Annotated in this window: 37 protein-coding genes; 28 read left to right on the forward strand and 9 right to left on the reverse strand. The window is 42.2% G+C overall.

The features are described 5' to 3' along the window. Positions 1-95: 95 nt before the first annotated feature. The 3 genes from BM232_RS13760 to BM232_RS13770 form a co-directional block, all read right to left on the reverse strand. Positions 96-1,211 carry a PQQ-dependent sugar dehydrogenase gene (locus tag BM232_RS13760; protein WP_091715835.1) on the reverse strand — a complete coding sequence of 372 codons (1,116 nt, stop codon included), beginning with the start codon at positions 1,209-1,211 and terminating at the stop codon, positions 96-98. Between the two features lie 21 nt (positions 1,212-1,232). Continuing rightward, positions 1,233-2,849, reverse strand: a complete 1,617-nt coding sequence (locus BM232_RS13765) for a protein adenylyltransferase SelO (protein WP_091715838.1) — start codon at positions 2,847-2,849, stop codon at positions 1,233-1,235. A 67-nt stretch (positions 2,850-2,916) separates the two neighbouring features. Next, positions 2,917-3,936 (reverse strand): metal-dependent hydrolase, encoded by a 1,020-nt coding sequence (locus BM232_RS13770; RefSeq protein WP_091715840.1) that lies wholly within the window; start codon positions 3,934-3,936, stop codon positions 2,917-2,919. A 145-nt stretch (positions 3,937-4,081) separates the two neighbouring features. On the opposite strand from BM232_RS13770, the gene BM232_RS13775 reads away from it, so the two are divergent. The 3 genes from BM232_RS13775 (at position 4,082) to BM232_RS13785 (ending at position 7,991) form a co-directional block, all read left to right on the forward strand. Continuing rightward, the gene (locus tag BM232_RS13775; RefSeq protein WP_091715842.1) at positions 4,082-5,674 is read left to right on the forward strand and encodes a tetratricopeptide repeat protein; all 1,593 of its coding nucleotides are present in this window, start codon (positions 4,082-4,084) and stop codon (positions 5,672-5,674) included. A 34-nt stretch (positions 5,675-5,708) separates the two neighbouring features. Beyond that, complete coding sequence (locus BM232_RS13780) at positions 5,709-7,400, forward strand: Wzy polymerase domain-containing protein (RefSeq protein ID WP_091715844.1); 1,692 nt, start codon at positions 5,709-5,711, stop codon at positions 7,398-7,400. 165 nt (positions 7,401-7,565) lie between these two features. Further along, a complete protein-coding gene (locus BM232_RS13785) occupies positions 7,566-7,991 on the forward strand; it encodes a pilin (protein WP_091715847.1) in 426 nt (141 codons plus the stop codon). Between the two features lie 60 nt (positions 7,992-8,051). On the opposite strand, the gene metG is transcribed toward BM232_RS13785, so the two are convergent. Beyond that, on the reverse strand, positions 8,052-10,079 hold the full coding sequence (metG, locus tag BM232_RS13790) for a methionine--tRNA ligase (protein WP_091715850.1): 2,028 nt from the start codon (positions 10,077-10,079) through the stop codon (positions 8,052-8,054). A 177-nt stretch (positions 10,080-10,256) separates the two neighbouring features. Between metG and BM232_RS13795 the strand changes: the two genes are divergently transcribed. From BM232_RS13795 to BM232_RS13895, 21 genes are all read left to right on the forward strand, one after another. After that, entirely contained in the window at positions 10,257-10,760 is a 504-nt protein-coding gene (locus BM232_RS13795; protein WP_091715853.1) for a hypothetical protein, read from the forward strand. Between the two features lie 2 nt (positions 10,761-10,762). Then, complete coding sequence (locus BM232_RS13800; protein ID WP_091715855.1) at positions 10,763-11,347, forward strand: succinate dehydrogenase/fumarate reductase transmembrane subunit; 585 nt, start codon at positions 10,763-10,765, stop codon at positions 11,345-11,347. Then, a complete protein-coding gene (locus tag BM232_RS13805) occupies positions 11,347-13,287 on the forward strand; it encodes a fumarate reductase/succinate dehydrogenase flavoprotein subunit (protein WP_091715858.1) in 1,941 nt (646 codons plus the stop codon). Before BM232_RS13800 ends, BM232_RS13805 begins: the two co-directional genes overlap by 1 nt. Continuing rightward, positions 13,284-14,012, forward strand: a complete 729-nt coding sequence (locus tag BM232_RS13810; protein ID WP_091715860.1) for a succinate dehydrogenase/fumarate reductase iron-sulfur subunit — start codon at positions 13,284-13,286, stop codon at positions 14,010-14,012. The genes BM232_RS13805 and BM232_RS13810 overlap by 4 nt, the downstream gene beginning before the upstream one ends. A 54-nt stretch (positions 14,013-14,066) precedes the next feature. After that, on the forward strand, positions 14,067-14,579 hold the full coding sequence (locus BM232_RS13815) for an ATP-dependent zinc protease family protein (RefSeq protein WP_091715863.1): 513 nt from the start codon (positions 14,067-14,069) through the stop codon (positions 14,577-14,579). After that, positions 14,579-15,484 (forward strand): 30S ribosomal protein S6--L-glutamate ligase, encoded by a 906-nt coding sequence (rimK, locus tag BM232_RS13820; RefSeq protein WP_091715865.1) that lies wholly within the window; start codon positions 14,579-14,581, stop codon positions 15,482-15,484. The genes BM232_RS13815 and rimK overlap by 1 nt, the downstream gene beginning before the upstream one ends. Positions 15,485-15,486: 2 nt before the next feature. After that, on the forward strand, positions 15,487-16,539 hold the full coding sequence (locus BM232_RS13825) for a succinylglutamate desuccinylase/aspartoacylase family protein (RefSeq protein WP_091715868.1): 1,053 nt from the start codon (positions 15,487-15,489) through the stop codon (positions 16,537-16,539). Between the two features lie 117 nt (positions 16,540-16,656). Beyond that, positions 16,657-18,603, forward strand: a complete 1,947-nt coding sequence (gene speA, locus BM232_RS13830; RefSeq protein ID WP_091715871.1) for a biosynthetic arginine decarboxylase — start codon at positions 16,657-16,659, stop codon at positions 18,601-18,603. A gap of 26 nt (positions 18,604-18,629) precedes the next feature. Beyond that, positions 18,630-19,829: a saccharopine dehydrogenase family protein gene (locus BM232_RS13835; protein WP_091715873.1), complete on the forward strand. Its 1,200-nt coding sequence runs from the start codon at positions 18,630-18,632 to the stop codon at positions 19,827-19,829. Between the two features lie 5 nt (positions 19,830-19,834). Beyond that, positions 19,835-21,001: a carboxynorspermidine decarboxylase gene (nspC, locus tag BM232_RS13840; RefSeq protein WP_091715876.1), complete on the forward strand. Its 1,167-nt coding sequence runs from the start codon at positions 19,835-19,837 to the stop codon at positions 20,999-21,001. Between the two features lie 10 nt (positions 21,002-21,011). After that, positions 21,012-21,878 carry an agmatinase gene (speB, locus tag BM232_RS13845; protein WP_091715879.1) on the forward strand — a complete coding sequence of 289 codons (867 nt, stop codon included), beginning with the start codon at positions 21,012-21,014 and terminating at the stop codon, positions 21,876-21,878. Positions 21,879-22,028: 150 nt separating this feature from the next. Further along, positions 22,029-22,436: a ketosteroid isomerase-related protein gene (locus tag BM232_RS13850; protein ID WP_091715882.1), complete on the forward strand. Its 408-nt coding sequence runs from the start codon at positions 22,029-22,031 to the stop codon at positions 22,434-22,436. Between the two features lie 10 nt (positions 22,437-22,446). Continuing rightward, positions 22,447-23,034 (forward strand): GNAT family N-acetyltransferase, encoded by a 588-nt coding sequence (locus BM232_RS13855; protein WP_091715884.1) that lies wholly within the window; start codon positions 22,447-22,449, stop codon positions 23,032-23,034. A 63-nt stretch (positions 23,035-23,097) separates the two neighbouring features. Continuing rightward, the gene (locus BM232_RS13860; protein WP_091715886.1) at positions 23,098-23,979 is read left to right on the forward strand and encodes a carbon-nitrogen hydrolase family protein; all 882 of its coding nucleotides are present in this window, start codon (positions 23,098-23,100) and stop codon (positions 23,977-23,979) included. Positions 23,980-24,102: 123 nt separating this feature from the next. Further along, complete coding sequence (apbC, locus tag BM232_RS13865) at positions 24,103-25,206, forward strand: iron-sulfur cluster carrier protein ApbC (protein ID WP_281248307.1); 1,104 nt, start codon at positions 24,103-24,105, stop codon at positions 25,204-25,206. Positions 25,207-25,293: 87 nt separating this feature from the next. After that, on the forward strand, positions 25,294-25,854 hold the full coding sequence (gene dcd, locus BM232_RS13870) for a dCTP deaminase (protein ID WP_007144838.1): 561 nt from the start codon (positions 25,294-25,296) through the stop codon (positions 25,852-25,854). A gap of 5 nt (positions 25,855-25,859) precedes the next feature. Next, positions 25,860-26,909 (forward strand): WD40 repeat domain-containing protein, encoded by a 1,050-nt coding sequence (locus BM232_RS13875; RefSeq protein ID WP_245752972.1) that lies wholly within the window; start codon positions 25,860-25,862, stop codon positions 26,907-26,909. A gap of 3 nt (positions 26,910-26,912) precedes the next feature. Further along, on the forward strand, positions 26,913-27,248 hold the full coding sequence (locus BM232_RS13880; protein WP_091715892.1) for a YqfO family protein: 336 nt from the start codon (positions 26,913-26,915) through the stop codon (positions 27,246-27,248). Positions 27,249-27,260: 12 nt separating this feature from the next. Next, positions 27,261-29,921 (forward strand): aminopeptidase N, encoded by a 2,661-nt coding sequence (pepN, locus tag BM232_RS13885; protein ID WP_091715895.1) that lies wholly within the window; start codon positions 27,261-27,263, stop codon positions 29,919-29,921. Continuing rightward, complete coding sequence (locus BM232_RS13890) at positions 29,921-30,334, forward strand: HIT domain-containing protein (RefSeq protein ID WP_091715898.1); 414 nt, start codon at positions 29,921-29,923, stop codon at positions 30,332-30,334. Before pepN ends, BM232_RS13890 begins: the two co-directional genes overlap by 1 nt. Before the next feature lie 12 nt (positions 30,335-30,346). Then, entirely contained in the window at positions 30,347-30,571 is a 225-nt protein-coding gene (locus BM232_RS13895; protein WP_245752973.1) for a DUF2835 domain-containing protein, read from the forward strand. On the opposite strand, the gene BM232_RS13900 is transcribed toward BM232_RS13895, so the two are convergent. From BM232_RS13900 to BM232_RS13915, 4 genes are all read right to left on the reverse strand, one after another. Further along, the gene (locus BM232_RS13900; RefSeq protein WP_245752975.1) at positions 30,568-33,450 is read right to left on the reverse strand and encodes a bifunctional diguanylate cyclase/phosphodiesterase; all 2,883 of its coding nucleotides are present in this window, start codon (positions 33,448-33,450) and stop codon (positions 30,568-30,570) included. The genes BM232_RS13895 and BM232_RS13900 overlap by 4 nt on opposite strands. Then, on the reverse strand, positions 33,411-34,655 hold the full coding sequence (locus BM232_RS13905; RefSeq protein WP_091715903.1) for a hypothetical protein: 1,245 nt from the start codon (positions 34,653-34,655) through the stop codon (positions 33,411-33,413). Before BM232_RS13905 ends, BM232_RS13900 begins: the two co-directional genes overlap by 40 nt. Next, positions 34,652-35,080, reverse strand: coding sequence for a hypothetical protein (locus BM232_RS13910; RefSeq protein ID WP_091715906.1), 429 nt, complete (start codon positions 35,078-35,080; stop codon positions 34,652-34,654). Before BM232_RS13910 ends, BM232_RS13905 begins: the two co-directional genes overlap by 4 nt. 88 nt (positions 35,081-35,168) lie before the next feature. Beyond that, on the reverse strand, positions 35,169-35,594 hold the full coding sequence (locus BM232_RS13915; RefSeq protein ID WP_091715910.1) for an RDD family protein: 426 nt from the start codon (positions 35,592-35,594) through the stop codon (positions 35,169-35,171). A gap of 85 nt (positions 35,595-35,679) precedes the next feature. On the opposite strand from BM232_RS13915, the gene purL reads away from it, so the two are divergent. After that, positions 35,680-39,564: a phosphoribosylformylglycinamidine synthase gene (gene purL, locus BM232_RS13920; protein WP_091715913.1), complete on the forward strand. Its 3,885-nt coding sequence runs from the start codon at positions 35,680-35,682 to the stop codon at positions 39,562-39,564. A 56-nt stretch (positions 39,565-39,620) separates the two neighbouring features. Here purL and BM232_RS13925 read toward each other — a convergent pair whose 3' ends face one another. Continuing rightward, a complete protein-coding gene (locus tag BM232_RS13925; RefSeq protein ID WP_245752977.1) occupies positions 39,621-41,420 on the reverse strand; it encodes a methyl-accepting chemotaxis protein in 1,800 nt (599 codons plus the stop codon). A gap of 576 nt (positions 41,421-41,996) precedes the next feature. Here BM232_RS13925 and BM232_RS13930 point away from each other — a divergent pair. The 3 genes from BM232_RS13930 (at position 41,997) to BM232_RS13940 (ending at position 45,539) form a co-directional block, all read left to right on the forward strand. After that, the gene (locus BM232_RS13930) at positions 41,997-44,144 is read left to right on the forward strand and encodes a sensor domain-containing diguanylate cyclase (RefSeq protein WP_143092299.1); all 2,148 of its coding nucleotides are present in this window, start codon (positions 41,997-41,999) and stop codon (positions 44,142-44,144) included. 102 nt (positions 44,145-44,246) lie between these two features. Then, positions 44,247-44,672 carry a plastocyanin/azurin family copper-binding protein gene (locus BM232_RS13935; RefSeq protein ID WP_091715919.1) on the forward strand — a complete coding sequence of 142 codons (426 nt, stop codon included), beginning with the start codon at positions 44,247-44,249 and terminating at the stop codon, positions 44,670-44,672. A 120-nt stretch (positions 44,673-44,792) separates the two neighbouring features. Beyond that, positions 44,793-45,539, forward strand: coding sequence for a mechanosensitive ion channel family protein (locus tag BM232_RS13940; protein WP_245752979.1), 747 nt, complete (start codon positions 44,793-44,795; stop codon positions 45,537-45,539). The last annotated feature ends 70 nt before the right edge of the window (positions 45,540-45,609 follow it).

Here is a 45,609-nt window from a genome sequence, read left to right on the forward strand (position 1 = left end):
GAGTGGCGATTTAATAACAGTGACCCAAAGAGTCAATTAAAACAATTAACTCAATGGGTTAAAGCGAATATGGGCTAGTTATCTGGATCAGCCCCCTACTTTATTTTAGGTGTAATGCGGTAGATACTGCCAGCATCAGTACTAATGAGTAATGCGCCATCAGGTGTTTCAATCACATTGCGTATTCTGCTGGATAAGGTATTTAATAAGCGTTGCTCATCAACTGCCTCATTTTTCTCATTCAGAGTGACAATATTCAGGTGTTGCAGGCTCAATGCACCGATGATCAGTTTACCAGCCCAACCTGGAAATAATGTGCCCTGATATTGAATAAGACTGCTAGGTGCGATAGACGGAATATAGGTTTTAACCGGTTGTTCCATGCCTTCCTCGTGTGTGCCATGACCGACGGAAAGTGGTGCCCAGTATTCTTTACCATAAGATATTTCTGGCCAGCCATAATTATTGCCAGCTTGTATTAAATTAATTTCGTCACCACCACGCGGCCCATGTTCAATTTCCCATAATTGCTGTGTTTTTTGGTTATAAAACAGTCCTTGAGGATTTCGATGGCCATAACTCCAGATTTCCGGTAAGACGCCACTTTTGCTAACGAATGGATTATCAGCAGGTGCGGTTCCATCCATATTGAGGCGTAAAATAGAGCCGGCGTGGGTCATTAAGTTTTGAGCATTTGGACGCTCGCCACGCTCTCCGACCGATAAGAAAATATGACCCTTGCCATCAAACGTAATGCGTCCGCCATAGTGCACATCGTTGCCAGTACGTGATTGGGTGACAAGGAGTTCCTGCCAGTCGACGAGTGTGTTGTTTTCAATTTTTGCTCTGGCTAGGGTGGTTGCCCCTTCATCATCTACATCTTTGGCATAACTCAGGTAAATCCAACCTGTTTTATCGTAGTCAGGAGAACGTTTTACATCGAATAAACCGCCTTGCCCCTGAACCAGAATATCGACTGGCAAACCTGTAATTTCCTGTAGTCGTTTTGTTTCTTGATTGAATTGATATAAGTGACCATCACGCTGGCTGAGTAATAACTCATTATTATCCAGATAATCCATTCCCCAGATCACAGGAATGTCTGACAGTAACTCTTTAATATTCAGATCTTTATCCTGGCTGACATCTGCAGCGACAAATGAACTAAAGATAAGAAAAGCAAAAGCGGAGAGTGTATGGATTAGTTTCATAGTCATATCCTTTTAACTAATTTATGAACTACATGAGAGCATTGAGCAGCCAGGTTTGTTTCTGGCCCAGTCAGGGCGTTTAGCTGCGTATTGTTCGTATTGTGGTTGTTCATCATAGGGATGACGCATCACATCCAGAAGTTCATTGATCAAACTGGAATCACCTTGTTCGGCCTTATCTATAGCAACTTGAGACAGATAATTTCGCAACACATATTTAGGATTAACCGCGTTCATCTTGGTTTTACGTTTTTCATCGCTAATGCCATCTTCTTCAACGCGGCTCAAATACGCTTTTAGCCACTGTGCAATGTCTTTTTTATCTGCTTGGCTTAGGGCATCAGGTGAGTAAAAAGCCACCATTAATGGCGACAGAAGTTCATCATCAGTTTTGTTTTTATCTTCGATGCTAACATCAGCCAGATGACGATAGAACAGCGTCATATCGGTTTCAGCGAGTAGCATAATGCGATTCATTTCCTGATGTAACTCTTCATCAGCAGCTTTAAACTCAGCTAAGCCTAATTTATCAGCGCGCATTTGTTGCCATTTATCAGTGTAGACCGTGACATAGTCGTTCAAAATATTTCTTAAGGCTTCAGCATCATCGATTAAAGGATAGATAGCATTGGCCATTTGTAATAAATTCCACTGGGATATCTGTGGCTGTGCGCCAAAGCGATAACGTTTCTCTGCTGCGTCGGTGGTGTTTGGTGTCCAGTTGGGATCATAATCATCTATCCAGCCATAAGGACCATAATCAATGGTAAGACCCAGCACAGAAGTATTATCGGTATTGAAAACGCCATGGACAAAACCAACACGCATCCAGTCAACGACCATATCGGCCGTGCGTTCACAAACTTCACGGAACCAGTCTAAGTAGGTTTGTTTACCAGGCGTACCTAAGTGAGGGAAAAAGCTATCAATGGTGTAATCAACCAGTGTTTTTAAGGTTTCACTATCGCCACGGGCACTGAAAATTTCATAACTGCCCAGACGTAGAAATGACGGGGCAACCCGACAAACGACTGCACCAGGCTCGCTCTGTGGCCGGCCATCATAAAACATATCCCGAATCACATCGTCACCAGTAGTGATCAGACTTAATGCCCGGGTTGTTGGCACGCCAAGGTGGTACATAGCTTCACTACATAAAAACTCACGTACTGAAGAACGCAATACAGCCAGACCGTCAGCAGAACGTGAATAAGGTGTTTCACCCGAGCCTTTTAGTTGTAAACACCAACGTTGGCCTGAGTCACTGATAATTTCACCGAGGTTTATTGCACGACCATCACCCAGTTGCCCCGCCCAGTTACCAAACTGGTGACCGCCATAACATTGAGCATAAGGTTGCATACCTTTCAGCTTTTGATTACCGACAAACACTTGTTTGAATAACTCACTCTGACAATCCTGATCCGTTAGTCCAAGTTCTTCCGCCATTTCTACGGAGTAGGCTATTAAGCTTGGTGAACTGGCTTTTTTCGGTGTGACATAAGAAAAGCATGCGCCAAGCACTTGTCGACGGAAATTTCCTGTTTCCGGATCAGCAGGCAAACGCTGAATAAATTGATTATCAAACTGCCAGTTAAGCAGATTATTGGTGTTTTGCTTTTCAGTTATCTGTGTCATGGCACCATTACATCAAAATTAAGTGGAACAAAAAACCTGTTAAAAGTGCTGTTAATGCATGAGCAATTTAATTGGGCTGAGGATTGAACTCTATAGCCGGATTACAGATACGCTGCCAAACCCAACGAACGCCTTCCCGACGATGATTTTGGCTGGGAAAACGGTTGGGAATAATTGCTATAAACCGTTGCTGATCTTTTTCTGCGATCTGAAAGCGGAAAAAATAGCTGGGCTCCATACCCATCCGTAAATCCGAAGCAATGACGTGATTACCTTGCAGTTCGAGTTTGAATAAACTGTTAGTGAACCAATTTATGCGTTTGTAGGCTGGGAAGTGTTCTGTTTTATCAATAAGCTCTGCACCACGATGATAGGTTTTAAAAATGATAGGCTGATTACCTTCCAAGATGGAATGGAAGCCTTCGTAATAATGTTCATCATTAACGGCAATCACCCGCCATAAAAGCGTATTAAATGCAGTGGCTGAAACTTGCATCTGGTCAACTTGAATATCTTGCTGAGTAAAAGCGGTTTCAGCTTCATGTTCAACCCATTTTTGAGCAATCAGTCCCCATGACAGATACAAGCAGCTGAAAGCAAAGGTATAGCGCATGAGTTTTTTACTGATGACGTTATCCGGCGCTATCAAAATGGCCATAAAACCAATTAGCAGCGGAACCGAGTAGGCTGGATCAATAATAAATACACTGCCGCCGGAGACTGGATTTGGCATTAACGGCCAGAACAATTGCGTGCCATAGACAGTGAGTGCGTCAAGAGCTGAATGTGTTATTAAGGCCAACCAGACAAGTAAAAACCAATTGAGGTAGCTAAAGGTTTTATCTCGATCAAAACGATGCAACAACAAGGCGAGTAAGGGAGCAATCGCCGTCTGCACAAACCAGGAATGTGTCCAGCTGCGGTGTAAGGTCATTGAAGCTAGATCGGTTTCATGCGGAATGAAGATATCTAAATCGGGTAATACAGCAATTGCTGCTCCCCATAACACCGCTTTTCGTGGGGATTTTTTACCAGCAACCATATATCCTACGGCACCGCCGAGTAATGCTTGTGTTACTGTATCCATCTGATTTGTATAACCTTAAAATATGTAAGTCGATTAATGTGAGATTTTACGTTTTGCTAAGTGTTGCGAGGAGCAGGTCCCTGGGCTACATTCGGCTAACTTAAATTATCTCACTAACCGCTGAATTCAAGACACTGAGCTCAACATGAAAAAGACCGCCCAATTAAGACAAGTATCTCAAGCTGAAATTCAACCCATTGTGAATGCATTAAATTCAGGTCAGTTAGCCGTAGCAGAATCAATGTCAAAGAAATTGCTAAAGCAGTTTCCCAATGCTTTTGTTTTACACAATCTGTATGGCAATGCACTTGCCGGACAAAATAAAACCAAAGAGGCAGTAGATGCTTTTCGTAAAGCGATAAAAATTGATCCCAGCATCGCCGAAATGCACTTCAATGTCGCGGCGCTTCTTACCAATATGAATCGTCATGAAGAAGCCATTCAAAGTTATAAAAAAGCGGTTAGTATCAAGCCTAATCTAGTGGATGCTTATTATAATATGGGCATTGCTCATCAAGCCTTAAAGCAATATCCACAAGCAAGCCAGAATTATCAAAAAGCGATTGATCTGGAACCAGGCTTTTATGAAGCGATAGTTAATCTTGGTGTCGTTTTGCAAGAGCAGGGCATGCTGGTGGAAGCCATCAACACATACAACAAAGCATTACACATTCATACTGATGCTCAGATTTATTTCAACCTGGGGACGGCCTACAAAAATCAGGGTAAATTAGGTGAAGCAATTACTGCCTATAATAAGGCATTAGAACTGAATCCTGATTATGCTGATGTACATCGCAGTGTCGGTGAGGTGTTGCGTGATCAAGGTCGCTATGAAGAATCCGTTGCTGCTTATAAACGTGCCTTAGAAATTAATCCCGATTTACCCATGGCTAACTACAGTCTGGCAGTTTATCTTTATGACTGTGGTGATTTACAGGGTGCTTTGGAACACTTTCAACGCTCACAATATGCTGACTGGCAAGAACGTTCTTTATACTGCCTGTATAAAACAGGGCAGTTTGAGGAATTTAAAAATGGGCTGGATGCATTAAAACGCAGTAAAGATAACTCGCCATTTTTAGCGACATTGTCCGGACATTATGCTGAAAACTTTAGTACCGAGAATGATTACAATTTCTGTAAAAACCCACTGGACTTTGTGTTTCATACCGAAATCCCCGAGTTGAAAAACAATAGTGAATTTCTGAATCAACTTTTAAATGATATTCATACCTGTGACGTAGATGAAAAATCGCAAGGACGACTCTACAACGGTGTGCAATCCTCCGGTAATTTATTTAAACGGCCTGAAGCCTCTTTCCGACAACTGGCTGAATATGTCGCTCAAGCAGTAGAACGATATCGTCAGACCTTTGCCGGAGAAAACTGTCAGTTCGTTAAAGCTTTCCCGAAAACCACGGAATTTGCCAGTTCCTGGTATGTGAAAATGAAAAGCGGTGGTCATCTCACTTCCCATATTCATGAAGAAGGTTGGGTCAGTGGTTCCTTGTATTTGTCGTTACCGAAAAATAAACAGCATGAACATGAAGGTAGTATTGAGTTAAGCACGCATGGCGACGACTACCCGAAAAAACATGACAATTTCCCCACAAAAACCATTGCCCCGGAAGTCGGCGACTTGGTGATGTTTCCCTCATCCTGCTTCCATCGCACCATTCCATTCAGCTCAGATGAAGAACGTATTTGTATTGCGTTTGATTTGAAACCGATGTGATAGCAAATTAAAAAAGCCAAAAGGATATTGCTTAATGCAAAACCAATCATTATCACCCAGTAGAATTCTTGAAGGTTTGCTGTTTTTACTTTTTGTCGTTTCGCCGTTTTACATTACGTCGAGTATTGGTGGTACAGGTTTTGATTTACCTTTTAATATTTCAGTTTGGTTTGCTGCAACATTAGTTATTGGTTTTATGCTCTGGCATGTCGCCGGTAGTAACACGATTACCTTACCCAAAAATTATATTTATCTATTGATGTTGCCAGCCGGCATTTTATTATCGGCTGTTATTGCCGGTGTGGTTGAACCTGTAACATGGTTATTTAGAATTTTATATATCCTTGCCGGTGTTATTTTTCTATTTGGATTATTTCAGTTTAAAAGCCTGTCGGTTGAGCGGGTATTGTTTTTTATTGTTCTATCTGGTTTGCTGGTTTCCATCTATGGCATTGTCCAAATACATCAATGGCAGAGTTATACCGGAAGCTTTTTACAAAGCTCAAAAAATCTATCTCCAACCACTATTTTTCAGCAAGTGAATGTGACGGCGAGTTATTTAGCCACATCAATATTAATTGCTATTTATCTGCTGTTTACTTCATCAGTTAATGTAAAAAAAACAATTCAATCGATTTTATATATCACAGTGGTCTTGAGCACTTATGTCGTCGTGTCATCAGGTTCACGAGTGGGATTATTGTCACTTGCTTTAGGACTTATCTTCCTTTTTATTGGGTTATCACAATCAATAAAAAAAGATAAAGTAAAATTCAGTGTCGTCATTCTGATGCTGTTATTGAGTTCTTGGGCTGGGCAAGCTGGTTTAAATAAAACCACTGATAAAGCCTATGAATTAGTTAATGCAGAGAATTCAGAAGCTAGAGTGGTTATCTATCGCGCTGCTCTCGGTTCAATTCAATCATCACCACTTGTTGGGCATGGTATAGGTAGTTATAAAAAAGAGTGGCTAGCGCACTCACCTGATTGGTATGAATATTATTCAACTGTTGATATGCCCTATACATTGGAACATCCACATAATGAATTATTAATGTGGGCGATTGAGGGGGGAGTGTTAGCTGTTATTGGTATTTTGATAGCGTTGATATCGACAGTATGGTGCATAGCCCGCTTTTATGGGCTGACAAGCCTAGCCTATTTTTCATTGTTATTGCCAATATCAATGCACACTATGCTTGAACTGCCTTTTTATATTTCATCCTTGCATTGGTTTGTATGGTTATTTCTTATTTTTGTGGCATTAAAAAATATCGTTGTTGATAAAAATAATCAACTTAGCCGGATGGCGGGACTGTTTATTAGAGGTATTACCCTTATTTTAGGGGTAGTTTCATTGTTATTTTTATTACAAACAGGTATAGCCCAAAAGGATATTACTGACTATGTCTATGGTCACTCAACCGATAAGCCTCTTCAGCTGGCATTGATAAATCCTTATTTTCAGGGTGATGCCAGAACGATGGCAAACCGAAGCGTGCTTTATCATGCTATTAAAAATGGAAATCATCAAAAAATCATCCAAATGATCGACCAATTGCAACTACAATTGGATGCTGATCCTGACTTAAAGTTATTTGAAGATGTAATTAATGGCTTTGAATCGATAGAGAATAAGCATAAAAGCTGTTCTGTTGCTGAAGAAGCATTAAAAAATTATCCATGGAATGGTGGGTTAAAGAAATATCTACTTACGTGTCACTAAAGTTGACACAAATTGTCACTTATTGACAATTATGGTGATTTTTAACTGAAGCAGTTTTTATTTTTTTTCCTATGCTTATGAAAATTAAGTAGAAGTTTAGTTGGCATGATAACTGTAAATGAAGTTTTAAGCGTTGTGCTTATACAAGAAATACGGAGATAAAATATGAAAAAGGTCCAACAAGGTTTTACTTTAATTGAGTTAATGATCGTTATAGCCATTATTGGTATTTTGGCAGCTATTGCTTTACCTGCTTATCAAACATACACAAACAAGGCAAAGTTCTCTGAAGTTATCCTAGCTACGGCAGCTGCCAAAACAGCTGTAGAATTATGTGCAATGGATCTGAATACAGTTACTGGCTGCACTGCTGGGAGTCATGGGGTTCCCGCAGATGTGACTACTGCAAATAAAACTCAGTACGTGGCGACTGTGCAGACTTCTGATGGTCAAATTACAGCAACTGCCAGATCAACAAATGGCTTGAGTGGTGAAATATATAAAATTAACCCTACATTAACTGCCGGTCAAGTCACATGGGACTTAGATGCTGCTACTTCTACATGTGATGAAAAAGGTTACTGTAAGTAGTAGAAAATTGACAAAAAGCCCCGCACTGCGGGGCTTTTTTTGCCTATAAGAATGTAAATTTTACTTTACTCTCATCCCAGGCTGAGCGCCATCATCCGGATTCAAGATAAACAAATCCTTTCCACCTGGCCCCGCTGCCAGCACCATCCCTTCTGATAAACCAAAGCGCATTTTACGTGGAGCTAGGTTGGCGACCATTACTGTTAATTTACCGATAAGGTCTTCTGGCGAGTAGGCTGATTTAATGCCTGCAAATACCTGACGTTCACCTAGGCCAATATCTAATGTGAGTCTAAGTAGTTTATCTGCCCCTTCCACATGTTCAGCATTGACGATTTTGGCAATACGTAAATCGATCTTAGCAAAGTCATCAAATTGGATTTCATCGGCTATGGGGTCAATATTTGTATTGCTTGCTGTTTGCTTTTCTACTGGTTTTGCTTCTGCCATATTTTCTTTCGATTCTTCAATGATGGCATCGATTTTTTCTTTTTCGATACGTGTCATCAGTGGTGTAAATTTATTAATGGCATGACCTAAAAGTGGTGAAGCGATATCAGCCCAATTCAATGCTTCGATATTGAGGAAGGCTTCAGCTTGTTCAGCTGTTTTTGGCAATACTGGTTTTAAATAAGCGATTAATACACGGAATAAATTAATTCCCATGCTGTAAATAGCCTGAACTTCTTGTTCTTTACCTTCTTCTTTTGCCAGCGCCCACGGCTTCATTTCATCGATATATTGGTTGGCACGATCTGCAAGCGCCATAATTTCACGCATAGCCTGACCAAACTCACGTTTTTCATAGCGTTCTGCTATCACCTCCGCTTGATTGGTGAAGTTTTCAAACAAGGCTACATCAGCCAATGAATCACTTAACTGACCATCACACTTTTTACTCAGGTAACCGGCACAGCGACTGGCAATATTGACGACTTTACCGACTAAGTCAGCATTAATTCGGGTTTGGAAGTCTTCCAGGCTTAAGTCAATATCATCGATACCACTGCCAAGTTTGGCAGCAAAATAATAACGTAGATATTCTGGAGTAAGGTGGTTCAGGTAAGTACGGGCTTTGATGAAGGTGCCACGTGATTTCGACATTTTTTTGCCATCGACAGTCAGGAAACCATGTGCATACACATTATCTGGCTGACGGAAACCCGCACCTTCCAGCATGGCAGGCCAGAACAGGGCATGGAAATAAATAATGTCTTTACCAATAAAGTGCACCATCTCGGTATCGCTGCCTGGTTTCATAAAGGCATCAAAGTCAACACCCGTACGATCACAGAAGTTTTTGAAACTGGCTAGATAACCAATCGGCGCATCCATCCACACATAAAAGAACTTATTGTCCGTATCCGGAATTTCAAAACCGAAGTAGGGAGCATCACGCGAAATATCCCAGTCTTGTAAACCACTATCAAACCACTCGCTGAGCTTACGTGTCACTTCGGGTTGAAGGTGATCGCTATTAGTCCATTCTTTTAATGTTTTTTCAAAGTTACCGAGCTTGAAAAAATAATGTTCTGACTCTTTGGTAATGGGAGTGGCACCCGATACAGCCGATACAGGATTTTTGAGTTCAGTGGGTTCATAAGTCGCACCGCATACTTCGCAGTTATCACCATATTGATCCGCTGCACCACATTTCGGGCATTCACCACGAATGAAACGATCCGGCAGAAACATTTCTTTTTCAGGATCGTAGGCTTGGCTAATAGTTCTCGATTCAATATGACCTGCATCGCGGTTAGCAAGATAAATCTGACTGGCTAATGCCCGATTTTCGTCACTGTGTGTGCTGTGAAAGTTATCAAAGCCAATATTGAACTCGGCAAAGTCGGCCTGGTGCTCTTTGCTGACATCGCTAATCAATTGCTCAGGCGTGATACCTTCATTTTGTGCTCGCAACATAATTGGTGTGCCATGCGCATCATCTGCGCAGACGTAATAGCACTGATTACCACGCATTTTCTGGAAACGTACCCAGACGTCAGTTTGGATGTATTCCACCATATGGCCCAGATGTATTGAACCATTGGCATAGGGAAGAGCGCTGGTGACCAGAATTTTTCTTTGCATTGTGTGAACCGAAATTAACCGTGATAAAAGCCATAAAAGATACCAGAATTAGGGTGTTTACACCATGTAAACATCCGCTTTATCTCTATGTTTCATCGTAATATTGAAATGCTTCAGTGTTTGCATTAGATTGGACTAAACACAGCTCGTGATTCGTCTGCCATTTCGGGGTAATTAATGGATCTTCATATACATAATATTCATGCTGATTCGGTCGAACTGGCGCTGGAAAAAGCACGTCAATATCGTTCTCTTGCTGAGCCTGAGATTGCCGAAAGTATCTGTCTGGATATTCTGCATATCGAGCCAGACAATCAAAAAGCCCTTGTGCTTTACATTCTGGCTTTGAGTGATCAACTGCATCATGCCGGCAAAAAAACGCAAGTGAAGTCAATAGAAGAAGCCATTGAAAAATTACAAAGTCGTTATCAACAATTTTATTACACAGGGCTTCTAAATGAGCGGCGTGCTCGGTTTATGCTAACTCAGAGCATGGCAAGAGTATTTGCCTATGACTATTTTATTGAAGCCTTACAGTTTTATCAGAAGGCTGAAAAAATACGGCCAGAACACAATGATGAAGCCACACTACGCTGGAATAGCTGTATTCGTACTATTGAAAAAGAAAACCTGAAACCTCGTCCTGATAATAAGGATGCCAGATTGGATATGGAAAGCTGAGCATGACGTTATTACAGATACAAAAACGCACCATGACTATCGCTGGCTCAGTATTAAGCGTTTATCTCCTGTTTCATATGCTGTCCAATCTCAGTTTCTTTTTTGGTGATAGCTTCAATCATTTCTATCAAATTTATAATTCAGTCTGGATTCGTTGGCCTGTGTTGGCTATCGTACTGATTTGTTTATGGATTCATGTTCGGGCAGCGGTAACCATACGTCGAAAGAACAGTCAGGCCAGGCAGGTTGGCTATAAAAAACACGATAAATTTCAGATACCAGCATCGTTGGTGACAATAAGCATCACATTATTGTTCTTGTTTATCATCGTACATATTTTGCAGTCATTGTATGTGAACCCGCTTGATGTCAGGGCGTCTATACTTGACTGGTTCAGCTCTCCATTTATCACACTGTTTTATCTGATGGGGGTATTCATATTAGTAATGCATTTGCAGCATTCATTGATTAATGTTCTTCAAACCTTGGGAATCTCATCCAAAATGCACCATATTGCTATTCATTCGGTAGTCGCCGTTTTGGCACTAGGTTTCATTTCTATTCCTGTTTATGTGTGGTTAACGTGATGAGTGAGTTTGAATTAGATAGTCATGCTCCCAAAGGGCCATTACAGGATAGATGGAAGCAGCATAAATACAATTCCCGTGTTGTTAGCCCGGCCAACCGCAAAAAATATACAGTGATTGTTGTCGGAACAGGGCTCGCTGGCGCTTCTGCTTCTGCTTCACTAGGCGAAATGGGCTTTAATGTAAAAACCTTTTGTTTTCAGGATAGCCCGCGCCGTGCTCATAGTATTGCGGCTCAGGGCGGTATTAACGCTGCCAAAAATTATCAGAATGATGGTGATAGTGTCTGGCGTTTGTTTTATGACACGATTAAAGGTGGTGACTTCAGAGCCAGAGAATCCAATGTATTCCGTTTAGCTGAACTAAGTACCGCTATTATCGATCAGGCCGTAGCTCAGGGCGTGCCCTTTGCCCGTGAATATTCAGGGTATCTTGCAAACCGCTCGTTTGGTGGTGCTCAGGTGTCGCGAACATTCTATGCCAGAGGACAAACCGGACAGCAACTCTTACTCGGTGCTTATCAGGCGATGAGCAGGCAGATTGCAGAAGGCACCATTACACATCGTTCTCGCTGCGAAATGCAGGATTTGATCATGGATGGTGACAGGGCGATTGGAATTGTGACTCGTGATTTAGTAACTGGAGAACTGGAAAGCCATATCGCTGACTGTGTAGTCCTCTGTACTGGTGGCTATAGTAATGCCTTTTATTTATCCACCAATGCCAAAGGTTGTAATACCTCAGCTATCTGGCGTGCCCATAAAAAAGGGGCCTTATTTGCTAATCCTTGTTTTACCCAGATTCACCCAACCTGTATTCCTCAGCATGGTGAGTTACAGTCAAAGCTGACATTAATGAGTGAATCGCTACGCAATGATGGCCGTGTATGGGCACCAAAAAACAAAGCGGATTGTGATAAACGACCTGAAGAGATTGCAGAAGAGGACCGTGATTATTTTCTTGAACGGATGTATCCCTCATTTGGCAATCTGGTACCACGGGATATTGCCTCCCGCGCTGTTAAATTGATCTGTGATGAAGGGCGTGGAGTAGGGTTTGAAATTGAAGGGAAAAAACTGGGTGTCTATCTTGATTTTGCTCAGGCAATCAAGAAACAGGGACTAGCCGCAGTTGAAGAAAAATATGGCAATCTGTTTGAAATGTATCAGCGTATAACCGCTGAAAATCCCTATGAAACCCCGATGCGTATCTATCCCGCGGTGCACTACACAATGGGCGGATTATGGGTTGACTATAATTTGATGACAACCATTAATGGTTTATTTGCAGGTGGCGAAGCGAACTTCTCAGATCACGGTGCGAACAGGTTGGGTGCGAGTGCACTGATGCAGGGGCTGGCAGATGGCTATTTTATTTTGCCAACCACCGTAGCGGATTTCCTAGCGAAACAGAAACCAATTAAGGCAGAGCATTATGCCAGCCAGATTGATGAAGCGATGCAGTCAGCCAAACGTCGCATTGATAGTTTGATGAAGGCACCTGAGCCTTCAATAACGCCTGATGAATTTCATCGGCAATTAGGGCAAATTCTCTGGCATGCTTGTGGTATGGCCCGAACTAAATCTTCACTTGAAAAAGCAATTAAGGAGATACAGCATCTGCGAGAAGAATTCTGGCAGAAAGTGAAAATTTCTGGTTCCGAAGAGGGCTTAAACCAAACCTTAGAACGTGCAGGACGTGTTGCCGACTTTTTTGAGTTGACGGAGTTGATGTGCATTGATGCGCTGGACAGAGAAGAATCATGCGGCTGCCATGCACGTGAAGAACATCTGACAGAGGACGGTGAGGCCAAACGAAACGATATGGATTATTCCTATGTTGCTGCCTGGCAGTACAGTGGTGATGTCAGTCACCCAACGCTTTATCGTGAATATCTGCATTTTGATTTTGTTCGACCCAGCATAAGAAATTACCAATGATTTTTAAACTGAATATCTGGCGACAATCCGGACCCGATAAAAAGGGTGATTTCGAAGCGTATGAAATTGATGCGAGTGAAGACTCCTCGTTTCTGGAAATGATGGATGCATTGAATGAAAAGTTGATTTTGCAAGGGGAGGACCCGATTGCTTTTGACTTTGACTGTCGTGAGGGTATTTGTGGCTCCTGTAATCTTGTTATCAATGGCACACCGCATGGTAAACAACAGGCAACCACAACATGTCAGCAATATATGCGTGATTACAAAGACGAAAAAGAATTATGGATTGAGCCCTGGCGAGCCACTGCTTTCCCCATTATCAAAGATCTTATCGTCGACAGAAGCGCCTTTGATCGCATTATCCAGGCCGGCGGATATATTCCCATTCGCACAGGCTCAGCTTGTGAAGCGAATACATTACCGATAGATAAACACATCGCGGACGATGCTTTTGATGCAGCGACATGTATAGGTTGTGGTGCATGTGTGGCTGTATGTCCGAATGCGTCAGCGACTTTGTTTGTAGCTGCAAAAATTGCACATTTATCTGTTTTGCCTCAGGGGGAAATGGATAAACAGCGTACTGCTAAATTACTGCAAGCCATGGAAGAGGAAGGTTTTGGTAGTTGCAGTAATTATCGAGAATGTGAACGTGTCTGCCCTAAAGAAATCAAAGTCAGTGCTATTACTACAATGAATCGTCTTCTTTATCAGAATCGTTGACGCATTCTGCCCAGTGCTATCATTAAACTTCGTAAAATAAACGGCTAATATCTGATGACTGAAGATCCAAGTAAAGCAATTGTCACTGATCCTATTATTGTGGGCTGGCGGGAGTGGCTAAGTTTACCTCAACTTGGTCTGAACCGAATTAAAGCGAAAGTGGATACAGGTGCCAGAACCTCAGCTATTCATGCATTTTCAGTGGAAGAGTTTGAACAGGAGCAGCAACTTTGGGTTCGGTTTGGTGTGCATCCCAATCAGGGTGACAACGATACCATCAAATGGTGTGAAGCTTTAGTCATTGATCAGCGCAATGTAACAGATTCTGGGGGGCATACTGAAAAACGTTATGTGATTCAGACTGAGCTATCACTGGGTAATAAGAAATGGCCTATAGAAGTCACTCTGACAAACCGCGATAATATGCTGTTTAGAATGCTGCTAGGTCGAACCGCCATGACCGCCGGCAATCTTATTGTGAATCCTGCCATGTCATTTATGACTGGCCAAAGTGTTCAGGAGCATGATGAACAGCCTATTAAAGAATTTTTTGATGGAGAAAGCTGATGAAAATCGCCGTTCTTTCTCGTAACCCCAAGTTATATTCAACCCGTCGCCTGGTTGAAGCTGCTGAGGCTCGCGGTCATGAAGTGCATGTATTAGATGTGCTTCGTTGTTATATGAACATTACATCGCTAAAACCCGAAGTTCACTACAAAGGTGAAATCTTGACAGGTTATGATGCGGTCATTCCTCGGATTGGTGCTTCTGTGACTTTTTATGGTACCGCCGTGCTCCGTCAATTTGAAATGATGAGTGTTTATCCATTGAATGAGTCGGTGGCCATCAGCCGATCACGAGATAAATTACGCGCGCTTCAATTATTATCACGAAAAGGTATTGGTTTACCTGTCACAGGGTTTGCACACCGACCGGATGATGTTGATGACTTGATTAAGATGGTCGGTGGCGCGCCTTTGGTTATTAAGTTACTGGAAGGCACGCAAGGCATCGGTGTCGTTCTGGCAGAAACAGAACAAGCCGCAGAGAGTGTTATTGAAGCCTTCATGGGTATGAAAGCCAATATCCTGGTCCAAGAATTTATCAAAGAAGCTGGTGGTGCGGATATTCGCTGTTTTGTGGTCGGTGATAAAGTCGTTGCATCAATGAAACGTCAGGGAAAAGAAGGTGAATTTCGTTCTAATCTTCATCGCGGTGGCAGTGCGAACTTGATTCGTATTTCCCCATTAGAAAGAGCAACGGCTGTTCGTGCTGCAAAAACCATGGGGTTGAATGTCTGTGGTGTTGACTTACTTCGTTCAAATCACGGTCCGGTTGTAATGGAAGTGAATTCATCACCAGGACTGGAAGGGATTGAGAACGCCACAGGCAAAGATATTGCCAGCATGATCATCGATTTTATTGAAAGAAATGCTCGTTCGGGTAAAACGCAGACGCGAGGCAGAGGCTAAATATGTCTGATGTGCTGGTGTTAGCTGGCGAAGAAGTCAGATTAGGGCAAAGCAAGATAATTGACGTTCCTTTGCCTGATCTCTATATGCAAACAGCGTTGAGCATGCCTGTCCATGTTATACGTGGGCGTCGTAAAGGACCTATTCTGTTTGTTTCAGCAGCAGTACATGGTGATGAAATCAATGGTGTTGAGATTATTCGCAGACTGGTGAAAAGTAAGAGTCTTAAAGGCCTTAAAGGCACAATCATCGCCATTCCTGTGGTCAATGTGTATGGCTTTTTAAATCAGTCTCGTTATTTACCAGATAGACGCGATCTTAATCGCTGCTTTCCTGGTTCGGATGAAGGCTCGCTCGCTGCCAGATTAGCCGATTCTTTTATGAAAGAGGTCGTCAGTCATTGTACACACGGTATCGATCTGCATACGGCTGCTATTCATCGCGATAATTTACCTCAGATAAGGGCTGACTTATCCAATCCTGATGTAGAGATGATGGCGCATGCTTTTGATGCACCTGTTGTGGTGAACTCCAGTTTGATTCAAGGGTCACTACGTTATGCTGCAGCATCTTATGATGTGCCTGTTATCGTTTATGAAGCTGGTGAAGCTTTACGATTTAATGAAATGGCGATAAGAGCCGGTGTTAAAGGTGTTTTGGCTGTCATGCGGCATATTGGTATGTTGGCGAGTACGCGGCAAAAAAAACGTCCACACGAACCCTTTGTCGCTCGCAGTAGTGTTTGGGTCAGAGCGCCAGAAAGTGGCATCTTCAGAATGTTGGTGCCTATGGGCGCCAGTGTGAATAAAGGAGATTTGTTAGGCATGGTGGCGGCCCCTTATGGTAAAGGTGATTCCGAAACAGAGGTGCTGGCAAGCAGCTCTGGCATTGTCATCGGTCGTACCAATATTCCTCTGGTTAATGAAGGGGAAGCCTTATTTCATATCGCAAGGTTTAATAAACCGGATGAAGTTGCTGATAGTTTGCTGGCTTTCCATACGGATTTGGATCCGGCTACAGATACTGCAGTACCTGATGAATTACCCATAATCTGAGTAGATGTCACTATGGTGTCATCTCGCTAATGTAATAATTGAAATAATTCTTTGCTTTTTCACTGCAAACTAGTGAAAATCGCGGCCTTTAACTAACCAAGACGGGAATAATCGTCAATGCAGAAAACGCCTTTTCCTACTATCGATAACGAGCTGGATTTAAGTACTGAATGGAGTGCTGAACATAGTGCTCGCTTATATGGTGTTAGGGACTGGGGAAGCGACTATTTTGACGTTTCCGAAGAGGGCAATGCTGTTGTCAGCGTCCAGTTTGGTGAGAAAACCATTCAGGTGCCAATCATTGATATCGTCAATGGCATGCGTGAGCGTGGACTGGATATGCCTGCCGTGTTACGCATTGAAAATCTGTTAGATCATCGTATTACTCAGCTTAATGAAGCGTTTGCACGGGCCATTGAAGAAGCGGGTTATAAAAATCATTACCGTGGTGTCTTTCCCATCAAAGTTAACCAGCAATGCCATGTTATTGAAGAGATTGCTGACTACGGCAGTCGTTATCATCATGGGCTGGAAGCGGGCAGTAAAGCAGAGTTAATTATTGCGCTGTCACAGCTGCGTGATCAGGATAGTCTGATCGTCTGTAATGGTTACAAAGACGAAGAATTTATCGAGCTTGGATTGTATGCCCGACAAATGGGGATCAAGTGTTTCTTTGTGCTGGAAACAGCGATGGAACTGGATATTATTCTTGAGCGTAGCCGTGCTTTGGGCATTGATCCTTTAATTGGCGTCCGCATCCGTCTGGCTTCTATGGTTGAAGGTCACTGGAATGAAGACAGTGGCGATCGTTCCATCTTTGGCTTATCTACCAGCGCTTTATTAGGCGTGGTCGATAAGCTCAAGCAAGCTAATATGCTGCACTGCTTACAGTTACTGCACAGCCATCTTGGTTCTCAAATTCCCAATATCCGTAATATCCGTACCGGTGTGATGGAAGCGTGTCGATTTTATGCTGGCCTTATCGAAGAAGGTGCCCCAATGGGTTATATCGATATGGGCGGTGGTTTGGCTGTTGACTATGAAGGCGCCAGAAGTAACAGCACGCACAGCATGAACTATGGTTTAGACGAATACTGCTACAACATTGTTGAAGCCTTACAGGAAAGCCTAGATCCGCTGGATATCCCACATCCGGTGATTATTTCTGAGTCTGGACGTGCGCTGGTGGCTTATTCATCGATGTTATTGTTCAATGTACTGGAAGTACGTGAACATAAAGCTGAGCCGATACCTACCGAGCCACCCGAAGATAGTCATGACCACATTATTAATTTGTTCAGTGTGCTTGATTATGTGAGTCCAGAAAACTTGCAGGAGTGTTATAACGACTCTCTCTATTACCGTGATGAGATGCGTGAATTATTTCACCATGGACAAGCGACCATTCGTGAACGTGCCTTAGCTGAAAATCTGGCACTGGCTATTCTGGAAAAGATTTCGAATTTGCTACCACAGGCAAGACGTATATCTCAGGAACTGGAAGCGTTACCAGAGCTGATGTCTGATATTTACTATGGTAATTTCAGTTTATTCCAGTCGTTACCAGATATCTGGGCAATTGATCAGTTATTCCCGATCATGCCAATCCACCGTTTGAATGAAGCACCGGTCAGAGATGCCGTTTTAGCAGATATGACCTGTGACTGTGACGGTAAGATTGATAACTTTATTTCACCAACGGGCGTGAAAAAAACGCTACCTTTACATGAACTTAAACAGGGCGAAGAATATTATTTAAGTGTTTTTCTGGTTGGTGCTTATCAGGAAACGCTGGGTGACTTACACAACCTGTTTGGTGATACCAATGTGGTCAGCGTGCATATCAACGAAGAAGGTGGTTTTGATTTCCGCCGTGAGTTCCACGGTGACAGCATTGCCGATGTATTAAGTTACGTTGAATACGATCCAAAACACATGTTAGAACAATTCCGTCGTATTGCTGAAGAAGCAGTGCGTGACGGACGAATTTCGGTGCCTATGCGCCAACAAATGTTGCATGCTTTTAAAGAAAGTATGCATGGGTATACTTTTTTTGAACGTTAATTGAGACGAGTTAAAGGAATTCAGCAATGTCTAAAGTCCTGATTATTGGTGCCGGCGGTGTCGGTGGCGTAGTCACACATAAATGTGCGCAGTTACCAGAAGTATTCTCTGAAATTGTATTGGCAAGCCGAACAGAAGAAAAATGCAAAGCTATCGCAGCCCAATTGGATCGACCAATTAAAACAGCGAAAGTCGATGCAGATAATGTCGCTGAATTGACGACTTTATTGGAACAAGAAAAACCTGACTTAGTGATTAATGTTGCTCTGCCATATCAGGATTTGACCATTATGGATGCCTGTTTGGCAGCTGGTGTCGATTATCTGGATACGGCTAATTACGAGCCACTTGATACTGCTAAATTCGAATATAAATGGCAGTGGGCTTACCAGGATAAATTTAAAGAAGCCGGTTTAACCGCTCTGCTTGGCAGTGGTTTTGACCCTGGTGCGACCAATGTTTTCACTGCTTATATTGCTAAGCATTATTTCGATGAAATCCATGAACTAGACATTATTGATGTCAATGGTGGCGATCATGGTTATCCTTTTGCAACCAACTTTAATCCTGAAATTAATATTCGTGAAGTGACTGCTGAATGTCGACACTGGGAAGGTGATGAGTTTGTTGAAACACCAGCTATGTCGAAAAAAGCGACATTTACCTGTCCGGAAGAAGTCGGTACTTACAATATTTATCGTATGTACCATGAAGAGCTGGAATCATTAACTAAAAATTTCCCGACCTTAAAACGTGCTCAATTCTGGATGAGTTTTGGTGAGAGCTACCTGAAACATCTGGAAGTATTGGGTAATGTCGGTATGACAGGTATTGAGCCGATTGATTATAACGGTCAAAAAATTGTCCCGATTCAATTCCTGAAAGCCTTATTGCCTGACCCATCAACCTTAGGCCCAAGAACCAAAGGTAAAACCTGCATTGGTTGCGTGGTGAAAGGCATTAAAGACGGCAAAGAAAAAATTGTTTACCTGTATAACATCAAAGATCATCAGGATTGTTATAAGGAAGTACAGTCCCAAGCCATTTCTTACACCACAGGTGTGCCAGCGATGATTGGTGCCAAAATGATGTTAGAAGGTAAATGGAAACAACCAGGCGTTTGGAATATTGAACAGTTTGATCCTGATCCGTTTATGGAAGACATGAATAAATATGGCTTGCCGTGGAACGTCATTGAACTTGATAACTTTAATCTGGACAACTAATTTCCATGCAGTTTACTGATTTTGGCAAACTGGATTTATCCCGTTTGCCATCACCATGTTTTGTTGTTGATGAAGTCGCAGTAGAGCGTAATTTACGCATTTTGCATGATGTCTCCGTGGTCAGTGGTGCAAAAGTGCTCGGCGCCCTAAAAGCTTTTTCAATGTGGTCTCTTGGTGATTTAACCCGGAAATATCTCAACGGAACTTGTGCTAGCGGATTACATGAAGCCCGCCTAGGGTATGAAGAGTACGGTGGTGAAGTACATGTCTTTGCTGCAGCTTTCAGTCAGGCTGATATTGATGAATTACTGACCTTTGCTAATCACATTGTATTTAACTCCTGCAGCCAATGGTTGCGGTTTCGGGAGCAGTGTCTTGTTGCACAGAAACAACGTCCGGATTTGGAGTTTGGTCTGAGGATTAATCCAGAACACTCTGAAGGTGCTGTGCCAATCTATGATCCTTGTTCACCGGGTTCACGTCTGGGTATCACGCTATCGCAGCTTGATGAAAGTGCATTGGAGGGGATTAGCGGCCTACATTTTCATACCTTGTGTGAGCAAGGCTTTGAGCCACTTCAGCGTACCGTAGCGGCTGTTGAGTCGAAGTTCGGTCATTTATTACCGCAAATGAAATGGGTTAACTTTGGTGGTGGTCATCATATTACCGCTGATGGCTATGACATTAATGGTCTAGTGGAATTAATTCAGGCATTTCAATCGCGTCATCAAGTGCAGGTCTATCTTGAGCCAGGTGAAGCCATGGCGATTGGTACTGGCATACTAAGCTGTGAAGTACTGGATATCACCTGGAATAAACTGAATCAGGCTATTCTTGATACGTCAGCCACTTGTCATATGCCTGACACACTGGAAATGCCATATCGTCCCGATATTCGTGGTGCAGGTGAGGCAGATGAGTTTGAATACACTTATCGACTTGGCGGTTTAACTTGTCTGGCTGGGGATGTGATTGATGATTACAGCTTCAAACAACCATTGGAAGTCGGACAGCGGCTGATTTTTGAAGATATGGCACATTACACCATGGTCAAAACTACCACATTTAATGGCACAAAATTACCAGCTATTGCGTTGTGGAACTCAGAAACCGATGCCTTACGCATTGTGAAAGAGTTCGGCTACGACGATTTTAAACACAGATTATCTTGAGTTGATACAAATGGAAGATTATCCAATTTTTCTTGGTTCAGAAATTGAACAGCCAGAACCAGACAAAGCGATGTTTCATGTATTACCGGTGCCCTATGAAAAGAGCGTTTCATATGGCGGTGGTACCGCTTTAGGTCCTAATGCTATTTTGCAGGCTTCCTGGCAACTGGAAGAGTGGGATGGCAAAAGTAAACCCTGTGATGAAGGTATTTATACCTGTGAACCGGTAGATTGCGGTGTGGCACCACAACAAGTTATCGATAATATCGCTAAAGCTACAGCAGAGATCATTAAAGCTGGCGCCATGCCGGTTGTACTTGGTGGTGAACATACGGTGACTTATGGTGTGATTAAAGGCTTGCGTGATGCCGGTATCGATGATTTTGGCATTGTGCAGATTGATGCTCATGCCGATTTGCGTCAGGCGTATGAAGGTGATTTCCTTAGCCATGCTTCTGTCATGAAACGTGCTGTCGATATGGGAATTCCACTTTATCAACTGGGTATTCGCGCTTATTGTGAAGAAGAAATGGCTTTCCGCGACGAGTTCGGTGTGTTGTATCAGGATGCAGATGAGTTAGTACCTAATCGGATTCAGTCAATCGAGCTGCCTGACGATTTTCCACAAAAAGTGTTTTTCACAGTGGATATTGATGGCATGGATCCTTCTGTATTCCCATCAACAGGTACGCCAGTGCCTGGTGGTCTGGATTGGTATCAAACACTCAACCTGTTTGAGTCAGTCGCTAAACAGCGTGAGATTATCGGTTTTGACATCATGGAATTTGCCCCGATTGAGGGTTTTCACGCTTATGATTTTTCGGCGTCTTTATTGACCTATAAATTGATGGGCATTGTACAAAGAAACCGTCATTAACTATCGAGTCTGGTGCGCGAGTCAAAAAGTGAATGAATCAGATCGCCTTATTGTAAGCTAAGGATATGAGGCTATTAATAAATTAAGTCTTTTCCTCATTCCATGAAACAGATAAAATTCGGCCTTTTTTAATCTTTGGAATTTTTCATCATGAATCAAGCTACAGTAAAACTGTTGGAAGACTACTACAATGCATTTAACCGCGGCGACATGGATGCATTTCTTAATATGCTGACAGACGATGTTATTCATGATGTAAACCAAGGTGGTCGTGAAGTTGGTAAAGAGGCATTCAAAAAGTTCATGGATCGCATGAATGCTCACTACAAAGAAAACATTATTGATATTTCTATCACAACAAATGAAGCGGGTAATCGTGCAGCTGTTGAGTTCACTGTATTAGGTGAATACTTATCTACTGACGAAGGTCTTCCAGAAGCGGCTGGTCAAACATACCGTTTACCTGCTGGTGCATTCTTTGTGATTCGTGATGGAAAAGTTGCTCGTATCACTAACTACTACAACTTAGAAGACTGGATCGCCCAAGTCGCAGGCTAAGAGGTGTGCGATGTTAAGACTGGAAAGACTGTCTGGCGATAAACTCAATCAATACATTCCGGAGCTTGCTGAGCTCCGGATTCGTGTTTTTCGTGACTTCCCTTATCTTTATGATGGGGATCTGACATACGAAGAAAAATATCTTCAAACCTATATTGAAGCGCCTGATAGTGTCATTGTGCTGGCTTTTGATGGCGAGCATGTTGTTGGTGCCTCTACCGGCATTCCGCTTAAATATGAAACAGATGAAGTCAAAGCGCCTTTTGTCGCTGCTGGCTATGATATCGACAAGATTTTTTACTGTGGTGAATCAGTATTATTGTCTCAATATCGTGGACAAGGTGCTGGCGTCGCGTTCTTCGATGAACGTGAGGCACATGCTCACGAAGTAGGAGGCTTTGAGTACAGCTGTTTTTGTGGGGTTCAACGTCCTGAAGATCATCCATTGAGACCAGCTGATTACCAACCTCTTGAAAATTTCTGGCGTAAGCGTGGTTATGAAAAACACCCGGAACTTAATACAACATTTAGCTGGAAAGAAGTCGATGAAGCAATTGAGTCACCTAAACCGATGACTTTCTGGATGAAAAAAATATAATCTTCTTGTGTTAAAGGAGCCGCTCTTTGCGGTTCTTTTTGCACAACCCCCGTGGAAAAATAAATGAGTAAAGTTAAAGCAGCGGTTGCCCAGTATGATATTGGCTTCTTCGCACAATGGTTTGAGTTTGAAGATAAGCTCACACAGTGGGTGAGCCAGGCAGCTAAAAATGGTGCCAAGTTACTGGTTTTTCCTGAATATGGCAGCATGGAACTCACATCACTTTTTGGTGAGTCCGTATATAAGGATTTGGGAAAACAATTGCATTCGATGCAAGAAGTGTATGCCGACTATGAAGCCTTATATAGTCAGTTGGCGAAACAATTTGATGTCATGATCTTAGCGAGTTCTTTCCCGGTATTACAGTCAGATGGCAGTTTTAGAAATCGGGCGAATCTGTATGGTGTTGATGGACTGATTGATTATCAGGATAAGCTCATCATGACGCGCTTTGAGAATGAACAGTGGCTGATTCATGCTGGTCAGGATATTAAAGTTATTGATACCGATATCGGCCGTCTTGCTATCAATATTTGTTATGACAGTGAGTTCCCTTTAATTGCTCATCAACAGGTTCAGGCTGGGGCCGATGTGGTTTTAGTGCCGAGCTGCACTGATACACAAGCTGGTTTTTATCGTGTCAGAATCGGTTGCCAGGCCAGAGCTTTGGAAAATCAATGTTATGTACTTCAGTCGCCTACATTTGGTGAAGCACTATGGTCAGAAGCCGTTGATGTGAATACTGGTCGTGCCAGCATCTATACGCCAGTTGATTATGGCTTCCCTGATAATGGCATTCTGACTGAAGGGGCTGCCGATACGGCACAATGGGTGTATGCAGATTTGGATTTGAATGAGATTGCCCGCGTGCGTCAGCAGGGACAAGTATTTAATTATCGTGATTGGCCCTTGCAAAATACGTTACGAGGCCCCAAGTTAGATTGATAATGAACGCCGTCTTAAAGATGGCGTTTTTTTTAGTTATCAGTTTAGTCAGACCAAGCATATTTTACGTCTGACATACCAATAAAAAATAGAACACGTGCGTCTCAGCGTAGACTAAACGCACTGAATAGACAGGAGTGCTCCATGTTAGATAATGCTCAGATAAAGCAGGTTATTAACGACTTTCAGGATCCATCAACCGAAATAAAATTGGGTGAAACGAATCCCGGGATTATGGTGGCAGAGGAGTCTGGCAAGCAAACTGTTTCCGTCGTTTTACGTTACCCGATAAAAGGTTATATCGATCAACTTAGTTCGGAATTAACATCTGCTTTACAGCAAGCGGGAGCTGAAAACATCAATGTTGTTGTCTCAAGCGAAATTATCAAGCATAAAGTACAGCAGGGTGTGCAGGCGCTGGACAATATCAAAAACATCATTGCTGTCGGTTCTGGCAAAGGTGGTGTTGGTAAATCAACAACTTCAGCCAATCTAGCTTTGGCATTAGCTGCCGAAGGGGCAACTGTAGGCGTGCTTGATGCCGATATTTATGGACCAAGCCAACCACGCATGCTGGGTGCCAATGGTCGTCCTGAATCGCCTGACGGCAAGAGTATGAACCCCGTAGAATGTTATGGTATCCAAACCATGTCGATTGGTTTCCTGATTGATGAGGAAGAACCGATGATCTGGCGCGGGCCGATGGTGACACAAGCCTTGCAACAGTTACTGGGTGAGACAAACTGGAAAAATCTGGATTATCTGATTATCGACTTACCGCCAGGTACCGGTGATATTCAATTAACGCTGTCACAAAAAGTACCGGTCAGTGGTGCTGTTATTGTGACCACACCACAAGACATTTCTCTGCTTGATGCTCGTAAAGCTTACAAGATGTTTGAAAAGGTTAAAGTGCCGGTACTGGGCATTGTTGAAAATATGAGTACACATATTTGTAGTCAGTGTGGTCACGAAGAGCATATCTTTGGTGACGGCGGTGGCAAGCGCATGGCTGAGCAGTACAATCTTAATTTACTCGGCAGTTTACCTCTGGATATTAAAATTCGTGAAGATGCTGACTCAGGTAAACCGAGCGTTGTCACTGAACCGGATGCAGATATTTCAATGGCTTATCGTCAAATTGCCCGCCGTGTTGGGGCCAGATTGGCCATGCAGGGTAAAGATTACTCAGCAGCGTTTCCAAACATTGTGATTAAAAATGACTAATGTTTAGCTAAGACATAATAAAGCCTATTCAAGATATGTTTTAATAGGCTTATGATTGAACATTTATAAAGGTATAACCAAGCAACTATGATTAAGTCAGATAAATGGATCCGTCGTATGGCGGAGCAGGGAATGATTTCACCTTTTGAACCGGGACAAGTTCGATATCGTGATGATAACCGTATTATCTCTTATGGTACCTCCAGCTATGGTTATGATGTCCGTTGCTCAAATGAGTTTAAAATTTTCACCAATATCAATTCGGCAATTGTTGATCCGAAAAATTTTGATGAAAGCAGCTTTGTGGATGTGACATCTGATGTTTGCATTATTCCACCGAATTCATTTGCTTTGGCTAGAACAGTCGAGACCTTCAAAATACCGCGTAATGTATTAACAGTATGTCTGGGGAAATCCACTTATGCCCGTTGTGGGATTATCGTGAATGTCACGCCACTGGAACCTGAATGGGAAGGTCAGGTGACCTTGGAGTTTTCTAACACAACACCTTTACCAGCCAAAATTTATGCTAATGAAGGTGTGGCCCAAATGTTGTTCTTTGAGTCTGATGAAGTCTGTGAAACCTCTTATGCAGATCGTGGTGGTAAATATCAGGGCCAGTCTGGTGTGACTCTTCCTCGTTCCTGATGCCAATGTTTTTTCTATCCCGCAATGTAATACGAACCCTCAGTGCTGCACTGGTATTGTTCTCAGTGTCAGCCTGTACTGAAGAAAGAACACCGACAGAATCCTGGAAACACAGCGAAAATGGCAGTTATGCGTCAAGCTTTTCGGCTGATGGACGTTATGTTTTGGTTGGTGATATTGATTTACCAGCCAAACTCTGGGATCTGAAAACGAATAAGGTGAAATACACCTGGCAGAACACGCCAAATGATGCCGGTACCACGACTGATGTTGGTTTTTCTGATGATAGTAAAGTGGCTGCCACCGTCGAGTCTAAAGTTGTCGTGTTATGGAATATGGAAAACGGCGAACCGATGATTCGTCTGGAGTTTCCAGTAACCATCAAAGATATTGCCTTATCCCCAAGAGGCGATTATCTGCTTTTAGCTTTGCAGGACAGAACCGCAGTATATTTTGATGTCATTAAAAACCGTGTTGTGCAAATCTTCAAACACGATGGTAAAGCCGTTAATTCACCGATTGATCAACTTATCAATAGTGTTGATATTTCACCCAATGGCAAATATGGATTAACCGGCGGTGACGATCACACAGCAAGAATGTGGAATCTGGAAACCGGACAGCAATTACGTATCTGGCAACATGATAATGATGTGAGTTTTGTATCGTTCGATCCGAGAGGTGGCTCAGTTATTAGTTCTGCAGGCAATGGTCAGACTCGTATTTGGAATGTGAAAAGTGGTAAGCAGGTAGCTGTTCTGACCACATCCCCCGTTGATGTTGATGGTGTGTGGGGTAACTTTCCTGTTTTTAAAACAACAACGACGGCTATAGCCTACTCAGCTGATAATAAATATATCGTAACAGGCCATCCGAATCGCAAAATCTGTATTTGGCGTGCTCAAAATGGACAGCCTGTAGGATGTTGGTTCACTCCGCGCAAAGATGCTTTAAAACCCGGTGTAGTGGTACAGGCACTGGCCTTTAGTCGAGATGGCCGCTCAATTTATAGTGAACTCGGCAATGGTCTCGCGCAGAAGTGGCGCATTCGATAAGTTATGGCGGACACTGCATTATTAAAACTGGTTTTTTTTGTCCCTGAATCCCACAAAGAAGTGGTTAAACACGCTATTTTTGCAGCGGGTGCCGGCCAATATGACGGCTATGATTCTTGTTGTTGGGAATCGCAAGGAATGGGGCAGTTTCGTCCTTTGGCTGGTAGTCAACCCTATATTGGACAACAAGGCCAGGTGGAATATGTGCCTGAGTATCGCGTCGAAACCGTTTGTCCTGCTCAAAGTATAAGGCCTGTTTTAAACGCATTAATTTCTGCACATCCTTATGAAACCCCAGCGTATGAAGTCTGGTCTGTAAAAACACTAGACGACTTTTAATAGAGATAAATGATGGATCTTTCTAGCACAGAACAATCACCAAAAATGACCTTATTAGCAAATTATCAGGTACCACGTTATCTGGTAGATGAAGCCTTACTTCATTTTGATCTGGATAAAGCAAAAACAAGGGTTATCAGTACATTAAAAATGCGACTTAATCCTGCATCAGAGGCTGGTGATTGTGTATTTGATGGCGACTCACTCGATTTAATAAGCGTCAAACTCAATGGAAAGTCACTTGCAGATAGTGAATACAAGGTAGACAGCAAATCACTGATTATCCCCAATGTACCTGAGCAGTTTGAATTAGAAATTATCACTGAGATACATCCCGATCAGAATACCGCGTTGGAAGGCTTATATCATTCAGGACGATTATTATGTACGCAGTGTGAGGCCGAAGGTTTCAGACGGATTACCTATTACCCTGATCGTCCTGATGTAATGACGGTATTTACTGTAACGATAGTTGCTGATGCTAAGCAATGGCCGGTGATGTTATCGAATGGTAACCTGGAAGAGCAGGGACAGTTTAATGATGGCCGCCATTGGGTACGTTGGCATGATCCACATCCTAAACCCAGCTATTTATTTGCATTAGTAGCTGGGGATTTATATTGCCAGCAGGATCACTTCACCACCATGAGTGGTAGAGAGGTCACATTACGTATCTATGTTGACCCAGAAAACAAACATAAATGTGATCATGCCTTAGTCTCATTAAAACAGTCCATGAAATGGGATGAAGAGGTCTACGGCCGCGAATATGACCTTGATGTATTTATGATCGTTGCCGTTAATGACTTCAATATGGGCGCAATGGAAAATAAAGGCTTGAATATTTTCAATGCCGCTTGTGTATTAGCCACGCCTGAAACCGCCACAGACGATGATTTTTATACGATTCAGAGCATAGTGGCCCATGAATATTTCCATAATTGGTCAGGTAACCGTGTTACTTGTCGTGACTGGTTTCAGTTAAGCCTTAAAGAAGGCTTTACAGTGATGCGAGATCAGAGTTTTAGTGCAGATCTCAACTCTGCTGCTGTACAGCGTATTGATGACGTGAATGGTTTACGTAGTATGCAGTTTGCAGAAGATGCTGGTCCAATGGCACATCCAGTGCGGCCAAACTCGTATATTGAAATCAGTAATTTTTATACTGTGACGATTTATGAGAAAGGCGCTGAAGTTGTACGTATGATCAAAACGCTGGTTGGCGATAAAGGCTTCAGAAAGGGCACAGATCTTTACTTTGACAGACATGATGGTCAAGCCGTTACTACCGATGATTTTGTCAAAGCAATTGAAGATGCCAATAGCATTGATCTCAGCCAGTTTAAACGCTGGTATGAACAAGCTGGCACACCAGAACTGACAGTGAATACCCAGTATGATCCTGTGCAACAACGCTTCAGCCTCACTTTACGTCAATCCTGTCCAGCCACACCAGGACAGGAAACTAAGTTGGATTTCCATATTCCTGTTGCTGTCGGTTTATTAGACAGTGATGGCAACAATATGCCAATGCAGCTGGCGCAAGAAAAAACAGCTTATGATGGCGATACCCGTGTTTTATCATTAACAGAAACTGAGCAAACCTTTGAGTTTATCCATGTTTCTGAAGAACCTGTCGCATCAGTGTTACGTGGCTTCTCAGCACCAGTAAAACTCAAATATGACTTAACAAACACCCAATTAGCCTTCTTAATGGCCCATGACACCGACAGCTTTAATCGTTGGGATGCTGGCCAGCAATTGATGATTAATGTGCTGTTGCAAATCGTCGATGATATCCAAAAGCAAAATACATTAGCCTTATCGCCATTATTACTGTCACAGCTTGAAGCGGTCTTAAACGATGAACAACTAGATCCGGCACTTATTGCAAAAATGCTGACGTTGCCAACTGAAAATTATCTAGCAGCACAGATGCCTGTCGCCGATGTTGATGCGATTCACCAGGCAAGAGAGTTTGCAAAACGACAAATTGCCGTATCTCTCAAGCCTTTATTTAATGCCCGTTATGAAAGTCTGAGCAAACAGAAAAAATATCAGTTCAATGCAGAGGATATGGCTGCACGTAGTCTGAAAAACTTATGTTTGTCCTATCTGGCGGCGACCGCTGACCCTCTACAAATGCAACGTTGTCTGCGTCAGATGAAAGTGACAGACAATATGACGGAATTATTGGCTGGACTACGTTTAATGGTCGATCAGGCTGGTTCTGAGCGTGAACATGCATTAAGGGCATTTTATGAGCAGTGGAAGCATGATCGCCAGGTTGTCGATAAGTGGTTATCAGTACAAGCCGTATCAAAATTACCTGACACCTTACTGCGTGTTAAAGCATTAATGAAACATGAAGCATTTAATATCAAAAACCCAAACAATGTACGTGCATTAATTGGCCAGTTTTGCCGTAATAATCCAGTGCATTTTCATGCTAAAGATGGTTCTGGTTATCGGTTCCTGGCAGAGCAAATATTAAAACTGGATAAATTAAACCCTCAAGTGGCTGCACGTATGTTGGGTGCGTTAAATTCATGGCGTCGCTATGATATTGAGCGCCAGGAATTAATGAAGGCATCACTGGAAGAGATTGCTGCGCAAAAGGATCTCTCCGCCGATGTGTATGAAATTGTCACAAAATACCTGGCAGCACAGTAATGTATGAGCTTCATCCACAACTAAAACAGGACACTGTCCGGATTGGTGAGTTTGAGCTATGTGAAGTGTTGTTGATGAATGATATGCGCTATCCATGGTTAATACTGGTGCCTAAACGTGAAAATAAAGCTGAGATTTATCAGCTAACAGAGCAAGAGCAGCAACAGTTATTAACAGAGTCCAGTTTTGTCAGTAAAGCGATGTCGGTTTTATTTTCAGCCGATAAAATGAATATTGCCGCATTAGGTAATATGGTTGAACAGCTACATATTCATCATATTGCTCGCTTTAAAACCGATGCCACTTGGCCAAAACCTGTCTGGGGTATTGGTCAGGCCGAGCCATATTCCGAGATCGCAAAGAAAGCCATGTTGTCACAACTGACAAAGGCTTTAGGTGATTATTTGTTGTAAAAGAAAATAACGATGACCAGATTACGTTTTCGAATGAATCTTAATGCTCAGCAAGCGCTTCGTTATTATCAAGGCATGGCCAGAACAGTCATTGTGACTGCTGAAACCGGACAAAGACTCAGTTTTCCAGCTGAACATATTCGTCAGTTTGTAGATAGCTCAGGTGTGAATGGCCTGTTTTCTATTGAGTTTGATGACAAAAATAAATTAATTGGTATCAAACGCTTATCTTATTAATTTAATGTAAGCGGTTTGTCGAGTAGGGTGGGCTGAGGCTTTCCTATGTAATAACCCTGGGCATAATCAACATCAAGTTCAGCTAGCACCGCGAGGATTTCGGCATTTTCAACAAATTCTGCCACCGTTTTTTTACCCATTCCTTTCGCTACCGATACCAGTGCCTCAACAAATAATTTGTCATCATTATTTTCTGTAATATGGGTAATAAACATGCCATCAATTTTGACCACATCAACAGGTAGTTCACGTAAATAACGGAATGATGCAAAACCAGAACCGAAGTCATCTATAGAAAAACGGCAACCTAAATCACGCATTTCCCGCATTAAATGCCGAGCCTGATTAATATCAGCCACGGCTGCTGTTTCAGTCAATTCGAATAGTAAATGATTAGGACTGGTATTGTAGTGTTGTAAGAGACGTTTCAGCAGTGGTATCAGTTCAGCATCTAACATCGCATGGGCAGATAGGTTGAGTGATAGTGTGATGGTTTTGCCTTGTTGCTCAAGCTCAGCAAGCTTGGCAATGCCTTTTTCTAATACGTAATGATCAATGCGATGGATTAAGCCTGACTGTTCAGCAATTTCAATGAACATCCCTGGTGAATGTATCTTGCCATCTTCATCTTGCATTCGTAGTAAAACTTCATAATGGCTGACGGTTTGAGTACGAATCTGCATTATAGGTTGAAAATAGAGGATGAAGCGATCTTCTGTTAAGGCATCTTCAATTTTCTGTTTCCAACGCATACGCTCCTGAAGTTGTTTTCTCAGCGTATCGTCAAAGGTAAAAAGATGCCAGGTATCTTTACCATGTGATTTAGCTTGATACATCGCCAAATCTGCACTGCTGAGTAAACGGTCGACATTTAACTCATCCAGAGGGAAAGGGACAATGCCAATGCTTGATGAAATACTGTAACGTACCTGTTCAAATTCAAAAAATAAGGCATGAAGTCCTAGGCTGATTTGCTCACAGATTTCAATCGTTTTATCGAGATCAATATCTGGCAGGATGATCGCGAATTCATCGCCACCTAAACGAGCCACCACATCTTTATCACGACAAATTTCTGTTAATGTTCTGGCAACATTTTTAAGAAGTTGATCGCCGATATTGTGTCCACAACTATCATTAATATCTTTGAAATGGTCTAAATCAAGAACAAGTAAAAAACCTGAACTATTTTTATAAATAGCTTGTTTGAGAATATGCTCAAACTGGCTCTTTAATTTCTTGCGGTTATAGAGCTCGGTTAGCGGATCATGAGTTGCCAGCCAAAGTAGTTCTGTTTCATTTTGTTTTTTTTCTGTGATATCTATGCCCACAGAGAGAATAACGGCATTGTTGGTGGGGATACTGAAGTTGGAATGTATCCATGAAATAGTATGAGTTTGCCCATCAGCCGCGAGAATGTTTGACTCAATATGCAGAATTTTCTCACCCTTATAAGATAATTGATCTAATGATTGCTGAATTTCTTGCCAGTCAGAAGGATGGAAAAACTGCTCAAATGACTGACCCAATACATCATCTGCCTGATAACCAGTGATTTTTGTCGCTAACTCATTAAAGCTGGTAACACAGTAATTTTTATCCAGAGTAATAATGAGTAATTGGGCCGTGTCTATCAGGTTGCTGACAAAATCTCTTTCTTGTATGAGCTCTTCCGTGCGTTTGTTTAATGAATCTGTCTGCTGAATGACCGAATTTTCCAGATCTTCAAGCTGTTCTGAGAGCACAATTGCTGACTGTTCAAGAATATTCAGTTCATCCACAAACCTGTTGGGTGCGGCACGATTGAGCGTATTTCTGACATAGAGATATTTTTTTTCAGCGAGTAAAGGCAGGGCCCTTGATACGGTGGATAACCGCTTAAGTGGTGCTGATAATAATAAAAACAGACTACCACCTATGACGATTAAACCAATCAGTGACCAAATGATGGTTCGATAGGTCAGACTGGCAAGCTCTTGTTTCTGATTAGATATATTATCAATTATCACAAGAACAACATTGTTGACCTGTTTTAGCTTTATAAATTGAAATTCTACCGGTAATCCTGAATCTCGTAGTATCAATTTATCGTGATCGATATCTTCATAGCGATAATGTTTTGATAGGTATTTTAAATAAGTAATGTTGGAATTAAATGATGTGAGCACATTGAGGTGACGATCCCATAATAATGTGTCTGATTGATGAAATTCTTCTGTGCTGGACTGATCTGAAATAATCGCAATATCAGCACCTGTTTGTGCCTGAAAGTCCAATAAAGACTGTGTCAGATTGTAACCAAGCACCAGGACATAATTATTATTGCTGTCTGCCAAAATAGGGAGCAACTGATATTGCTTACAGCTGACTTCACAATTGATCTGACTCTGGGCAAGTTCATTTTCTGCTGTAAGCGTTATATTGGCTTTTATAACTTTTGGTGTTGGTGGGCCCCAGCCACCGAGGTTTTTGCCTGTACTATCGAAGAGTTGTACTTGAGAGACATCCCAGTTCAGCTCCAGATCACTACGATAACGATGGATGCGGTCTAAAATATTTTTCTGTTTAAGGGATGACTCTTCTTGAACATTATTGGGCGATATTAATAGTTCAGCGAGACGCTGTAGTTGATCTCTTGTTGTTGTTAACTGTCCTAGTAATTTATGGTGATACTGTTCTTGTAATTGTGAACGGAAAAAAGCAAATTTCTGCTGTACGTTCCAGTAGATAATGACATGGAATACCAGCAAGAAGATCAATAGCATTGAACTGAAAAATAAGCCTGCTTTCCAGCGAATGCTGAAGAACTGATTGTTTTTACCCGTTATCATCGTATTCACTAAAACCGATAAGACAAAGACATCGCGAACATATCCCATTTTCTGGTGGTATCTGTGACGTTATTCTCTCGTGGCGATAATGTGGCCACACCATCGACAATGTGATATTCAGTACGAAGCATCAAGTTTTGTGTAATATGCCAACGTCCACCGATTACCCAGCTTTGGGAGTAATATTCATGTGCTGGTACCGGGGGTTGATTGATGCCTAATGCGGCTAGTTGTCGACTGTTGATAATGTTCTGTTCAGCCGCTTTTTTACCATTCCAATCATGTTTATCAAGCTGAAACTCTTCATATCTTACGAAACCTTGCCACGCAGGAGTGAAGTTATAATTTGCCTGTAAATAATAGCCGATGGAGTTGATGTGCATTTGTGATACAGGGCCACCAATATCTATATAATCAACATTTTCAAATGCAACCTCACCTGTAAACTGCCATTTCTCACCATTGTATTGAGCTGATAAAACGGTGTAATCAATCGCAATCTCACCTGAATGCAATCCTGGCCCTAATGGGAGAGGGGCTCGGTCACTGGCTGACGCATCAAAATCAAGAGTGACCCTGGTTCCTGTAATTGAATATATCCACTGCCCGCCATTGTGTTCATAGAGGAGTTTACCGAATAGGCCCAGCTTATCATTATGAATTGAGCCGCCCCAATCATTACCCATATAGGCATATTCAACATTTTCATCTGCCAGAGTGTAGCCTGCGCCCACTTCCATAAACAATGCGCCACTATCGAAATTCACATTGTTATAAAAATGCATGCCATCAGCTGCCATAATGGTATTTCTGACTTTATCGAAATAAATGACCTGAGGCAGAAATATTGCACTTCTTGTGTGGGCAACATCGCGAGTTTCATTGTATAAGCCAATTTCGTTTTTGATTCTGCCAATGTAGAGGCCAGAAGAGTATTTGGGACTGGAATAAAGAGAAATATCAATTAAGCCATAGTCTAATCTTGGCGAGCCGTTATCAAACCTGCCTGCTTGTCTTGACAGTAATTGAGCAGATAACCTGATTTTTGGATTGAGTCGCAAACTCCCATTTATGCCAACTTCTGTAAATTCAAAGCTGCCATTATCACTCGAGCCAAAAAAATGATTATCAGTCGTGTAAATGTAGCCTTGCGATGCAAAGCCATGTAAAACCACATTGTCATACCATTGGTCATTATCAGCCAGGACTGATGTGGAGAAACAAAATAAGATGGATATTAGTCTTGCCTTCATAAATCCACCTTAATTGTTTTGATACGTTTGTTTGTATGAGATATCTCTTTGTCGGTGTAGCCAATCGCACCAGCCGTGTTCGCAACAGCATCAAGCATTTCCTGCTCTGATTTAACGACTTCAGGAGCCGCCCCTGTGCCGGAAAAGACTTGTCTGTCCCAAATTCGTCGCAGCTGGTATGGAAACATACCTAATATCGTCTTACAAAATTGACTGTGGATAGGGTTTTGGTCTTCTAAAACAAAGACTTTGATTGGTGTGCCATTGGGCCACTCTTGAGCACGCATTGCGAAGATAGCGCGTGCTGAAGTTTTGCTTAATTGCGTAGTCTCAACCTGCGCATTGGCAATAATATTTTGAGCTGGTAAGTTTTGCGATACCAGCAGCAGTAGAGTGATGAGGATTCTGATGCCTATCCATGTCATCAGTCTTGATCCTTATGCCATGATGAGACTAATTCTAGGCATGAAAATAAAAAAAAGCCATGCTAAAAGTGGTATCGCTGTTTAATTTTTATTCTTTTAGCAGAATAAGATGGGTCTTTGCCATTTGGTTATACCAGCTTTGTTTGTTCTTACTTAACCATTGCCACCAGAATCCCAACCCCAAGCATAACCAGGAAACCAGACCAACGATAAAACGAATTGCTGCTTGCTTCCAGGTGACTACCTGAGCAGTGTTACTCTCCAGTTTCAGCTTCCAGGCGCGCATGCCTAATGTTTGCCCACCGTGTGTCCAGAACCAGGCATAAAACAAAAAACTGACCAGTAATAAATACAGTAAAAAAAACACATTACCTGGTGTAATGGCTTCACCGCCATTTAGCGCAACCGGAATAATGGCGGCAAATAATAAGGCGGATAGTAAAAGTAAAAAGTCGTACACCATCGCCATTAGTTGACGAATTGGCCCCGGTCGGTTGTGAACAGCTACACTCATTATGATTTCCAGCGGATTTTATTTGGGCGTTAAACCTTACATAAAGTATCATTATCGCTTTAGTTTATCTTGAATTGGGATCCGCATGCTGCAATTGATTGGCCGCCCGGCTTTTTCTGCTTTCCGTCTGGAGAAATTACTAAACAGCATTCAGGCTGAAGTGCCTGTTGTTACTGCTGTTAGAACAGAGTTTCGTTATTTTATTGAAATTGATGATGAATGTATTTTGCCTTCGGCTGAGCATCAGATTCTTGAAACACTGCTTGAAGCAGAAGCGCGCGAAAGTGAAGCAAAAGACAATGAAAGCTTTTTCTTGGTGACGCCAAGACCTGGCACAATTTCACCTTGGTCGAGCAAAGCCACCGACATCACCATCAATAGTGGTGTGAAAAATGTTGAACGAGTGGAGCGGGGTGTTGCCTTTTTTGTTGAAGCCTCAGAAACACTAAGCCAGCATCAGAAAAATCAGGTGGCGAGCTTCTTACATGATCGAATGATCGAAACAGTATTTGAAAGTGTAGATGAAACAGACCGCTTATTTATGCATGGTGAGTCACGTTCATTAGTCAGTGTAGATATTCTCAATGGTGGCCGTGAAGCACTAGTGCTGGCTAATCAGCAAATGGGGCTGGCTTTAGCAGAAGATGAAATTGATTATCTCTTTGAAAACTTCACATTATTAGACCGCAATCCCAACGATATTGAATTAATGATGTTTGCTCAGGCCAACTCAGAGCATTGTCGTCATAAAATTTTCCGTGCCGATTGGATTATTGATGGCGAGACACAGCCTCATACCTTATTCAATATGATCCGCAACACTCACGACCTTCATCCTGAAGGCGTTGTGAAAGCTTACAATGATAATTCATCAGTGATTGAAGGCCCGAGAAGTCACCGTTTCCAGGTGGATATGGCTACTGGTCATTACCATTATGAAGGCGAAGTTCAGCATATTCTGATGAAGGTGGAAACACATAATCATCCTACTGCTATATCACCTTTCCCTGGTGCTTCAACTGGTGCCGGTGGTGAGATTCGAGATGAAGGCGCAACAGGACGTGGTTCAAAACCGAAAGCAGGTCTAACTGGTTTCTCTGTATCGAATCTGGAAATCCCTGGTTTTGAACAACCCTGGGAAACGCCTTATGGCAAACCTGCCCGTATGGCATCTGCTCGTGAAATCATGATTGATGGTCCTTTAGGTGGGGCAGCATTCAATAATGAATTTGGCCGTCCGAACCTGTGTGGATATTTCCGTACCTATGAGGTTCAGGTGCCGACGGATAATGGTTTTGAAGTGCGTGGTTACCATAAACCGATTATGGTTGCCGGTGGTATGGGCTCTATTCGTCCACAACATGTTGAAAAAGGCATCATGGATCCGGGCGTACAGTTAATCGTGCTGGGTGGTCCCGCCATGTTAATTGGTCTCGGTGGTAGTGCGGCTTCTTCAGTTAATTCCGGTGCCAGTGATGAAGGCCTCGATTTTGCGTCTGTACAGCGTGGTAATCCTGAAATGGAACGTCGCTGTCAGGAAGTCATTGATCGCTGTGTGGCATTAGGTGAGCAAAACCCTATTATTGCGATTCATGATGTAGGCGCAGGTGGTCTGTCTAATGCTTTTCCTGAATTAGTTGATGATAGTGGCCGTGGCGGTCGTTTTGAGCTGCGAGTCATTCCTAATGACGAACCCAGTATGTCACCCATGGAAATTTGGTGTAATGAGTCTCAGGAGCGTTATGTCTTGGGTGTTCATCCTGATCGTATTGATGAATTCAAAGCGATCTGTGAGCGTGAACGTTGCCCATGGGCTGTCGTTGGTGAAACCACTGAAGAGGAACATTTATTACTCGGTGATGCCGATAATGAAACATCCCCGATTGATATGCCGTTGTCATTATTACTGGGCAAACCACCTAAAATGTTGCGTGAGGTGAAGCATACAAAACAAGCCTATCCAGAGCTTGATTTTAATGGTGTATCACCACGCGATGCTCTGGAACGTGTTCTTAAATTGCCAACAGTCGCCAGCAAAAACTTCTTAATTACCATTGGTGATCGTAGCGTGACTGGTTTGGTCGCTCGTGACCAGATGGTAGGTCCATGGCAAGTCCCTGTTGCTGATTGTGCTGTGACACTGGCTGATCATCATGATGTACTTGGCGAAGCCATGTCGATGGGTGAGCGTGCCCCTGTCGCTCTGATTAATGCAGCGGCATCAGGCCGAATTGCTATCGGTGAAGCCATTACCAATATTGCTGCAGCAAAAATAGATAAATTAGGGGACATTAAACTGTCTGCTAACTGGATGGCAGCTTGTGGTCATCCTGGCGAAGATGCGTTGTTGTATGACACGGTTAAAGCGATTGGTATGGAATTATGTCCTGCGCTAGGTATCGCGATTCCGGTCGGCAAAGACTCTTTGTCGATGAAAACGGTATGGGATGAAAAAGGCGAAACCAAAGCGGTGACATCACCTTTATCGCTGATTATCAGTGCCTTTGCACCTGTAACTGATGCCAGCTGCACCAGCACACCGCAACTACGAACAGATCTGGGTGAAACCGATCTGATTTATATCGACTTGGGACAGAATAAAAATCGCTTAGGTGCTTCAGCACTAGCTCAGGTATTTAGCCAGGTTGGTACTACAGCTCCTGATGTTGATGATGCTGTTCATTTAAAGAACTTCTTTAATGCCATTCAGCGTTTGAAGAATGAAGAATTATTACTGGCCTATCATGACAGAGGTGATGGTGGTCTTGCTGTGACACTTGCTGAGATGGCTTTTGCTGGCCACTGTGGTTTGGATATTCATTTAAATGATTTAGGTGATGCGCTTTCTGTTTTATTCAACGAAGAATTGGGCGCTGTGATTCAAGTGCCTCATGCTAATTTGAATCATGTGATGAATATTCTTAAAGATTACAATTTGACCTCCATGTCATTTGCTATTGGTAAAGTGACAGATGAGCAGCAAATTCGTATTCATGTTGAAAAAGAACTGGTGATTGATGAGTCGCGAGTCACATTGCAACGCTTCTGGTCAGAAACCAGCTATCAAATGCAGGCACTACGTGATAATCCTGACTGTGCTAAACAAGAGTTTGATGCTTTATTGGATGAAAATGATCCAGGCTTATTTGCCAAGCCATCATTTAACCCGGCAGAAAACATTGCCAGCTCACTGATCGTCAGTGGTCATCGTCCCAAAGTGGCGATTTTAAGGGAGCAGGGCGTCAATGGTCAGGTGGAAATGGCAGCATCATTTGATCATGCCGGTTTTAACGCCGTTGATGTACATATGAGTGATGTACTGGAAGGACGTATTGAACTGAGTGACTTTGTGGGGTTAGTCGCCTGTGGTGGTTTCTCTTATGGCGACGTGCTTGGCGCTGGTCGCGGTTGGGCTAGTACTATTTTGCATAATGATCGAGCACGCCAGCAGTTCACCGACTTTTTCCATCGTCCGGATACCTTTGCACTGGGCGTTTGTAATGGTTGTCAGATGCTGTCGCAGTTAAAAGAACTGATTCCAGGCAGTGACCACTGGCCGCGTTTCTCCCGCAACTCATCTGAACAGTTTGAAGCCCGTTTTTCTTTGGTTGAAATTGTTGAGTCACCGTCTGTATTGCTGAAAGGTATGGCCGGTTCTGTGATGCCAATTGCTGTTGCCCATGGTGAAGGCCGAGTTGATTACAGCGAAACAGGTTCAGAACAGCAAGCAATAGTCGCCATGCGCTATGTGGATCATTATGGTCAGGCAACGGAAAGCTATCCAATGAATCCAAATGGTTCGGTAGCTGGTGTGACAGCATTGACGACTAGTGATGGTCGGGTGACGATTATGATGCCTCACCCTGAGCGTGTCACTCGTACAGTTCAGCACTCCTGGCATCCTGATGACTGGGGTAAAGATGGTCCATGGGCCAGACTGTTCCAGAATGCCAGATGTTGGGTTAACTAAGTATCCAATGTTTAATAAAAAGGGCCGTCAGGCCCTTTTTTTATGACTGCAAAACGTTAGACTTTAAATCGTTGCACAATGGTATTGAGTTGAGTCGCAAGGGTAGCCAGATTTTGACTGGCGATAGAAATTTGTTCACTGCCATGCAAGTTGTCTTCAGATAAATCAGAGACCCGGGTGATATTGCGATTAATTTCTTCTGAGACTAAACCTTGTTCTTCAGCAGCACTGGCCACATGGGTACTCATGTCTGAAATCTGTGTCATGGAATTAACAATATTTAAAATGGACTGAGTCGCTGACTCTGTATATTGGACCATGCCGGCAGCATTGGCTTTTTCCTTATCCATCACCTGCACGGCTTGTTTGGTTGTTTGCTGTAAATTATCGACCATCACTTGAATTTGTTCAGCAGATTCCTGGGTTCTGTTGGCGAGGGAGCGAACTTCATCGGCAACAACAGCAAAACCTCGGCCATGATCACCGGCTCTCGCTGCTTCAATCGCAGCATTCAACGCCAGTAAATTGGTTTGTTCGGCAACACCTTTAATCACGGTTAATACGGAGCCAATTTGCTCACTGCTTTGACTGAGGTCAGCAATCGTCATGGCGGCTCTGCCGACATCTTCCGTCAAAGAATGAATGGATTTCACGGTTTCAGCAATAACCGCTTGCCCTGATTGTGACTCGCTATTGGCTGTACGAACTTCCTCTGCCAATAATTCAGCATTCTGAGCGATTTCTTTAATCGTGCTGGACATTTCATTCATTGCTGTGGCGATTTGTTCTGACTGGTTTTGTTGTTCCAGTGTGTTGGATTTTGACTGAAGTGTATTCGCTGATAATTCTTCGGACGCAGTGGCTAATTCATTTGCATTGAGTCTTAATTGATTAACGATGCTATTTAAATTATGTGTCATCTCATTGAGTGCTTTAAATATATCGGCTGTTTCATCTTTAGCGGGGCTATCAATTTGTATGGTGAGATCACCCATCGCAATACGCTGAGCGGCTTGAGTAATATGCTGGATCATATTTACAGTTGCCTTATAAAAGCTAATGAACAGATAAAGGGCTAGAGCAAGGGCAATCACGATAATCGCAATGACCAGGTTCTTCTCAAATTGCAGAGTCGATAAACGTTCATCCAGTAGTGTGGTTAATGCGTCAGCCAGATAGTCATACATCGCATAGTTTGCTGAAATAGCCTGACTACCCAGATTAAAAATAGTATCGGCATTAGCATTGATGGAGTTACTATCCAGGATATCTTTCTGAATAATATCAATAAACTGTGTAAGAATATTTTCTCGATTTTGTTCAAGTTTTCCTATTGATGCTTTTAGTGTGGGGTTGTGCTCAATAATATGTACTATCGCCTGCTGAGTGTTATCAGCCTCATTTTGAACCTTGGTTAGTGTTGCTGTGAGTTTTATTCGTTGTTCTATGGTGACTTCATTATTCGCTGCAATACCCGAAGCTAATCCTCGCGTTTGGCCTATGTTCTCTGCAAGCAGGGGAATATAACTTACAATCGTTTCAATGATAAAAGTGGTTTCAAGATCAGGATCCAGAATCAGCCCGGAATTATGATTAACTACACTCATCAAGCGCCGCATCTTTGTGATGAGCTGAGTATGTGCAGCAAAAATAGCGCTTGAATCTGTTTCCGTATTATCGTTCGATAGAGCTAACCAGTCCTGCTTGATTTCATTTAATAAGGATGTGGTTTGAAACTTTGTCCCATATTGTTGATCTATAGCATCAATTTTCTCGATACTTTGCTGGATCTCCTGACGTTTACTGACAATTTTTTCTTTAAATTCTGCTGCACCATTGAGATAGGCATTAGTCATTCCCCGATGCTGGGGGAGTTGCTGATAAAAAGGCGTCAATACTTTTAAATACTCCAGCCCTTTTTGCTCATGATGACTTTAGTTGACGATCTCATTGAGCTGATGAATCAGTAGAAAAAAGCTCACTAGAATAGGGATGAGCAAAATACTGGTAATAAGCGTCATTTTTTTGGGGTAGCTGAGTGAGTTCATTAATTTAATTGCAAAGCTCATTTTTTTGCCTCCCCAGGTCAATTATTTATCTATCTTATTGGCATACCTGATTTTTTCTTTAATTTAGATTGCTTACAGCTAGTGTTCAGCAGGGATAGAGTGATGAGTTGTTTTAATTATTTTTGTTTTTTTATTGTTTTTATTATTTTTTTGTGAGAACTTTTCGCACTACAAACAACATTCATAGACCTGTGAAGCACAAAGCAGAGTTAAAAATTTGATTTAAGTTACTTAGTTTATTACCGTAAAATGATTAATACTATCTGTAAGTATCTGGTCGTGGATTGACCCTATCTGCTTCAGGCTGGAAAGGATGTCTAGCTGTTTGGATTTGTTTCTTTAGTTAGACAGTGAGAGATTGGAGTGATAAAGGATTTAATTACACATTATCATAATGTGACTGTGACTCGATATTTCTTGCTGTTATCTCTGCTGATCCTGATGTTTCCTGCCTTTGCTGTGCATGAGCGTGGCAGTGAAGAAGTCTCAGGCTGGCAATATCGTTGGGGGGATTCTCCCTTTATTGATGGCATGCCACAATGGATTTCACCCCCACAAAATGCTAATGCAAAGTGGACAGACATTAATTCCCCTGTCAAACCACCAAACCGGGATAAACATAATACGGTTTGGTTTAAAGGTGAATTGCCAGATTCTGGGCATCAGTACCTTAATCCGGTGTTGTATATAACCAGTATTGACTTAATGGCGGAAGTTTATATTGATAGTAAGAAAATCTATCAATTTGGTAATTTTGATCAAAAAGATAAAAAAAGCTTTTATGGCTGGCCATGGCATTCGATAAGTTTGCCAGCAGACTATGCGGGTAAAACCATATATTTCAGGGTGTTTTCTAACTATCGTGATATAGGGTTGTGGGGTGAAGTTAAGCTACTTGAGCAATCAAGCTTACTATTTTATATCTTGAAAAATGCCTATTTTGAAGTCTTGGTAGCTTTATTTTCATTGTTTGTCACTATCATCACCTTCGCTTTTTCGATGATGCAGAAAAATGACCACCATTTCCTTTATTTATCCGCGTTTTCCCTGACTTCGGCAGTGATGTTGCTCTCCGAAAATCAGGCTGTGCAATTTGTTTTTAACTACCCTTTATTTCGCGTCTATTTGTTGGCGATATCTTATTATGCACTGCCAGTTATTATCTGTTTGTTATTATCTTCATGGTCAACCGCCTGGCAAAAGAACTGGCTGAAAAAAATTGCTTATTTCCATAGCAGCTATTTGATCATCGTTATCAGTTTAGCCATGCTTGGTGTGATTGAACTGGCTCCGACCTTCCCTGTGTTTGATGCGTTATTCGCGATTTCAATTATTCTTATCATCGGCTTGGGTCTAAGTATGCGACCTTTGCTTGGTTCAGATCAGTACTTTGTGATGTGGTCATTCACTGTTTATGGCATTTTTCTACTACTGGATATGGGGATCGCTAATAGTGTTCTGCCCTGGATAAATCTGGATATTTCAATAGCTGCATTGATATTTTCTTTGGTACTGATGCTGATTTCTCTCCGCCATTATTCCCACGTACAAAAGGCATTAAAAGAGCTTAATGATCATCTGGAGATTAAGGTTTCTGAACGTACTGCATCACTTCATGCCTACGCTGAAGCTGAACAGGAAAGAGCTGAGCAGCTACACAGGCTTAATATGCTTGGCGCTAAGCTGGAAGAATTAAACAGTCAGTTACAAGCGTGTCATGATCTCAATGAGGCAAGAAAAATGCTGGTAAGTAAACTACCGGAAGTCTTTTTGCCGGTCGAAGTAAAAGTAATAGCGTCGAATGAAAATGAGCCGTTTAACTTAGTACTTGCACAAATCGAACTGCAGGAAGTCGATGGCTCATATAGTGTATTCGTTTACATTATGCTGACAAATGCGAGTTCAAAATTCTTAATTCCTCGTGAGAATCTGGATGATCTGATTAGCCGGGTAAAGCTAAGGCTAGGTGTTACCTTAAGCAGTATAAAATTACGAGAGGAGTTACAACGGTTTTCTTTTGAAGATGCATTAACTGGATTACGTAATCGTCGTTATTTCGATGAAGCGCTTTATCGTGAAACACAACTATCCAACCGTCAGCAAGATAGCTTGTCGTTATTAATTTGTGATATTGATCATTTTAAACGTTTTAATGATGAATATGGGCATGAAGCTGGTGATTATGTTCTCAAAACGCTCGCTCATTTGATGCATGAGTTTTTCAGGGAGACGGATATTCCTTGCCGTTATGGCGGTGAGGAGTTTGTTGTAATTATGCCTAATGCGACTCTAGCTAATGCAGTAGACAAAGCCGAAGCCTTAAGAAACACCATTGCAAAGAAAAGCATTGAGTTTAATGGCGACGATCTCGGTCATATCACTATATCCATCGGGATCGCGAACCTTTCCCTTCACAGCCTTAACTCTGAACAGTTACTGACAGAAGCTGATAAAGCACTATATAAAGCCAAACAGTTGGGAAGAAATCGCGTAGAAAGTGTTCAATTATAAACAGCACTTACCGATGTCTTCTTACTCTCTTTAGAAATATAAATTCGCATGATTTTCACATTCAACTTGTTGAAATAGACACATAAACAAAAAGGAGATGTTATGAAAATGTTGAAAACCGCTTTAATAGCAACTGTTGCTTCAAGTGTGTTGATGACAATGAATGTGTTTGCTGCAGAACATACTGTTACGACACAAGGTTTAAAATTTAGTCCTCTCTTCGTTAAGATTGCTCCTGGCGATAGTGTCAGCTGGACCAATATGAGTACCCATAACGTAGAAATGATCGAAGGTTTGATTCCTGAAGGGGCTGAAGCATTTAAATCTGAGATGAGTCAGGATGTCACTCATACTTTTGATAAAGAAGGTATTTACATTTATAAATGCACACCACACATTGGCGCCGGTATGGGCGGTGCGGTAATCGTTGGGAATCCGGTCAATTTAGATGCCATCAAAGCACAAGATGTTTCTGGCGGGGTAGGCCGTATCGTGAAAAAAGCGGTAAAAGAAGCTGAATCAATGTAATCTTGTATTGGCATTATCGCTAAAAAACCGGCACTGCCGGTTTTTTTATACCTGTCAGAAACATGCGTTGACTCAGGCATAACATCTGCATGGAATATTCAGGTTTATTGAGGAATCATCATGAATAAAGTTGATCAGTTCTTCTCATCATTGCCTGAATGGTCGGTGGCTGTTGCTGTCGTCGTGAGTCTATTTATTCTCATGTTGATTGTGAAAAAGTTCATCCTGCTCAGAGTTGGAAAAATAACAGCAAGAACGAGCTTTTATTACGATAAGTTACTGGTTAAGGTTATCAGCTTTCCACTGACACTCTGTCTGCTGGCATTAACCATAAAATTATCTGAACAAACGGTCGCCTATTTTGATGTAGAAGCTGACTTTAGTATGTTCAATTCCACTGCCCGACTATTGATCGTCGCTGCACTGGTTTTGTTCATTGATGGTTTTCTGACCGGTACAGTCGGACAATATGCCGAGAAGTCGTCTACCCTGAAAAGCAGCAGTTCGATTATGCAGGGAATTACTCGTGCATTAATCCTAGGTCTGGGGCTTTTGAGCATTCTTGGCACCATGGGAATAGCGATTACGCCTATCATCGCGTCTCTGGGTATTACTTCACTCGCCGTAGCTTTAGCTCTGCAGCCTACATTAACCAATTTCTTTTCAGGTGTGCAGTTAGTGATGGATAAACCTATTCGTGTTGGTGATTTTATAGAGCTTGAATCAGGTGAACAGGGATTTGTAGACAAAATTGGCTGGCGTACGACCTGGATTAGAATGTTGCCAAACAACTTTATCATTATCCCCAATAGTGTTTTATCTCAATCGAAGATTATTAATTATGGGGCTGATCCAGATAATACTTAAAAAGGTATTATCTGAGCATGAGAAAAAGCCGATTGAGCTGGTACAAGCAACAGCGATTAATTGAGTTATT

It is taken from the genome of Methylophaga sulfidovorans (genome assembly GCF_900114205.1).
GTDB classification, from domain to species: Bacteria; Pseudomonadota; Gammaproteobacteria; order Nitrosococcales; family Methylophagaceae; genus Methylophaga; species Methylophaga sulfidovorans.

Bases quoted from the DNA above. Each gene is read 5' to 3' on its own strand.
- BM232_RS13760 (WP_091715835.1), bottom strand. From the start codon at position 1,211: ATGAAACTAATCCATACACTCTCCGCTTTTGCTTTTCTTATCTTTAGT.
- BM232_RS13895 (WP_245752973.1), top strand. From the start codon at position 30,347: ATGACCAGATTACGTTTTCGAATGAATCTTAATGCTCAGCAAGCGCTT.
- BM232_RS13925 (WP_245752977.1), bottom strand. From the start codon at position 41,420: ATGACTAATGCCTATCTCAATGGTGCAGCAGAATTTAAAGAAAAAATT.
- BM232_RS13855 (WP_091715884.1), top strand. From the start codon at position 22,447: ATGTTAAGACTGGAAAGACTGTCTGGCGATAAACTCAATCAATACATT.
- BM232_RS13915 (WP_091715910.1), bottom strand. From the start codon at position 35,594: ATGAGTGTAGCTGTTCACAACCGACCGGGGCCAATTCGTCAACTAATG.
- BM232_RS13880 (WP_091715892.1), top strand. From the start codon at position 26,913: ATGGCGGACACTGCATTATTAAAACTGGTTTTTTTTGTCCCTGAATCC.
- speB (WP_091715879.1), top strand. From the start codon at position 21,012: ATGGAAGATTATCCAATTTTTCTTGGTTCAGAAATTGAACAGCCAGAA.
- BM232_RS13860 (WP_091715886.1), top strand. From the start codon at position 23,098: ATGAGTAAAGTTAAAGCAGCGGTTGCCCAGTATGATATTGGCTTCTTC.
- BM232_RS13900 (WP_245752975.1), bottom strand. From the start codon at position 33,450: ATGGGATATGTTCGCGATGTCTTTGTCTTATCGGTTTTAGTGAATACG.
- metG (WP_091715850.1), bottom strand. From the start codon at position 10,079: ATGCAAAGAAAAATTCTGGTCACCAGCGCTCTTCCCTATGCCAATGGT.
- BM232_RS13825 (WP_091715868.1), top strand. From the start codon at position 15,487: ATGTCTGATGTGCTGGTGTTAGCTGGCGAAGAAGTCAGATTAGGGCAA.
- BM232_RS13910 (WP_091715906.1), bottom strand. From the start codon at position 35,080: ATGACATGGATAGGCATCAGAATCCTCATCACTCTACTGCTGCTGGTA.
- BM232_RS13890 (WP_091715898.1), top strand. From the start codon at position 29,921: ATGTATGAGCTTCATCCACAACTAAAACAGGACACTGTCCGGATTGGT.
- speA (WP_091715871.1), top strand. From the start codon at position 16,657: ATGCAGAAAACGCCTTTTCCTACTATCGATAACGAGCTGGATTTAAGT.
- BM232_RS13940 (WP_245752979.1), top strand. From the start codon at position 44,793: ATGAATAAAGTTGATCAGTTCTTCTCATCATTGCCTGAATGGTCGGTG.
- BM232_RS13835 (WP_091715873.1), top strand. From the start codon at position 18,630: ATGTCTAAAGTCCTGATTATTGGTGCCGGCGGTGTCGGTGGCGTAGTC.
- BM232_RS13780 (WP_091715844.1), top strand. From the start codon at position 5,709: ATGCAAAACCAATCATTATCACCCAGTAGAATTCTTGAAGGTTTGCTG.
- nspC (WP_091715876.1), top strand. From the start codon at position 19,835: ATGCAGTTTACTGATTTTGGCAAACTGGATTTATCCCGTTTGCCATCA.
- BM232_RS13850 (WP_091715882.1), top strand. From the start codon at position 22,029: ATGAATCAAGCTACAGTAAAACTGTTGGAAGACTACTACAATGCATTT.
- BM232_RS13805 (WP_091715858.1), top strand. From the start codon at position 11,347: ATGAGTGAGTTTGAATTAGATAGTCATGCTCCCAAAGGGCCATTACAG.
- BM232_RS13765 (WP_091715838.1), bottom strand. From the start codon at position 2,849: ATGACACAGATAACTGAAAAGCAAAACACCAATAATCTGCTTAACTGG.
- BM232_RS13770 (WP_091715840.1), bottom strand. From the start codon at position 3,936: ATGGATACAGTAACACAAGCATTACTCGGCGGTGCCGTAGGATATATG.
- purL (WP_091715913.1), top strand. From the start codon at position 35,680: ATGCTGCAATTGATTGGCCGCCCGGCTTTTTCTGCTTTCCGTCTGGAG.
- pepN (WP_091715895.1), top strand. From the start codon at position 27,261: ATGGATCTTTCTAGCACAGAACAATCACCAAAAATGACCTTATTAGCA.
- BM232_RS13815 (WP_091715863.1), top strand. From the start codon at position 14,067: ATGACTGAAGATCCAAGTAAAGCAATTGTCACTGATCCTATTATTGTG.
- BM232_RS13810 (WP_091715860.1), top strand. From the start codon at position 13,284: ATGATTTTTAAACTGAATATCTGGCGACAATCCGGACCCGATAAAAAG.
- BM232_RS13785 (WP_091715847.1), top strand. From the start codon at position 7,566: ATGAAAAAGGTCCAACAAGGTTTTACTTTAATTGAGTTAATGATCGTT.
- rimK (WP_091715865.1), top strand. From the start codon at position 14,579: ATGAAAATCGCCGTTCTTTCTCGTAACCCCAAGTTATATTCAACCCGT.
- BM232_RS13935 (WP_091715919.1), top strand. From the start codon at position 44,247: ATGAAAATGTTGAAAACCGCTTTAATAGCAACTGTTGCTTCAAGTGTG.
- BM232_RS13795 (WP_091715853.1), top strand. From the start codon at position 10,257: ATGGATCTTCATATACATAATATTCATGCTGATTCGGTCGAACTGGCG.
- BM232_RS13775 (WP_091715842.1), top strand. From the start codon at position 4,082: ATGAAAAAGACCGCCCAATTAAGACAAGTATCTCAAGCTGAAATTCAA.
- BM232_RS13905 (WP_091715903.1), bottom strand. From the start codon at position 34,655: ATGAAGGCAAGACTAATATCCATCTTATTTTGTTTCTCCACATCAGTC.
- dcd (WP_007144838.1), top strand. From the start codon at position 25,294: ATGATTAAGTCAGATAAATGGATCCGTCGTATGGCGGAGCAGGGAATG.
- BM232_RS13800 (WP_091715855.1), top strand. From the start codon at position 10,763: ATGACGTTATTACAGATACAAAAACGCACCATGACTATCGCTGGCTCA.
- BM232_RS13875 (WP_245752972.1), top strand. From the start codon at position 25,860: ATGTTTTTTCTATCCCGCAATGTAATACGAACCCTCAGTGCTGCACTG.